This is a genomic window from Bacillus sp. AR13-1, assembly GCF_008042285.1.
Taxonomy (GTDB): Bacteria; Bacillota; Bacilli; order Bacillales; family Bacillaceae_G; genus Bacillus_A; species Bacillus_A mycoides.
In genome coordinates, this window is the sequence record NZ_QNUA01000047.1 from 1 (window position 1) to 40,552 (window position 40,552).

Annotated in this window: 35 protein-coding genes and 3 pseudogenes; 8 read left to right on the plus strand and 30 right to left on the minus strand. The window is 32.5% G+C overall.

The genetic code is table 11. The features are described 5' to 3' along the window. Positions 1 to 367: 367 nt before the first annotated feature. From pulA to DN408_RS27875, 4 genes are all read right to left on the minus strand, one after another. Entirely contained in the window at positions 368 to 2,938 is a 2,571-nt protein-coding gene (pulA, locus tag DN408_RS27860; protein ID WP_147740468.1) for a type I pullulanase, read from the minus strand. 515 nt (positions 2,939 to 3,453) lie between these two features. Further along, entirely contained in the window at positions 3,454 to 5,157 is a 1,704-nt protein-coding gene (locus tag DN408_RS27865) for a M4 family metallopeptidase (protein ID WP_016127039.1), read from the minus strand. Between the two features lie 686 nt (positions 5,158 to 5,843). Then, positions 5,844 to 7,790, minus strand: coding sequence for a bifunctional metallophosphatase/5'-nucleotidase (locus DN408_RS27870; RefSeq protein WP_002032306.1), 1,947 nt, complete (start codon positions 7,788 to 7,790; stop codon positions 5,844 to 5,846). 556 nt (positions 7,791 to 8,346) lie between these two features. Further along, positions 8,347 to 8,862 (minus strand): DinB family protein, encoded by a 516-nt coding sequence (locus DN408_RS27875; protein ID WP_078179238.1) that lies wholly within the window; start codon positions 8,860 to 8,862, stop codon positions 8,347 to 8,349. A 536-nt stretch (positions 8,863 to 9,398) separates the two neighbouring features. Between DN408_RS27875 and secY the strand changes: the two genes are divergently transcribed. Further along, on the plus strand, positions 9,399 to 10,703 hold the full coding sequence (gene secY, locus DN408_RS27880) for a preprotein translocase subunit SecY (RefSeq protein WP_002069884.1): 1,305 nt from the start codon (positions 9,399 to 9,401) through the stop codon (positions 10,701 to 10,703). 98 nt (positions 10,704 to 10,801) lie between these two features. Here the strand turns inward: secY and DN408_RS27885 are convergent, their stop codons facing one another. From DN408_RS27885 to DN408_RS27900, 4 genes are all read right to left on the minus strand, one after another. Then, positions 10,802 to 11,032 (minus strand): hypothetical protein, encoded by a 231-nt coding sequence (locus tag DN408_RS27885; protein WP_016101932.1) that lies wholly within the window; start codon positions 11,030 to 11,032, stop codon positions 10,802 to 10,804. A 162-nt stretch (positions 11,033 to 11,194) separates the two neighbouring features. After that, positions 11,195 to 11,860, minus strand: coding sequence for a TetR/AcrR family transcriptional regulator (locus DN408_RS27890; protein WP_078179050.1), 666 nt, complete (start codon positions 11,858 to 11,860; stop codon positions 11,195 to 11,197). Between the two features lie 24 nt (positions 11,861 to 11,884). Then, on the minus strand, positions 11,885 to 13,048 hold the full coding sequence (locus DN408_RS27895; RefSeq protein WP_078179049.1) for an FAD-dependent oxidoreductase: 1,164 nt from the start codon (positions 13,046 to 13,048) through the stop codon (positions 11,885 to 11,887). Between the two features lie 217 nt (positions 13,049 to 13,265). Next, positions 13,266 to 14,183 carry a DMT family transporter gene (locus DN408_RS27900; protein ID WP_016101934.1) on the minus strand — a complete coding sequence of 306 codons (918 nt, stop codon included), beginning with the start codon at positions 14,181 to 14,183 and terminating at the stop codon, positions 13,266 to 13,268. Between the two features lie 148 nt (positions 14,184 to 14,331). On the opposite strand from DN408_RS27900, the gene pdxR reads away from it, so the two are divergent. Beyond that, a complete protein-coding gene (gene pdxR / locus DN408_RS27905) occupies positions 14,332 to 15,771 on the plus strand; it encodes a MocR-like pyridoxine biosynthesis transcription factor PdxR (protein ID WP_016127035.1) in 1,440 nt (479 codons plus the stop codon). A 340-nt stretch (positions 15,772 to 16,111) separates the two neighbouring features. On the opposite strand, the gene DN408_RS27910 is transcribed toward pdxR, so the two are convergent. The 4 genes and pseudogenes from DN408_RS27910 to DN408_RS27925 form a co-directional block, all read right to left on the minus strand. After that, positions 16,112 to 16,534 (minus strand): DUF3995 domain-containing protein, encoded by a 423-nt coding sequence (locus tag DN408_RS27910; RefSeq protein ID WP_002136501.1) that lies wholly within the window; start codon positions 16,532 to 16,534, stop codon positions 16,112 to 16,114. Positions 16,535 to 16,692: 158 nt separating this feature from the next. Further along, on the minus strand, positions 16,693 to 17,226 hold the full coding sequence (locus DN408_RS27915) for a TetR/AcrR family transcriptional regulator (RefSeq protein WP_002013313.1): 534 nt from the start codon (positions 17,224 to 17,226) through the stop codon (positions 16,693 to 16,695). 228 nt (positions 17,227 to 17,454) lie between these two features. Then, positions 17,455 to 17,952 (minus strand): DUF421 domain-containing protein, encoded by a 498-nt coding sequence (locus DN408_RS27920; protein ID WP_002085380.1) that lies wholly within the window; start codon positions 17,950 to 17,952, stop codon positions 17,455 to 17,457. Then, positions 17,936 to 18,208, minus strand: a pseudogene (locus tag DN408_RS27925) (hypothetical protein). The gene DN408_RS27920 and the pseudogene DN408_RS27925 overlap by 17 nt, the downstream one beginning before the upstream one ends. A 127-nt stretch (positions 18,209 to 18,335) precedes the next feature. Between DN408_RS27925 and DN408_RS32265 the strand changes: the two are divergent. Continuing rightward, positions 18,336 to 18,583 (plus strand): annotated as a pseudogene (locus DN408_RS32265) (hypothetical protein). A gap of 35 nt (positions 18,584 to 18,618) precedes the next feature. Here DN408_RS32265 and DN408_RS27930 read toward each other — a convergent pair. Next, positions 18,619 to 18,822, minus strand: a complete 204-nt coding sequence (locus tag DN408_RS27930) for a hypothetical protein (protein WP_000290880.1) — start codon at positions 18,820 to 18,822, stop codon at positions 18,619 to 18,621. 397 nt (positions 18,823 to 19,219) lie between these two features. On the opposite strand from DN408_RS27930, the gene DN408_RS27935 reads away from it, so the two are divergent. Continuing rightward, positions 19,220 to 19,873: a CPBP family intramembrane glutamic endopeptidase gene (locus DN408_RS27935; RefSeq protein ID WP_033729412.1), complete on the plus strand. Its 654-nt coding sequence runs from the start codon at positions 19,220 to 19,222 to the stop codon at positions 19,871 to 19,873. An 82-nt stretch (positions 19,874 to 19,955) separates the two neighbouring features. Here the strand turns inward: DN408_RS27935 and DN408_RS27940 are convergent, their stop codons facing one another. The 4 genes from DN408_RS27940 to DN408_RS27955 form a co-directional block, all read right to left on the minus strand. Next, a complete protein-coding gene (locus DN408_RS27940) occupies positions 19,956 to 20,834 on the minus strand; it encodes an SDR family oxidoreductase (RefSeq protein ID WP_002168316.1) in 879 nt (292 codons plus the stop codon). Positions 20,835 to 20,976: 142 nt separating this feature from the next. Further along, on the minus strand, positions 20,977 to 21,738 hold the full coding sequence (locus DN408_RS27945; RefSeq protein WP_078179128.1) for a glycosyltransferase: 762 nt from the start codon (positions 21,736 to 21,738) through the stop codon (positions 20,977 to 20,979). A 256-nt stretch (positions 21,739 to 21,994) separates the two neighbouring features. Beyond that, the gene (locus DN408_RS27950) at positions 21,995 to 22,411 is read right to left on the minus strand and encodes a VOC family protein (RefSeq protein ID WP_050000477.1); all 417 of its coding nucleotides are present in this window, start codon (positions 22,409 to 22,411) and stop codon (positions 21,995 to 21,997) included. Between the two features lie 242 nt (positions 22,412 to 22,653). Continuing rightward, positions 22,654 to 24,024 carry an aminotransferase-like domain-containing protein gene (locus DN408_RS27955; RefSeq protein ID WP_050000478.1) on the minus strand — a complete coding sequence of 457 codons (1,371 nt, stop codon included), beginning with the start codon at positions 24,022 to 24,024 and terminating at the stop codon, positions 22,654 to 22,656. Between the two features lie 124 nt (positions 24,025 to 24,148). Here DN408_RS27955 and DN408_RS27960 point away from each other — a divergent pair, with 124 nt between their 5' ends. Next, positions 24,149 to 25,087 (plus strand): DMT family transporter, encoded by a 939-nt coding sequence (locus DN408_RS27960; RefSeq protein WP_078179127.1) that lies wholly within the window; start codon positions 24,149 to 24,151, stop codon positions 25,085 to 25,087. A gap of 17 nt (positions 25,088 to 25,104) precedes the next feature. Then, positions 25,105 to 26,674 (plus strand): annotated as a pseudogene (locus DN408_RS27965) (M3 family oligoendopeptidase). 68 nt (positions 26,675 to 26,742) lie between these two features. Here the strand turns inward: DN408_RS27965 and DN408_RS27970 are convergent. After that, positions 26,743 to 27,819 (minus strand): helix-turn-helix domain-containing protein, encoded by a 1,077-nt coding sequence (locus DN408_RS27970; RefSeq protein WP_050000480.1) that lies wholly within the window; start codon positions 27,817 to 27,819, stop codon positions 26,743 to 26,745. 325 nt (positions 27,820 to 28,144) lie between these two features. On the opposite strand from DN408_RS27970, the gene DN408_RS27975 reads away from it, so the two are divergent. After that, a complete protein-coding gene (locus tag DN408_RS27975; protein ID WP_078214415.1) occupies positions 28,145 to 29,122 on the plus strand; it encodes a phosphotransferase enzyme family protein in 978 nt (325 codons plus the stop codon). 114 nt (positions 29,123 to 29,236) lie between these two features. Here DN408_RS27975 and DN408_RS27980 read toward each other — a convergent pair whose 3' ends face one another. The 8 genes from DN408_RS27980 to DN408_RS28015 form a co-directional block, all read right to left on the minus strand. After that, on the minus strand, positions 29,237 to 29,692 hold the full coding sequence (locus DN408_RS27980; RefSeq protein WP_016127029.1) for a cupin domain-containing protein: 456 nt from the start codon (positions 29,690 to 29,692) through the stop codon (positions 29,237 to 29,239). A gap of 247 nt (positions 29,693 to 29,939) precedes the next feature. Then, positions 29,940 to 31,319 carry a dihydrolipoyl dehydrogenase gene (gene lpdA / locus DN408_RS27985; protein WP_078179184.1) on the minus strand — a complete coding sequence of 460 codons (1,380 nt, stop codon included), beginning with the start codon at positions 31,317 to 31,319 and terminating at the stop codon, positions 29,940 to 29,942. A gap of 203 nt (positions 31,320 to 31,522) precedes the next feature. Beyond that, positions 31,523 to 32,119 carry a TetR/AcrR family transcriptional regulator gene (locus DN408_RS27990; RefSeq protein ID WP_002127527.1) on the minus strand — a complete coding sequence of 199 codons (597 nt, stop codon included), beginning with the start codon at positions 32,117 to 32,119 and terminating at the stop codon, positions 31,523 to 31,525. Between the two features lie 156 nt (positions 32,120 to 32,275). Further along, positions 32,276 to 32,983, minus strand: coding sequence for an aminoglycoside phosphotransferase family protein (locus tag DN408_RS27995; RefSeq protein WP_003189412.1), 708 nt, complete (start codon positions 32,981 to 32,983; stop codon positions 32,276 to 32,278). A 116-nt stretch (positions 32,984 to 33,099) separates the two neighbouring features. Then, positions 33,100 to 33,894, minus strand: coding sequence for a VOC family protein (locus tag DN408_RS28000; RefSeq protein ID WP_003189410.1), 795 nt, complete (start codon positions 33,892 to 33,894; stop codon positions 33,100 to 33,102). Between the two features lie 117 nt (positions 33,895 to 34,011). Continuing rightward, a complete protein-coding gene (locus DN408_RS28005) occupies positions 34,012 to 34,845 on the minus strand; it encodes an alpha/beta hydrolase (RefSeq protein WP_003189408.1) in 834 nt (277 codons plus the stop codon). A gap of 136 nt (positions 34,846 to 34,981) precedes the next feature. Further along, positions 34,982 to 35,734 carry a class I SAM-dependent methyltransferase gene (locus tag DN408_RS28010; protein WP_003189406.1) on the minus strand — a complete coding sequence of 251 codons (753 nt, stop codon included), beginning with the start codon at positions 35,732 to 35,734 and terminating at the stop codon, positions 34,982 to 34,984. A 287-nt stretch (positions 35,735 to 36,021) separates the two neighbouring features. After that, complete coding sequence (locus DN408_RS28015) at positions 36,022 to 36,360, minus strand: winged helix-turn-helix transcriptional regulator (protein WP_033713746.1); 339 nt, start codon at positions 36,358 to 36,360, stop codon at positions 36,022 to 36,024. A 194-nt stretch (positions 36,361 to 36,554) separates the two neighbouring features. Here DN408_RS28015 and DN408_RS28020 point away from each other — a divergent pair, with 194 nt between their 5' ends. Beyond that, positions 36,555 to 37,271 carry an SDR family oxidoreductase gene (locus DN408_RS28020; protein ID WP_002085411.1) on the plus strand — a complete coding sequence of 239 codons (717 nt, stop codon included), beginning with the start codon at positions 36,555 to 36,557 and terminating at the stop codon, positions 37,269 to 37,271. 85 nt (positions 37,272 to 37,356) lie between these two features. Here the strand turns inward: DN408_RS28020 and DN408_RS28025 are convergent, their stop codons facing one another. The 4 genes from DN408_RS28025 to DN408_RS28040 all read right to left on the minus strand — a co-directional run bounded on the left by DN408_RS28025 (position 37,357) and on the right by DN408_RS28040 (position 40,528). Continuing rightward, the gene (locus DN408_RS28025) at positions 37,357 to 38,163 is read right to left on the minus strand and encodes a MerR family transcriptional regulator (protein ID WP_370458404.1); all 807 of its coding nucleotides are present in this window, start codon (positions 38,161 to 38,163) and stop codon (positions 37,357 to 37,359) included. Positions 38,164 to 38,226: 63 nt separating this feature from the next. Beyond that, on the minus strand, positions 38,227 to 39,678 hold the full coding sequence (locus DN408_RS28030; protein WP_016127023.1) for a serine hydrolase domain-containing protein: 1,452 nt from the start codon (positions 39,676 to 39,678) through the stop codon (positions 38,227 to 38,229). Further along, on the minus strand, positions 39,678 to 40,190 hold the full coding sequence (locus DN408_RS28035) for a DUF1129 domain-containing protein (RefSeq protein ID WP_002168325.1): 513 nt from the start codon (positions 40,188 to 40,190) through the stop codon (positions 39,678 to 39,680). Before DN408_RS28035 ends, DN408_RS28030 begins: the two co-directional genes overlap by 1 nt. Further along, positions 40,187 to 40,528: a PadR family transcriptional regulator gene (locus DN408_RS28040; RefSeq protein WP_002032268.1), complete on the minus strand. Its 342-nt coding sequence runs from the start codon at positions 40,526 to 40,528 to the stop codon at positions 40,187 to 40,189. Before DN408_RS28040 ends, DN408_RS28035 begins: the two co-directional genes overlap by 4 nt. Between the last annotated feature and the right edge of the window lie 24 nt (positions 40,529 to 40,552).

Genomic DNA, 40,552 nt, shown 5'->3' on the forward strand with positions numbered 1-40,552 from the left:
GTGTCTTTTCTCTATTTTAATTCCATATACTTTTACGCCTTTGTTATTTTTCGAACGATTTGTAGGAATTAATATAACTCGAACATCTAGCTCGTTAGATGTTCGAATGTATATTAAAAATTATATAAATTAAGAATGTATTTCAGATAATTTTATAAATAAATACAAAGGTACCTCCTCCCCTACTGTTACAATAGCAATAATCTCTTGTCTATTTCCGTTATTAAATTGTAATATAATTACAGTATGTGAAATTATACTACATTAACTTTAAAAGCGAAGTGAAAACAACCTTCACTTCGCTTTTTTCATTTGTAATCCCTATTCAATTTGCTCAATTCAGTATATACTTTCACATTATTTGCTTTTATTTATTCGGTTTCTCTGTTTTTAAAACTAGTGAACTTAATGCAGGAACTTTAATTTTATTGTCATGGACAACGTAAAGTGTTTTACTTCCCGCCTGATTCTCGTTTACTAGCACTTTCCATGGACCTTTCGATGGAAGTGTTATGTCAACGGCTTCCCTATTTGCATTGTGAGCCACCATAAAGTATTCGCTTTTATTCCCACTTCCCTTTCCATCTATTGTATAAGCTACAACATTTTTGGGAACATCGATAAAAGCTACATACTTTTTAATTTGCTCTGCAGAAGTCATACGAAAAGCTGGGTATTTTTTTCGTAAATCTATTAAGCCCTTCATATACTCTACTTCATTATTAAATGCTGCACGGCGTAACCAATCCATCTGGTTAATAGAATCAGGAGATTTGTAACTATTATGATCACCATATTTTGTGCGCATAAACTCTTGTCCTGCATGTAAGAATGGAATACCTTGTGATGTTAATAAAATAGAAGAAGATAATTTATGCATTTGTTTTCGCATTTCTTCACTGTCACCTGAATTAGTCAACTCAAGTTTATCCCATAAAGTATGATTGTCATGTGCTTCCACATAAGTTAGCACCTGCTCCGGATCTTGATAAGTAGACGAATTTGTATCATAGTCAATACCGGCTGTAATGCCTTTTTTAATACGGTCTTCCATGTTTTGCTTTCCATTTACAAAACCATTTTCTTTCTCCTCAAATACACTACCTTTCAATCCATCACGAATATTATCGTTAAAATGAGCAATCCCTTTCATTTTCTCCGCATTTTTTTGATTTGCTTTCAATTCAGCTGCAAGAGGTGTATTTAAATCCCAGCCTTCTCCATGCAGAATAATAGAAGGATCAATTTGATTAACAGCTTTACGTATCTCATTCATCGTTTCATAATCATGAATACCCATTAAATCAAAACGGAACCCATCTAAATTGTATTCTTTTGCCCAGTATGTGACGGAATCTACCATAAATTTTCTCATCATCTTTCGTTCTGAAGCGGTATCATTCCCTACTCCAGTTCCATTTGCTAATGTTCCGTCTTCATTGTAACGATAATAGTAACCTGGAACTAACTTATGAAAATTTGATTCAGCGGCATTATACATATGGTTATATACTACGTCCATCACAACACGAAGATTATTATCATGCAATGTTTGAATCATTTGCTTTAATTCAGTTATTCGAACAGTTGGCTCAAAAGGATTTGTAGAATAGGAGCCCTCTGGGACGTTGAAATTTTCCGGGTCATATCCCCAGTTATATTGTGGTTCATTTAAATTCTCTTCATTTACTGAAGCATAATCAAATATCGGTAAAAACTGAACGTGAGTAACACCAAGATCTTTCATATGATCAAGTCCTGTTTTTACACCTTCAGGCCCTTTTGTTCCTTTTTCTGTTACACCTAAATATTTTCCTTTTTGCTTAATACCACTTTCAGGTTGGATGGAAAGATCGCGTACATGCAATTCATAAATAATAGCATCTTCCGGATTTTTAAATTTCGGTTTTTTGTTTGCTTTCCATTTTTTCGGATTTGTTTCTTCTAAATCAACAACTGCACCTTTATCTCCATTTACAGAAGCAGCACGCACATACGGATCAACCGCTTCAGTCCACTTATCCCCAATTTTCACCTTATACGTATAAAAGAGACCTTTTTGGTTCCCTTTAAGTTCTGCTTTCCAAGTTCCCTTTTCACCTTGTTTCATGTTTATTTCAGTACCTATTTTATCGCTCCATTTTTTATATGTAACTAACTTCGCTTCACTCGCAGTAGGAGCCCATAAACGGAACTTTGTATGTTGCGGAGTATATATATTCCCTAAATCATTACCACCATAATAAAATAAATTATCAAATTCCTCGCTACGAATGACTTTACCGATTTCAGTATTCGCATCAGCTAAGTTTGCTATTTTAACTTTGTATGTTTGTTTTAAATCAATTTTCTGTTCCGTAATTATTTTAACCTTATTAGTAATATCTCCACTATTTTTATCATAAGGACTAATTCCCTTAATTTTAACGCCTTCAATTTCAATTTTCTGTTCCTTACTATTAAACGGAACATTAGTCGTTACAGTAATTTCATTAAAACTATCAATAGTAGCTTTTTGAATTGAGAGATCCGAAGAAGGCTTAGAATCATATACTTTTTCATCACCCGAAAGGATCCATACTTCAGCACGACCATCCCTTATATTTTCAACCCAGTGATCACCTCCATCTTTTTCCCATTCATTGGTACGAACTATAAACCCTACACGATTATAGTCACCACCTATTTTTATCTTAGCGTATTTTCCAAATTCATCTTCACCAGTAAATTCATAAGATTTACCGTTTGCATTTTCTCCCCATACCCAAAGATTCCAGTCTTTTGTATTTCCAGATTTCTCTTTGTAATGAATGATAACTTCAGTTGTTTTCGAATTTGAAACTGCCTTCACACTCTGAAAAGAGAAAACAGATGATAACATAACGATTATGGTAAGTAATAAAAACGATTTGTTAATTAATTTTTTTGTAATTTGCACCCCATACACCCTTTCTTTAAATATTACGAACAATTTATTATGCTCATACTACGAAACACGGTTTAAATTAATCTAGGAATCTCTTTTACTTCACCTCCATATTGGCTATTTTTACGTATGTATTTCAATGATCTTTTATACGAAAATCAAATATAAGATGGAAACAACCCTTACGAAAACGTTTGCATTAAAACTCAAAAAAATAGATTTGTTTATTCCTTCTTATATTTGTAAATACTAAAAGATCAGGGAAATCATTTTAAAGCAATCGTTTGTTATCGCTTTCATTTTATAGCACTTACTATTAAAAGGTCAATATATTATTAATTTTCTGTTTTTATATCCTTGAAATCTTATATATTTGTCGTAACTTATTGAAGATAGATGCCTGATTATTGCTTAGTAATTTTATTTTCACTAATACATTGCTACGTAAAAAATCAGCTATATCCTTAAAATGACATTAGCTGATTTTCATAATGTATTAATATATGAATGAAAACTATATTTCTAACTTACTTAATTTTTGCTGCATCAAATGCTTTTTGCACTGCTTGAACTTCAGCTGTATTCGCCCCATATTTATTAGTTGCCACTCGAATACATGCTGATTTCAATTCTTTGAAATTAGATGTCATGTTTAATTCATCTGTATTTGCATAATAGAAAATATCAAACATTTTATCTTCACCAATTCCTTTAACAGTTACTCCGTTATGAGTTCCACCTTTTGCAATGAGATACGCAACTTTATTAATAATACTTGAATTAAAATGAACGCCGCCTTGATCCCATCCATTAAAATCGTTAAATTCACTGTAATCATCTGGATAAGGTACTCCAAGTGAAGATGGAACAGAAGCTGGGTTTTCCATATCACGGAAAACAGATCCAGTTTGTTCTCCCATTGTCCAGTTAAAGCTTCCATTATTTACGTATTTCTCAATAGATGTTCCCATAATATCAGATAGCGCTTCATTAATCGCACCAGGTTCACCGTAATATTCAAGATTAGATTCGCTAGAAGTAACAGCATGTGTAAATTCATGTCCAGCTACGTCATATGCCTTGACAATAGGATCGCCATATACAAGCATACTTCCATTATTAGCACTTAATGCATTTTGCCAATTTTTCGGATCGTTCGTATCTTCAGAATCCCAAGCATGTACAACTGAAACTACCTTTTGTCCCTTATTATCAAAACTATTACGCTTATATTTATCTTTATAAAAATCAAATACCTTTGTTGCTAAATAATGAGCACTTACTGCTTTTGGATCGTTAAATGTTGTTGAAGTGCTGGTTGCTAGTGTACCAGGATAATAGCTTTCTTCTTTAGTAATATCTCTGTAATTCACATCATATGTTTCAATTCCTTGCCCTCTTGTATAATCAGCAAGTGCATATTTACCATTACTTTGTTTAGAAATACCAAATGAACGAGATATACCTAAATCATCTTTTCCTGTTCCAGTTAATGATGTAAGACTACTTTTTTTACTTTCCTTTAAAGCTCCAACTAGTTTTTCACTTGCTTTTAAGTTAGATTCTTGTACCATATTTTTTAACATATCACCATTTTGTGCATTTACTAAATAAGTTCCAGAAACATAGTTTGGTGTTGCCGCTTCAAATGTAACTTGATATGCATTGCTAGCTTGTCCATTATTTTCATCAACAAAAATAACTTCCTTAACTTCTGGCTCAGAAATAAACTTGATATCGTTCCCGTATTTCGTATAAATATATTGTTTCGCTTCATCTTTTGATAGATTAATAGGCTTTTTCAATTCTTCTTGTTTTAAATTTTGCGCGCTATCGCCTGAAACACTTTTAATAACACCGTTATTATCTACGTGTGCAGTTAATTGATGGCCATATACTTCTTTTCCTTCGTATGTTTGCTGCATACGCACAAGTGTTGTTCCATCATACGAACCACGTTTTTGAAGAACTTTATAATCTACTCCTGTTTCTCCATTGACTTGATTTGGAGAAAGAGCTTGTTCAGCTTTCTCCTTAAGAGCATCTTTTACTACATTCTCTGGTGTTTTTTGTGACGGTTGTGTAAGTTCACCTGAACGGAATGAGTCCTCCTGAATTTGAACTTGAAGTTGATCTGTTTCCTCTGCATGACCTATTCCGTATGGTGCCACAGCTGTTAAAGCTAATCCTGTTGTTAATGCTACTTTAGTTAATGTCTTTGTGTTTTTCATTTTTTCACCTCGTATAATTTTTGAAATAGAAAGCTTGTACAAAGTATACTGTCTATTTATGTCGAAAAAAAGAGAAAATACAAAATTTATGTAATATTATGCAAAATTACATATATGTGGTCGATAAAATAAAAAATGAGCCCTTTTAGGTGCTCATCCAATTGGTTAGTCGTTAATTATCTATATTCATTCTAATCAAAGTACACTTATATCTTATTAACAACATAAAAAACCACTCTTTACTATTTTAAGAATAGTAGATAAATACTTTAGTGAGGCAACGCATATACAAGTTAGATTTTTCAATATAATTTTGTTATTTATGTCTATAGCTGCATGGATTGTAACGTTTTGAGACTGCTGAAGTCTTATATGAGTTTCAGGCTTTTTTATCTTGTCAAAAATATCTTTCAAAGATATTTTTGTCTCCCCATTTAAATATAGAAAAGGACATATCTATTGCATGTTATTAACTTAAGGTATGTTCTTTTAAAGCATATTATAAATATACATAGTGAGAAATGAAACAATAATTATTCAAATGAAAAATCCCCTAAATTTTTAAAGCGATTCAGGGGATTTTTTACCGATGATTCTCTATATTTCCATACCGATCACAAACTTTTTTAGGATAATGGTATGTCCAAGTTTAATAGTTTTTTGCACGAGAGCCATCTTTTTTATATTTATTTAATTATCCTACTAAGTTTTTTGTAAAATTCACCTTTTCTTTTTACATGATTAAACTGATTTGGATTAATATTAGCTTTTTGTGAGAGTGCTACAATCTCTTCTTTTGTAATTGAATCTTTAGTATTTATAGATGCTATATTTGTATATTTTCCATCTTCTGTTTTTGGGATTTCTAAAATCCCTTTATTTACAAGATCAACTACAGCCTTATGCTCTGAAGAATGTGTATCTACACCAGTAATTTTCCAATTATGCATAACTTTTGGCGTGTATACACCGTTCTTTACCTCTTTTAAATATGTAATAGCAAGGTTACGAATGGTTCCACCTGTTTCTCCGAATGCATTCTCTTGTTTAGATGACCAAGTTTGTTCAAATTTACGTCCCTCTAAAGCTCCCCCTTTTGCCTGAAGAGCCTCCATTCTATACGCATTCATTCCTAGCGTCATAACATCGCTCATTTTGATTGGTTTATTTGTACGAATAGAGCGTAAATTTGTAATTCTACTACCATATGGTTTTGTTAAGTCAATTTCGTATTTTACGCCTCCAAAGAAATCGTTCGTACTGTATTTAGACGCACGACGATTTTTATCAAAGCTAACTGTTACATCTCCGGCACGAGATGAGTTAAAATATCCTGCTGCCCATTCCATATAGTCTTTCAAATCTTTTCCAGTTATCTTATATACTGTAATTTCTCCCAAAGCATATTGATAATTATAAGCAATATCTTTCTTCTTTATAGGACCTATATCCAAACGGGCATAATCATTATCAATTTGATGGGCTACTACATCCGCCTTACTGTAATGGAGCATGACTTCATGAAAGAAATCTGATAAAGGTGTCTCTTGAATCTGCACACTTGGAATACCCTTTATTTCATTTTCAGGAACAAGGTTTCTACCCTTTAATTGGGCGACTACAACATTTGCATCTCCTCTCGCATACTCATGAAAAGGTGTTAGTGTTTCTTCAAGTGTAGAATCAGATAATACTGTAGTTCCATCAGCATTTTTTACAGGTATAGCGGTAGCTGTTTTATCTTTTAAAACAAGCTTCCCATCTTGCTTTGTAAAAGTAAGGTCAATACGTGAAATATGCGTTCCGTATTTATCTGGTTCTGTAATAATTACGCCATTTACAACTTCTTTTTTTACAAGTTTATGCATATGAGCCGCAAAAATAGCGCTTAGTTCCGGACAAGCATTCGCAATATCTTGAACACCAGTACCTGGGATTCCATTCTCATTTTCTAGTCCCATATGCATAACCCCTACCATTACATCTACTTTATCTTCTAATTCTTTAATAGCCTTTTTTGTCTCTTCTACTGGATTTTTCACTACTAAACCATCCAAATGATCTGTCCCTTTTTCAAAATCACTAATCATTGGTGTATTCATACCAATAATCCCGACTTTAATTCCACCTTTTTCAACAATCGTATATGCAGGAAGAAAACGCTCTCCATTTTCCTTATAAATATTTCCTGCTAACGTCTTTCCCTTGTATTGCTCACTAACTTTTTTCAATGTATCTAATCCAAAGTTGAATTCATGATTTCCAAATGCCCAGGCGTCATATCCCATTGTATTCATTGCTACCATCATTGGCGATTGTGGCTTATCGTTGAATAATTCTACTGAGTTTCCTTGAATTGTATCCCCGGCATCTACTAATATGGTATTTGGATTTTCTTGACGTACCTTCTTTATAACCGTATAAAGCTGCGTCAAACTTCCACTCATATTTGCTCCATCAAGCGCATAATCCCAAGGCATAAATCTACCATGAATATCTGCAGTACCTAACAATGTAATATTAACATTAGATTCCTCAGCCTTAGAAATAGCTGGTTTGACTGTTACTGCTGTTACAAGAAGCATAAGAATAATAAAATTGCATACATAGTTCTTCCATTTCATTTTTTGCATAATAACAATATTTCTCCCCTTTTTGTACTGTCATAAAGTTGCTTGAACTTTAAAAATGTAACTTATTATTCAGAGAAATTCAACTATAAAAGATAATTTTGTAGTTGGTTTTGCTGTGAAAATATAGAGAATAAAATGCATATATCCCCTAACAGAATAGTATTTTATCATTTTCTAATAAAATACTTCTTCCTCCAACGTGTGAAGGGCGCTAAACCAACGGTAGATGTATATGTACTTTCAAAATTTTGGACATGCAACTCATTTTCGGATTTTATTTCTAATTTTTTCCTTCTATATGAAAATACTGAGATCACTTCCAAAAATAATAACCCCGCTCTTCATTTAAGACGGGGTTACACTTATACAGCAAATCGGATTCAGATTTTTTTCAAATGTTCGTTTCCTCTTCAGGAGTAAAATCTGCTAGTTTCGTATTTTTTTCTGCTTATTGGTTGCTTTCAACTAAATTCATCATAATTTTAATCAGGACTTGTATTTTATCACTCGAACCCTTGATGCTATCCCAAATCGCTCAATAAATAGATAATGATTTTTACTTTTCAACTCCACAAAGCAATTTTATCTCTTTAATTTGTTCTATATGACGCTGTTCATGCAAATAGATCAGTTCTATCCACTGATCAAGAAGTAATTCTCCAAGAGCTGGATGCGTCACTGATTTTTTCGCTAATATAGATTCATCTTCTATTGTACTCAGGAAACGCATCAATTCTTTTCTAGAGTCGTTTAACAAATCAACCATTTGCTGCACTTCAAATGGTTCTATACTTGGTTCAATCATTTCTGGGGCTATAAATTTTATCGATCTATCTAATAAAATAGTGTGAATTTCTTTACGCTCATTTAAGATACTATCCATCTTTTTTAATCCCGATGAAATAACTGTTATAACTCTCTCATCTAATAAAACTAAGTGATGACAAACTTTTGCTATACTCCATTTATCCTTATCTGGTTTCCTATTAAATTGAGCATCACTTAACAAAGTAATTTCCTCAAATAATTGATTTCTAGTTTCATAAAACGTGTCATTTACAAATGTATTCATATGAATTCTCCTTTCGCTAGAACCTACATACTTAAATTCCTACGCTAGAAATATTCTCTATGGAAAAAAGATTTTCCTTCACTATTATTCCAATCCAATCTTTTCTTTCTTTAGTAGGTTCTCTAATTCATGCTGAAATGTATGAGTTCTCTCAACATCCTTGAAGATTTCCTTGAGGTTATTATGCGCTACAGCTACATCATAATACTTTCAACGGAATCCTTTCAATATAACTACATAAAACGTTCCTAATTATCAATCTAGCATTAAATATATGTAAAAAATCAACCTATTCATTCATTTTTAATGCTTATGTATGTACATTTGTTAATTTATTAGTTATATTATGGGTATTGAATGATTACGAAAAGTTAATAAATCGCTTGTATAACACCTTATATTTTTATATCCGTGAAAACTACAAAATGTATAAAATTCCATTTGTCAAATGAATTTAATGCGGAAGGAGGTTTGTGGTTACTTCATCGGGATATAATAATCAGTTTTGAACTGATAAAAATATAGGAGGCGACATAATGTTTCGTACGATTTCAAATTTCATGAGAGTAGCTGAGATAAGAAACAAAATTCTTTTTACACTAGCGATGCTAATTGTTTTTCGAATTGGCACGTTTATTCCAGTTCCTCATACTAACGCAGAGGTATTAAAAGTACAAGATCAAGCCAACGTTTTAGGCATGCTGAACGTATTTGGCGGAGGAGCACTGCAACACTTCTCAATCTTTGCTGTAGGTATCACACCATATATTACAGCTTCTATCATTGTACAATTACTACAAATGGACGTTGTACCTAAATTTACAGAATGGGCAAAGCAAGGAGAAATGGGCCGTAAGAAATCAGCTCAATTTACTCGCTACTTTACAATCATTCTCGCATTCATACAATCCATTGGGATGTCTTATGGTTTTAATAATATAGCAGGTGGACAATTAATTACAGATCAAAGCTGGACTACATACTTATTTATTGCGACAGTTTTAACTGCTGGTACTGCATTTTTACTTTGGTTAGGTGAACAAATTACCGCTAATGGCGTTGGTAATGGAATCTCAATGATTATCTTCGCAGGACTTGTTGCGGCGATTCCGAATGTCGCTAATCAAATTTATTTGCAACAATTCCAAAACGCAGGCGATCAGTTATTTATGCACATAATAAAAATGGTTTTAATTGGACTCGTAATTTTAGCGATAGTTGTTGGTGTTATTTACATTCAACAAGCTGTTCGAAAAATACCGATTCAATATGCAAAAGCTGTTTCAGGAAACAATCAATATCAAGGAGCAAAAAATACTCATTTACCTCTTAAAGTAAATAGTGCAGGTGTAATTCCTGTTATCTTTGCTTCAGCCTTTTTAATGACGCCGCGTACAATTGCGCAGCTCTTCCCTGATTCAAGCGTATCTAAATGGATAATTGCGAATCTTGATTTTGCACATCCATTTGGAATGACACTATATGTGGGTCTTATCGTTGCCTTCACATATTTCTACGCGTTTATTCAAGTAAATCCTGAACAAATGGCTGAGAATTTGAAAAAGCAAAACGGATATGTCCCGGGTATTCGCCCAGGTAAATCTACAGAACAGTATGTAACAAAAATTTTATACCGTTTAACATTTATCGGTGCGATTTTCTTAGGAGCAATTTCAATATTACCACTTGTATTTACAAAAATCGCTACATTACCACCATCTGCTCAAATCGGTGGTACAAGTTTACTAATCATCGTAGGTGTTGCATTAGAAACGATGAAGACGTTAGAAAGTCAACTTGTGAAGCGTCATTATAAAGGTTTTATAAAAAAAGTGAATTAATTACAAAAACACACTAGGATATAAAGACCTAGTGTGTTTTTTATTCTATAAAAATAAAACCCTCATTTTCTCGCTTCATATTTTTATCTTTATTTTAATTACCATAAAAGTAGCTCCTTTCTCTCACCTTCAATATATCCCTCGGTGGTTATAAAAAGTCTCAGCATGAATTTATCTATAATTAAATAGTCTGGTACAAAATCTTTTAATGTTATTACTTGCTTTCTAACAATTCTTTTGTCACCTTTTATTCCAAAAACTTTAGCTTCTAAATAATCAATTTCACCTAAAAATAAATCTATCCTTTGATATATAGGGATTCCAACCAATCCTTTAACTTCTGGTTATATTGTGTAAGTTGTCTATTACTATCGTATAAAAAGAGATTTTGAAATTCATTAACAATGTAGTTTGTAGAAACAGGTATCATATTTTTCTTTCAAAAAAAACAGAGTGCCGCTCAACTAGCTCTCTGTTTTAAACTAATTATATTATTGCGTATGTAAAATACCTTGCAAAACAACTTCTAATCCCCAGCGGAATCGTTCTTCTCCACCAGATAACATATTTTCTTTTAGACTTACAATCATTGGATACCTTGCTGTATCTAAAGCCTCATACGAAGCACGAATTGGGTCAAGAGTGGTACCTTTTTCTTTGCGAGCTGTTTGTTCATATGCGACCGAAGCAGCATATAACAGTAAAATATCTACTCCCCATGCTGATGCTCTTGCATTAACTCCACCTTCATGTAATTGACACAAAATCTGTTCAGTAAGGGCTAAAGAATTTGGCCCAATTGGAATTGTCATTAAAGCTAATTCTGCCATTCCAGAAGAGTCGAATAAAATTCGAAAATATGAATATACAAGTGTAAATAGTTCTTTTTTCCATGGTTCATTTTTCTCATCTGTTATTTCAATTTTCCCTAGACCATAATCTAATACATACGCTCTTAATTCATCAGCATTTTTTACGTATACATATAAAGAAGACGGACCTGTATCTAATACTTTTGCAATTTTACGCATACTAAGGCCAGAAATACCTTCAGACTCTAATAGGTCATAAGCAGTCTTAACAATGATTTCCTTACTTAACGGTTCTTTTGCTGGTCGTGAACGACGACTAGTAATTGTATTCGTTTGCTCTTCCATAGTTCTCCTTTAGTAAATATATTTTTATTGTTGCTCATGAAGTTGATTCATAAGATTATACATTTTCATAGTAGCATCCTCCGAGAAACAAATCTCAAGATTATCATTTGACACTTCAGCGGATTGAGAAGAATAATCGTACATTTTTTCTTCGTAATTTTCAATTGCCTCGTTCAAATTATCATGTTTTACAATAGATAATGCAAGTTCTGCCGCATCACGCATCGCTAGATTCACACCTTCTCCAGCAAATGGAGACATTAAATGTGCAGCATCACCAATTAAAGTAACACCAGGATTACTTTTCCAAGTTAGTCCAACAGGCAACATATAAATTCGTCTAGGAAAAATCGCACCATCTGCACATCTAATATAATTTTTAAGTGTTTCATCCCAGTCTTCGAAATATTGTAGAAGTTGATGTTTTGCTTCTTCTAAATTTTTAAATGGAATTCCACAATTATCAAGCCATTTTTTATCTGTTCTAAAACTTAAATACACGCGAATACTGTCATCTCCATTTAATTGCGCAAGAATTCCTTTATGCTCCGCAAGCGCAAATACTTTGCCACGTCGATTAAATTTCGCCATCTGAGGATGATTTTTCGTTACATTTTTCAAATTCAATTCTACCATGCTAATACCAGTATATTGCGGTATAGAATTTGTGACAAGTGGACGAATTCGAGAGAAGGCACCATCTGCTGCTACCACTAAATCAACAGTGTCTACATGTCCATTTTCAAAATGAAGTTCATGTATACCATTTTCTACAGGAATGGCTTTTGTTAAGTTATAGCCCCAATGTATACATTGCGGATCAACAGAATTTAAAAGTAACTCACGTAAAGTGCCTCGATCAATTTCTGGACGATCTCCGCAATTAGGATCCGCTACTTCATCTAAATATATTTTCCCGTTCTTATCACATAAACGAAAATCTTCTCCCTCATATCTAGCAAGTTCATTAAATTGTTCTAACAATCCTGCTTCTTTAAGCGCCTCTTGTCCGGAATCATGATGAATATCTAATGAACCTCCTTGTTGCCGAATCCATGGTGATGTTTCTCTTTCATATACGACACATTTTAAACCATGTTTCTGTAATATACGAGCTAATGTTAAACCTCCTGGTCCAGCACCTATAATTGCAATACGTTTTTCTCCTTTATTTTTTCTTTCCATCATTTATCACACCTTATATTTTATTGAATTACTTGTTTTATTTATAACATAACGTACACTGTTCGTAAAGTACATCGTTCGTTAATTACTAAGCAAATTATGTTAAACTTAATGTGTAAAAATAAAAAGCATGTTACAAGTCAGTAGTAACATGCTTTTTAAGTTGATAAAGTAATAAACTTTTATTAACTTAATAGTCCAATGATTCCATTTGTATTATTTACATTTCTTTCTTCAATAACTTCCCTTGCTTAAAATAAACGCCCAGCGTAGAACGATTTGCTAAAAATACACCAATCAAGATTAAACAAGCACCAATTCCCATTGCAGGATTTAATGGTTCTCCTAATACAAAATAACCTACAATAACAGCAATTAACGGGGATACATATAACCACGTCGATGGAAATACTGGATTTGTTTTTGATAAAAGCCAGTAATATAAACCGTGTCCACCGATAGATCCTACAAATATAAGATATAAAATTGGCCATTGTACATTCCAAGATGTTAATACAGCTAAATTCGGCTGTTCCATTACAACAGATACAATTAATAGCAAAACTCCTCCATAAAACATTTGAATGCCGTTAATGAGAAATGGTGATACGTTAGGTAAATCTGAAAGTATCTCTTTAGAACGAATCGAACCTATTCCATAAAACAACTCTCCTACTAATATAACAAGGCATGCAATACTCCATATGAAAGTAAGTTCTTGATGCATGCCAGGTAAAGATATAAACAAAACTCCTGTAAGTGCTATAACTAAAGCAACAAGTTGTTCTTTTTGCAGTTTTGTTTTGTTTCGCCTTGATTGTAATAGCAAAATCATCATTGGGGCTGTTGCAGATAGAACTGCAGCTAATCCAGAAGAAATATATTGTTCAGCCCAGTAAAGGGTCGCGAATGTCATAAATGTTAAACAAAAACCAGCATATATAATACGTTTCGATAATAAGTAAGGCATAATATCCTTTCGCTTTAATTTAAAAATAATAATGAGAATAAGGCCCGCCAAAAAGAAACGAATTCCAGCTGAAAATAATGGTGGTGCCCCCGCTTCTATTCCAATTTTTATCGTTAAAAATGTCGTTCCAAAAATAATACATACTAAAATATAATTTAAAATGACCATTTTCCTTCCTCCTTTTTACTCTTGAAATGAGTATAGAGGATATGGTGTATAACAGTGTATCCGAGCATATAACAGTTGAATAAAAATATAGTTGATTGTCAGACTATTTTTCGCTTTAATTAAATTAAAAAGAAAAACAGGTGATTCTATGAAGATAGTACTACGTAAAGAATCCAACATACCATATTACCAACAAATATATATGCAAATTGTTGAGAGAATTCAAAGCGGGATGCTTTCGCATGGCGATTACCTCCCTTCTTTACGTTCTATGGCCGATGATTTGCAAATTAGTTTATTAACTGTTCGTAAAGCTTATAAACAGTTAGAAACGAAAAGTTATATACGAATTGAACAAGGAAAAGGTGCCTATATACATAAACGTGTGAACAAAGATTTCAAACCAATTCCATATCAATGGCAACAAACGAAATCCATTAATGTTATGCGTTCTCAATATGTAATGAACCAACATCGTAAATATTTTGATTTTTCACAGGCTGTCCTTTATCCACGTTTATTACCAAATCCGTTTCTTTCAGATGAAATGCACAAATTACTTAATAAGGATCAAATGATACTGGCAACATACGGACCTGTTCAAGGTGACAAAGAACTTAGAGTGGAAATAACAAACTACTTAAAAGAACACCAACAAGTAGTTACAGATCCATCTCAATTATTAATTACAAGTGGTGCCCAGCAAGGAATTGATTTAATCGCCCAAACATTATTAAAGCCTGGAGACATAGTGTTAGTAGAAAGTCCGTGTTATGGAGCGGCGCTTGATGTATTTGTTAATAAAGGAGTTCAAATTATCCCTGTTAGTCTTGATAACAACGGCATTCGCTCAGATCTAATCGATGATATTTGTCAAAGAAAGAATCCTGTTTTGTTATATGTGAATCCTACTTTTCAGAATCCAACGGGCACAGTAATGAGTAAAGAAAGAAGAATGGAACTTGTAGAACTAGCAGAGCTTTATCAATTTTTCATTTTAGAGGATGATTCTTTCGGAGAGATATATTTTGAGGATTTTAAAATTCCCCCTCCAATAAAAAGCTTTGATACAAATGGTCATGTTATATATTTAAAAGGGTTTAGTAAAACGTTAGCACCAGGTCTTCGCATCGCGGCACTTGCAGCTGAAGGTCCTATCTTTGAATGGTTATACGCCGTGAAGGCTTCGATGGATATTGGTAGTCCCTTATTGACACAAAAAGCACTACTTCCTTTTTTACGAGCGGAACGAATGAAAAATCATTTAGAAAAATTACGGACTGCTTTACAAATTAGACGCGATTTAACAATTGATATATTATCTCCATTAAAAGAATTAGAATTCGAAATACCTAATGGAGGATTTAACTTATGGGTTACACTCCCTCAGTCAATCGATCCTTTTACATTATTACAAAAAGCGAATGAAGTTGATGTTTCTTTTTTACCCGGCACAGCTTGTCTGATAAACCATGAAACTCAATATAATCATTTGCGAATTAGTTATTCAATGTTAAATGAAAAAGATATGTTGATTGGATTAGAAAGATTACATGATACAATTGCCAAGTTTAAATCAATGATTTAAACTCCAAAACAACAACTAACCTCTTATTCACACAATAAAAAACCAACACTTTAAAATTTTATTAAAAGTCAAGATATAAGCTGAACCTATTATTAATAGTGAATTCTTATCTAATGTCATACATTATATGTATAAAAATTAAAAGGATAGAAGAGCTTGAATAAATTCGCCCTATCTATCCTCTTTTTAAACACAAATGACTAATCATAGCGGACTTCGCTGTCAACAGAACCTGTATTGCTCTATTGCTATGTTCAAACTTCTTTTTATTACTACTTGTTCAATAAGAGGTGTTTTCTTCCTGCATAAAATTTATTTTATAGGGAATTCATTATACTTATTAAAACAACAACATGATATAGACAAAACCAAAGAATAAACATAATGGACTATAGAACCAAGTGTCATATCTAGCAAACTGAGAATGCTTAATTTTTTTGAAAAATCCAACAAACTTAAAATCACCAATTGCCCTAACAATGAAAACTAAAGCACAGACAATACTTCCGATTTTAGATAAACTATTTGCTTCGAACCCCTGCAAATAACCTACTTGAACAACAATAATGACACTAGCTAATAGAATAAGAATGGCTACGAATAATGTTCCCCATATTCTCGGAGTAAAAGCAGGCTTATGTTCTCCCTCTTTTACTGGGATAACAGCAGCAGAACCCCATCGACCTCCAAAAGCCCAATAAATATGCAAAAAACTGATAAACCACAGAAGCCCCACAGCTACTACTATTAATAGTAATTTCATTTATTCGCCCCCAATTTCGTAACTTCAAAGATAACATACACTAACGTATGTTATAGTGAAAATTTTGTCCCTTCAGGTTTTATAACCATATTAGGGACATTTATTATCGAATAATCAATTATGCCTCAGCATAATTGCGTCCGGAAGCTTTACTTTTTTCAGTGGATGTTTGGACATCCGCTGAAAGAAGTTAAAAGCTCAACCATTTTATCAATATCAAAATTAAGATTTGCTTCAAACCTTGTCATCCATCCTACATACGTTAAATAGGCAAGTCTCGCTCGATCAATTGATTCAGTTTCGTCTACGCCCATTTTTTGATACAATTTTGCAACACAAGAAATTCTTTGTTCTTCTATATCTACTAAACGTGTTGCCACAACAGGATCGTATTTAGCCCAAGCATAAATACCATTCTCAATTTTTTTATCTCGATTAAAACTAATCTGTAATAGCTGTTCTAAAGAGGCATCCTGTTGCTCCATACTTTGAACAATCAGCTTTGTTGCATGTACTTCCCAAAAGTCGAGCATAGAATCTAAAAGCTCTTGATGGTCACGAAAATAGTGATAGAAGCTTCCTTTGCTTATTTTTAGCAATCGAGCAAGTGCTTCAATGCGAACTTTATGTATACCTTCATTAGCTAATTGTTGTAATCCTACTTTTATCCAGTCTTCTCTCGTTAATTGCATATTATCTCCCCAATAAAATACGGTAGCGTATGTTTTACGTTAGATTACTACTATTCTCATTTTTTGTCAATTATTCATTCTGTTTATTTTTATGAACTGTAATGTTGTTGTTAATCGTAATATTGATCGTCATCACCCTCGGTAAATTAGATAACACGAAAGTCCCTTCAGGATTACTGAAGGGACTTTTACACGTTTGTGAAAAGTGCCTTTATGTACAGTCTAAAACTATTTTTTCAGATTGCATTGCTCTAGAAGCTTTTCTAGCATTTCCAAAGTAACTGGTTGTGCCTTAGTAGTTAGTTGATACCCAATCCGTCCATTCGTTTCTACAGTTGCTTGTTGTAAATTCTTGATTTCATGTATACCTTTTTCTCTCAGATGCATAAATAATTGTTGTTCTGACATTTTCGCGCGTAATAAATTCTTTTTTAAGATTTCTCCGTTTTCTATAACAATAATGCTATTTCCATTTAGAAACTTTTCTACTTTTCGCGATTTCAATTCAAAAAAATGAATAATAAGTAAAACACCCGCAAAAATAAACGCAGCAAAAATAGATGGGCCTACTTTCCTACTTAAAATAGGTTCTACAATAATACGTCCTATAGAAACCACAATAATAATTTCAGCTCTCGTCATTTGGCTAACAGATTTACTACCTGTCAATTTTAAAACAATGATTCCAGTGAGGATTAAAATAATGCTTTCAAAAAGTATATTCATTACAGCCCAATCCTTTAATAGTGAATGTTACTAGTATTCCCATTAAAGGATTTTTATGATATTTTAAAGTATCCATTCACTTTACGTGCCTTATTCTTTGAAGCACCTCTCTCCCAGCTAGTAATGGTAAAGCATCAACTTTCTTCATTGCTTCTACTTGTGATTCGTTACGAATCATTGCATACACAGTATGACCTTCTTTTATTAGCATTGGTATTAAAGAACGTGCTGTTGCACCTGCCACAAAAATTTCCATATGTGTTTCTTCTTATTTTGAATATCATAATTGAGACGAGACATATATAAGCTATGTACAATAATCAATATGAAAGATTCATCTAAAATTAAAGCTATAATGTTGGCTAGCAACCAATAGTGATAACATGATAATTGAATTTGATGGATATGGAATTAATGAGTATGTTATTGGTCATAACTGTTCTATCAGTAAGTTAAAAAAATGTATTTTAACGTAAAAAATGAAGAGTTATCTAATGAGGAGCTTATAAATTTATTTTGTGTACGTTATCATTTTGAAAACATTCCAAAATCATTACAAGAAGACATTAAGACCGATGTCGTCATTGACTTAGATTTAGATACGGACTATATTTATATCCCTAATAGATAACAATAACCCAGTAAACTAAAATGGTTTAATGTAACTTACGATTCAGACAAGAATTTAATAAAATAAGTAATTGCCCAAATAGAAGTCGCGAATTGAGTGACAAAATACATTGTCCATTCGAAAGAAGTCAGTTTTCTCTCTCGTTTAATCTTCTTTAAGTATCTGTAAAATATTAATGTACTCAAAAACATAAGTAATAAAGAGAATTGTTGTAAATCATCGACTATACGTACCGCCATAGACTCCATCACCCTCCTATACAAAATATAGACTATACTTTAAGGATATCATTTTTTGGTAATGATTCCCTATATATTTAATGAAGTTAAAAAATGTTTTATGCGATATATGTGTACAGATAATAAAGTTGTTTAATTTTGTTCTTAGAAATACATTAATCGCCTACTCATAAATTTGATGGGCGATTATTATTTTTGTTTAATAATTGCTTTATTTCAATCACGACATTAATAATAGGTTTTGGTCTAAATGATTCTTGCAAGGAATCTCCTAATCTTGGACTTACTGATTTGGAAAAATAAAATTATTATGATCGTCTCAATTACCATTATTTTGGAGAACAATGTGCTATTATATATTCGTAATCAATGAAATAATAAGAAAGAAGGGGTAGTTGTGGAAACAAAGATTATAGAAACAGAGAAGAAAATTGATTCGAAATCCCTTTTGGCTTTGGGATTATTAATTATTTCCGGGATTGTATATCAACTTTTCGCAGTGTTAGGAGATAATATACCTGAAGTATTGAGGATGATTTTTGAAGCTTTATGGAATCTTGTATTATGTGGAATTATAGGATACTATTTTTTAGGAAAAATATCATTAGAGCAATTTAAACATTTTAATTTCAAGACATTACTTTGGGGTTTGCCTTTAACAATTATCGTAGGTATGGCTTCCAACTTAATATTCAGTTACATTTTTGAACCTGCAACTAAAAATTCCGTTGCTGAAGTAATAAGTATTTCTATGATTTTATTCCGTGTACCCTTTATGTTAATGGGTGAAGAGTTGATTTGCACTAATATAATTATCGCATTACAAAAATTAGGATTAAAATTTGGCACGGCATCATTAATATGTAGTTTGTTGTTCGCTTTGTGGCATATTCCAGCTTATGGTTTTGTGCCAATGCAGTTATTAATAACTATAATCCCAATTAGATTAGCACTAAATTATATATGGAAAAATTCAAAAAGTATTTGGGTAAGTTGGATTTGTCACTTTATTTTTGACTGTATTTCATTTGTACCAATGCTTTTTAAATAACCATTTTATTTTTAAAAGGACTTTATTATTTGCGTATTGTATAAAAAACAAGAGCACTCAGCTATTGAGTGCTCTAAAAACATTAATTTTGATTCAAAACATTCTCCTCAAAATATTTCCCCCAATCTGGGCGTCTTCCATCCATATCTGTAAATCCATACTCTCTTCCTAATTCCCATGAACTTAACGCTCGTCCCGTTTTTTCATGAACATTTGGATCACTTGCTAAAGCTGCTACTGCTCTTCCAACAAAGAAAGGAGTTTCTGATGCGATAAAATGAGGGTCTTGTTTAGCTCCTTCTCGCCAATTCTCCTCTGTTACACCAAATATATCTAACATCGCTTCTGAACGAAGGAATCCTGGACTAACTGCGACAGCTGTAATATTGTGTTGTTCTAAATCTTTCGCCATAGCTTCTGCTAAATGAATTGTTGAGACTTTTGCTAAACTATAGTACAAATTACCTCGATATTGATAATCGACTCCATCTGTAATTTCAATAACAAGTCCCATTTTATTTTTCACCATTAATGGTACACCGTAATGGCTTGTCATTATATGAGAATGAACAGCTCTTTGTTGCATAAGTAGTCCGTTATGTAGGTTGTGTTCCCAGAAAGGTTTCTCCCATTCTGTTAAAGGATCGCCGCCCCAAACATCGTTTACTAAAATATCAAGCTGTCCATTTTGTTCGTCTTGAATCTTTGTAAATAATGCTTTAATATCTTCTTCTACCGTATGATCAACACGAACTGCGATTCCTTTTCCGCCTTGCTTTGTAACAAGCTCTGCCGTTTCTTCAATCGTTTCAGTTCTTCCCATACAGGATAAATTCCCTTTTGTACTTCTTCCTGTTACATATACAGTTGCACCGGCTTCACCAAGCATCATCGCAATACCTCTTCCAGCACCTCTTGTTGCCCCGGCTACAACTGCTATTTTACCTTGTAATGGTTTCATGTGATTCTCCTTAGTTGCTATGATCAAGTTTAATTAGTTAGAGTAATACATTTTAAAGTAAATTTACCACAAACTCAACTTGCAGTTATTTATCTTGATTCACCAGTTCATTTGAGGGTGATTTGTTTAGGAATCTTCACAGTTACCTTTCTTGGTTATCATAATATGTTTTATCTGCGTATTTTTTATCCTTTCCTTTTAGATAAGCTAAGATTACTTTTGGATTTTTAAGTAAAGCCCAGTCTCCATATTTATCAAATCTTCTGCATGAAGTTATCATTCCATTTTTAATTGTACCGAATTTCTTATTATTTTGCTTTCCCCATTCTTTTAATCGTTTAGCGAAATCTGCATCTTCGGCCATAAGCATGTTTTCATTAAATCCGTTGATTGCCATAAAGTCTTTTCTATAGCACCAAAAAATCCCTACAGATATAGCTCCATACTTAAAAAGTAAGGGGATTATTATTAACATTGCGGAAACGAATATTCCTAAAGACATCCTTTCAAACTTCCCAGTTACCCCACCACCAATGTATTTACCTGAAGCTAAATATTTGTCTACATTAGACAACATAAACTCTGTCATTTGGGTATCAGCATCTATAGTAATGATTATTTCTCCACTAGTTATTTTGGCCCCTGCATTTCGGATTTTGGATAAGTTTTTATCGTTATTTTTTAATGTAATACAGTTATAAGACTTTGCTATTTCTTCTGTGTTATCTGTGCAGCGATTTAAAACAACTATGACTTCAGTTTGATCTTTATATGCCTCTGATGCCTTTGCAATTGAATCCAAACATTTTTTAATGTACTTTTCTTCATTGTGTGCAGGGATTATAATAGAAAACTTCACATCTTTTTTTAAATTTACTCCTGAAAATTCGTTTGTTTCAGTCATAATATTCCCCCTTATTTTATAAAGTAAATATCTACTATATATATTAATAGTTATTAGGTTGTATTATAGAAACTGAAGGTAGACTGTTATTTAAGAGCTTACTCTCGAGTATTTTTTATTATATATCTTGGATTTACTTTACGTTTACGAACCTAAAACAAGCATAACCCCGTTCTGTTTTTAAGAAAGGGGTAAAATAATATGAATTAAATTTGATTAGCATTGCACCCTATACCTTGTAGTGCAACAGCGATGTTCACGCTTTTTTGTTCGAAATCAGCACATCTAAATAGTGCTGATTGTACATAATGCCTAATATGTTTCCGAAGGGATCAACTACGGAAGCGGTGATGAATCCCACGCCGCGCTCTGTAGGTGCCTCATACTCTTTCGCTCCCATAGACATCAGCTTATTGAAAGTTGCTGTTACATCATCAACATGCCAATACACGATAGCACCAGCTGGACCGGTCACTGTACCAACTGGCGCATAACGGCTATCGATTAAACCTAGCTCATATTGGTAGTCTTCAATGCGAAATTCGGCATATCCTGGGCGTTCAAAGTATGGTTCGCTTCCTAATAGCTCAGCGTACCACTTTTTTGCAGCTGCTAGATCATCTGTCCAAAAACTAACTGTAGTTAGTCCTCGTAATGTTTGTGTATCGCTCATAATCGATTCCCTCCATAATGTTGAGTAATACTTCCTCCTACTAAACGATATAACATCTTCTGAACTACCTTTAATTTACTTACAAATACCCCATTCTCTTATTTTTATTCAAGAAAACGACCTTTTAATGGTATATCATGAATGGAACGATTTTTTTGTAATTAAACATTATTATTGTGACTCAACCAGAGCGGTACATACAAACAAGGCTATTCTATTCAAAGCAAGCCCCCTCATAAGCATTATTCTTTTTTAAACTGAAAATCCACACGGTTCATTCGTTTTATTTCCTCAATTACTTTGCCAATCCCTTCTTCAATCTTTTCTTCTTTTACATTAGATACATTTAACTTTAACAATCTCTCTTTATGAAAGTTACTTAAATAATTTTTATTAATAGAATCTATGCTTAGTTGACTCTTGCTTAAATTTTTAATAAGTGTATCCGTAACTATGTTTCTTTTCAACTGTAAACACGTGTGTATTCCAATTGAATCTACAGATCTATAAGTAAACAAACGTGGGTTTTCATTTTGAACATCTTCTACTACTTCCGCTAGTTTTTTTGACCTATTGTAGTAAGTTGCTTTTATTTTATGTTTATGCCGATCAAACATTCCGCTCTTTATGTAAATTTCTAAAGCAGCTTGCGAAATCATAGGACTATCGATATCTAATATCTTCTTATACTTATAAAAGGCATCTGCAATAGATTGTGGGATGACTGCAACACCGACTCGTAAACCTGGAAAGATGATCTTCGAATAACTTTTTAAATATATAACATGATTACAATTATCTTGGCTGTAAAACGGATCTACTTTTGAATCAGTTTCTAAATCTGCTAAATAGTCGTCTTCCACTATAAATACATTATATTTCTTCGCAAGTTGAATAATCTTTTCTCTCTCTTTTTTAGAATACGAAGTTCCAAGTGGATGGTGAAACCTTGGTATTGTATAAAAGAATTTAATTTTTTCTGTTCGGAATATCTTCTCTAGTTCATTTAAATCTATCCCTTCATGTGTACGCTTTATTCCGATCACAGAGATCTTATTTATTTCTACATATTCAATATATAAATGATAACTTGGCTGCTCAATTAGTATCATTTCGTTTTCATTCGGAAATGGTATTGAAGTTAATATAGCAAGCGCCTGCTGCACACCTGACGTTATAAATATATTATCTTCCTTTGTGAAAACTTGATAGTTTGCTAACTGTTTTTGCACAACCGAAATTAAAGATGGTAACCCTTTCGGTGTTCCGTATATAAACAAATCATTCTTATAGGTATCAATCGCTTTATTAATGCAATGCTGAAAATCTAAGTATGGAAAAACATCTGGATCTGGGGCCGAAGAAGCGAAATCAATAATCTCGTTACTTTCTACGTAACTTCCAGATTTCTTAACAACATAGTATCCACTTTGAGGTACAGAATAAATAATATGACGCTTTTCCAATTCATGCAGCGCTCGTATTACAGTCGCCTTATTACATTCATATTGTGTAACAAGCGACCGTATAGATGGTAATTTCTTTCCTTCTTTTATCTCACCATTTTGAATCATACTTTCTAAGTCGTTCAAAACATGTAAATATTTATACATCATTACACCTCCTATTTTTTTGTACCGGTACAGTTTGTATTTGTTCACATTGTAGCACTAGATCAGAAGGATTACTATGTACGTATACTGGCCAGTAAGAAATCAACTACTATGAGGTGGAATTATGACAAATACAACAAAAGCATATATATCAGCATTACTCTATTCATTTATTATTGGGTTTTCATTTATGTTTGTGAAACTAGCACTAACCATTACGAGTCCTCTTGATACTCTGGCTCACCGTTTTACAGTTGCCTTCATAGCAGCAACCATTCCGGTTATTTTCGGTTTTGTAAAGTTAAATATATCATTTAAAAACATACTTACACTTTTACCACTCGCAATATTTTATCCAGCATTGTTCTTTGCTTTCCAAGCATTTGGCTTAGTATATACAAGTTCATCTGAAGCTGGAATTATACAAGCAGCGATCCCTATATTTACGATGATACTAGCTTCCTATTTTTTAAAAGAATATACGAATACATGGCAAAAAACATCAGTATGTATTTCTGTAATAGGTGTCATTTATATATTTGTTATGAATGGTATAGGGGCTCATAAAACGAGCTTTATCGGTGTTATTCTCATTTTATTATCGGCATTATCATCTGCTTGCTACAATGTATTAGCTCGAAACATGACAAAGAAATTCAAGCTGATGGATTTAACATACACAATGACAGCAATCGGTTTTATTAGTTTTAATTTCATCGCAATCATTGACCATATGAACAAAGGTACAATAACTGTATACTTTAAGCCATTTACGAATGGAACATTCCTTATCTCCATTTTATATTTAGGATTACTATCTTCCTTACTGACAGCATTATTATTAAACTATTCATTATCTTATATTGAAGCAGCCAAAATAAGTGTTTTTAGCAACTTATCTACACTTATTACCATTATCGCAGGCGTTGTATTCTTACACGAGCAAATTGCCTACTATCATATTGTCGGTACACTTATGATTGTTCTTGGAGTAATAGGCACAAATTTTCTAGGGAAAAAAGGAATCATAGCGAAAAAGAAGAATACCTCCTTGAGTAAATAAAAAGTGAGGGGTAAATAATGCAGAACTCTAATACGATCGATATCCGTAATATACATGAGCTAGAGAACGAATTATCTACTTTATTAAGTAAACCCATTTCTTCAGGAGAAGATTTAGAAAATTGGCTGAAAATACAGTCGAAATTAATATGGGAAATCGAAGAACAATTGAGATCACACTATATTGACTTTCAATGTAATACAGATAACAAAGAAATAAAAGATACGTTTGAATATGATCAACAATATGTAAGGCCTCTTTTGAAACGTTATCAAAATTCCTTTGATAATAAATATTTAGAGTCACCATTTCGAATGCAACTTGATCCAAAAACTTATAGCTTACTAGATAAAAAAATAAAAAATGCGCAAACATTATTTTGTGAAAAGAACATTGATTTAGAAGTAAAAGAAGACAAATTAGTAACCGAGTACTTCGAAATTACAGGCAGTTTGACTGCACTATGGGATGGCGAAGAAAAAACAATTACTGAACTACAGTCTTACTTACAAAATCCGAATCGTGATATACGAAAAAAAGCAAAAATGCTCATTTCTGAAAAATTCTTATCTGTTGAAAATAATTTACAACATATTTTAAATGAATTAATTGCAATCCGTCACCAAAAGGCAAAAAACATTCAATTAGATAATTATTGTGATTATATGTTTAAAAAATATGAACGTTTTGATTATACGGCTGATGATTGCTATGAACTTGCAGAATCCGTTCGTAAATACGTTGTGCCACTTATTGATAATATATTTAATGAGAAAAAAGCTGAACTTCAAGTAGATACACTTCGTCCGTGGGATCTAAAAGCAGCCGCACCAAATCAAAAAGTATTAAAACCCATTGAAGACGAGAGTGATTTAATCGAAAAAAGTTCTCATATTTTACAAAAACTAGACCCAGAATTTTCTGCATTATTGAGCCGTATGCATAAAAATGATTGCTTAGATTTAGAAAGTCGTAAAGGAAAAGCACCTGGAGGATTTTGCGAACACTTACCTGCTTCTCAATTATCTTTTATTTTTATGAATCTCAATCATACACATTATGATGTTACTACTTTCCTCCATGAAATGGGCCATAGTATTCATAATGAATGTATGAAGCAGCTAAAGCTACAAAAATATTTAGAAATCCCTTCAGAATCAGCTGAGCTAGCCAGCATGACAATGGAATTGTTTTCGGATGTATGAAAATCCAAATCATACTGCTAAAGAAAGAAATGAAAAATATTTAGAATTACATAACACTTACCAATCGAATGTGGTAAATATTGAAGGTTATGAAAACTGGATAGCAACTGGCTGGTTACCTGTACTACACATATTCGAAATACCCTTCTATTATATTGAATATGCAATCGCGCAACTTGGTGCATTGCAAATGTATAAACAATACAAGGAGAATCCTAAACAAGCACTACAAAATTACAAAAAAGCATTATCTCTAGGTAGCTCTGAATCCTTACCAGAGGTATATGAAGCAGCTGGAATTCGTTTTGATTTTTCTAGTGAGACAATAAAAGAATTAATGGCATTTGTAGAAGAGGAATTGGAATTACTTAAACAAATATAAATAAAAAAATGCATCTGTCCTTATAGGTGCATTTTTTATTGTTTTTTTATTCAACACAAATTGAATCTTTATCTCGCTTTATTAATAAGCTCTATATATTGTAGATCCCCATATCCTATTGTTGGAAAAAGATTAAACAACCTTTTTAGTAACTCTTGTGTTGGTAAACCTTTATTTTTGGAGATATACTTTACTACTACATTATTTTCTTTTAGCATCTCTAAATATAAATCTATCGCCTGATACATTACAGGTAGTATCTCATGAGATGGTTTTTTTTGATTTACTAGAACTTGATTATAAACTGAAAAATAGTTTCCTAATTCAAGTTCAATTTGACTTACTTTAAATTCATCCTCTCTGAAGCTATTTAAGTATACTTTTCCCTTATAATCAGACTGTTCAAGATAAGAAAGTACGGTAAGTAGATTCATTTGGCAAAACATATCCTCACCAAACCATAAAACGATACATTTATACTCTTTCTTAAAAAGATTCTCTAAAGGATGAATAACCTTTTTTATATAATTTTCTACAGTACCTTGATGTCCTTCTGCCCTTGTTTTAATAAACTCATCATCAAAAATCTGTGCAGTAGTCGCATTTACACACATAGCTTCATTAAATGGAGCGTAATCAGATTCCCCCATTAGTCTTTCACTTTTAAATTCTTCATACATAAATTGACCATTTAATATGTTTAGTACATCTTTATCAAACAGCTCACTCTTCGCATTTCGTAACTGATTAACTTCAACTTTTCTAGAAAAATTCATTCTATCCCACTCCTTGCCATCATTGATTGAGAGTTTAATAAATGATTGAACCGGTATTTTGTTAAGTTGGAATTTCCCTGGGGTTATACCAAAAACAGTTTTAAATGCTCTACTATAAGCCTCTTGCGAAGAGTAATCGTAATCAAATGCGATATCAATTATCTTTCTATCATTCGTCAAATCTTCCGTTGATAAATACAATCTTCTAAGAAGAATATATCGTCTAATACTTATCCCTGTTACTTGATGAAATTTAAACGAACAGAAGTAAGGAGAATACCCCATATAATCAGATAATTTATCTAATGAAAACTCCTTTTTTAAATTGCCCTCAATCCATTCAATCATTAGCTGTATATGTTCATTCATTTATCTCCCTCCTCACTAAATATTATAAGAAGTATCCACTTCTTTCTTTTGATATTTCTTGTGGTTTATAACATTAACCACCCTCTAGAACCTTTAAATATCATATGTAATTACTCATTTCATATTTTTTCAGCTATCTTATTTTGTCATACATTTACTTTTCAATAAAGTGAAACTTTAATCAGTGGGGAGCTTGTTCCTCCCCACTGATTATTATCCCATACTAATCGGACTTTTACGGGATAAATCTTTTTTAAAGGATTCTACCAAATAAAACACGAAATTTGTAAGTTAATGAACTAGTAGTTTTGTGAGTGGAAAATTTATGTTTGGAAAGGAAGTTAAAATGAATAATATAGAAAAAGAGATACTTAAACTAATTAATAAACTATATCCATTGGATTTTATTGAAATGAAACCAATAACAAATGAAATGTATCAATGTCTCACAGCACAAGGTACTTACTTCGTTAGAATTACAAACTATAAAACATATGAAGAGCAATTAGAAGAAGTTACATATACGAAATTTTTATATCAAAAGGGCTTAGGAGTCCCTCCCATAATACCTTCTTTAAAGGGGAATTTAGTAGAGAAAATAACATTAGACAAAGAAGTTTTTGCTGTATTATATAAAGCTGCTCCTGGTATACATTTACCAAGAAACGAATGGAATTCTAATGTATTTAAAAAGCTTGGTCAACAAATTGGTAAATTACATCGTGCATCTAAAAATTTTGAAAGTATTGAACCAGTAAAACATATAAACGACTGGTATCAAAATGAAGAGTATAATTTTCTTAACTATATCCCAAAAGAAGAGACTACTATAAGAGAAATTGCATCTGACGTTTTAACTTCTATAAAGGAGCTGCCAAAGTCCACTTCAAATTACGGCTTAATTCATGGAGATTTATGGTTAGAAAACATATTAGTGGGCAATGATTTAAATTTAACAATGATTGATTTTCAAGACTGTGAAAAACATTTTTACATATTCGATTTAGCTGTTCCAGTCTATAGCGCGATAGAATATTCTTTCGTTGGGAATGGCAACATAGTCGACTATGAGAATTCTATTACAAAAGCAATAATCGGCGGATACCAGGAGGAAAATGATCTACCTACAGAAATGATAGAGCAGCTTCCATTGTTTATTAAATTAAAGGAGATATTCGAATATAGTTTAATGCATATGTATTGGAATAAAGAAGAGTTAACTGAGGAACAAGTACGGATAATGAACCTTTATAGAATAAAGATTGAAAAAAGCCATTCTTTAAACACAGTTGGTTTCCTATAAAGTACACCCAATTGTTACATTCAGTTTAACAATTGGGTGTACTTTTCTATAGATAAGTTTTCTTCAAAAGACAAAATACAAGGAGCGAAACGATATTTAATCGTACAGTGGCACCTATTTTTCAATCCATTCAACGGATTTATCTAACTTAATACCATCCTCGATATTACTTTCTTCCAAAGTATTTGCCCTAGCTTGAATACAAATAAAATAGAGAGGTTCACTTGAATTGTTACGCCAAATTCTTTCCCCCTCTTGTGCCACCCTTATGACAGTACCCTCTTTGATTTCAAGAATTTCATCATCAATCTTGAATTCCCCTTTTCCTTTGACGAAGATATACAGCTCTTCATTTTCTCTATGCTTATGATAAAAGGGCATTGAAATGCCTGGAGGGAAAACATTTAGTGAAACTTCCATCCCTGTACATTGTAAGTCATCTTTAAGAAATACCTTTCCAGGAGCTTTAAATGGATTTCCATTTTTATATTGAAGCAGATCCTCCCACTTTCCTACTTGAACAGCACTAAAATTTTTACCTTCCATTGTTGAATTAACAAATTGACTCATTTGTATTCTCCTCTCATATTTGTTTTCCATAATTCGACTTTTAATTCTCTAATAAATGAATAAATCCTCTCATAAAAAGAAACCGAATAGTCTCTTTTTCACGGTAAAAAAAACGGCTCAATTAGCCATAATATGTTATTAAGAAGTTTATTAGTAAAGATTGTTTTTTACATATTTATTTATCTCTACATTTATTTTATTTAGAATTTCTAAAAAACGAAGCAATCCAATTTTTATTAATTAATATTTATTTAAAATTGTAAATTAAGGCCTCAGCAGCTTCCATCACAATCTCACTTAAAGTTAGTTGAGCATGTGGTGTTAATGCAATATCTTCAACTGTCATGCCTGATTCAATTGCTAAACCCATTTCGGCAATTATTTCTGATGCACCATTACCCACGATTTGAGCACCTACTAATACACCATCTTCTTTACGCACCAATAGCCTCAAGAACCCTTTTCCTTCATTTGATACAAGTGCACGACCGTTTGCTGAAAATGGGGATTGAATCACTTTTACTTCCATGCCTTCTGCCTTTGCTCGCTCTTCAGTATAACCAACTGTAGCTAATTCAGGATTTGTGAAACAAACTGCTGGAATTGCCAAGTAATCAACACATGATAGTTCACCAGAAATAGCTTCAACAGCTACTTTTCCTTCGTAAAATGCTTTATGTGCAAGCTGTGGACCAGCAATAATATCACCGATAGCAAAAATGTTCGGAAGGTTAGTACGGCATTGTTGATCAACTTTTAATAAACCGCGGTCAGAAAACTCAATACCGATTTTTTCAAAACCCATATTTTCAGTATTAGGACGACGGCCAACCGTTACTAATACGTAATCAGCGTCAACTTTCTTTTCTTCACCACCAATTTCGTAGGTAACAATTACACCATTTTCAACTTCTTCAACACCTTTAGCGGATGCATCTACTATTACTGTAACACCTTTGTTTATAAGGTCTTCTTTCACAATTTGAGTCATTTGTTTATCGAAGCCAGTTAAAATATCTTTACCTCCTTCAATAATTGTTACTATAGAACCGAGGGAAGCGTAAGCAGAGCCCAATTCAGTACCAATGTAACCACCACCGATTACAACCAATTTACTTGGAACTTCAGTTAAACTAAGTACACCTGTAGAGTTAATCACACGTTTTGTAAATTTAAATGTTGGAATTTCAACTGGGCGTGATCCAGTAGCTATAATTGCATTTTTAAATGTATATGTTTGAGCTGCATCTTTATTGGTTACTCGTATAGTGTTAGCATCCATGAAATAAGCTTCACCTTTTATCACTTCTACTTTATTGCTTTTTAATAACCCTTCTACACCACCTATTAATTTCTTTACAACGTTGTTTTTAAATTCTTGTACTTTTGCAAAATCAACATTTACACCAGAAGAAAAAATACCCATATTTTCTGAATGCTTTGTTTCCTCAAAACGATGACCTACAGAAATAAGTGCCTTAGATGGAATGCAGCCGACGTTAGCACATACGCCACCAAGATTCTCTCTTTCTATAATTGCCACTTGTTGCCCTAATTGTGAAGCTCTTATTGCAGCAACATATCCTCCAGGTCCAGAGCCAATTACGATTGTTTCTATTTCTCTCATATCCTTTTTCACACTCCTCCAAAAATTAGAAACAGGTAGGCCGAAATTGTTCATACTCTACACATTTTTCAATTTACTATTTTGTATTAGTACCATTCTTCTCTCAACCGTTTTTTCATAGTTCCATCATGGAATTTCTATTAAGTGATCACCCCCTCAAAAAAGAAACCGAACAGTCTCTTTTTTGCGATAAAAATTACGGCTTACTTGGCCGTAATTTGTTTTTCCAATTCATCTAAAAGTCGTGACGATACTGTATCAATATAGACTGTATCTTGGTATAAGCGTGACAAGGCAAGTGCTCCTTCAAGAGAAGAAATCCAGATGATAGCAATCTGCTTTGCTTGAGTATCTGATCTTAACTCCCCTTGCTCAATTCCATTCGTAATAATCTTTTCAATCATTCCAAGTAATTGATTCATCGCTATCTGTGCTTGTTCTGCCATAAGTGGGTGGGAATCATCTGCTTCTAACGTTACATTCATGATTGGACAGCCTCCTGGAAGAGGATCATTATGAACGAGAGATGTAAAAACTGAGATAAAACTTTTTAACTTATCAAATGTAGTGGATGCTTTTTTTATTTCTTCAATATAACGCACTCCCATTTGTGAAGTTGCGTGCTGAAAGGCTTGAACAGCCAAGTCATCTTTATTTTTAAAGTGACGATAAATACCACCCTTCTCTAGCCCAGTCTCTCGCATAATATCAGAAATTGAAGAACCACTATACCCCTTTATATTAAACAGAGCAGAGGAACGATCAAGAATCATTCTTTTTGTTAATTCACCTTTACGCATAGTGTCCTCCTAAAAGAAAACATTTGGTCTCTTTTTAGTATATGACAAACCGAAAAGAATTAGCAAGAAAAATAACGGTGAGAATCAATGAGTAAAAAAATAAATGATTCACTATTTTAATGGGGATCAAAATAAATACTTGAAAACATCTTTTATTTACAGAGGTGTACTCTCTGCCAATCTAGCTGCGCTAATAATAGGAGCCCACTGGAAAATTTCATCTCTTAATAAACCTGTTTTTTTGCAATATATATGTAAATACATTTCAGCTAATTCCTCTGAATTCTGTGAATACAATAAGTATGTCCGAAACACATCTGCACGAATATCACCTGAACTAGCATCAACCCAATCTATAATATTCACATCACCATTACTCATAATTAAATTAAACGGATGAAAATCACCATGACATAATCTAGGTTCAAATGTGATTGAATCTAACTTTTTTAATATATTTCCCTTTTGTTTTTCATCCAGATCATGTACGGAGTTAATTTGACGATAAAGCCTCTTTTCCATCAGCTCTATTTCATCCGATCTCACATAGATCGCATGAATCTTTTGTTGTACACTAACACATATACTTATGTAATGCTCCGCTTTACTCAAATTATTAAGCAAAAGCTCACCAACACTTTCCCCTTCTACATATTCCATAATAATAGCTTGTCTACCTTGTATCTCTGTAACTTCAAATACTTTAGGAACGTGTAAACCACATGAATATGCATACTTTTGTTTTCGTGCTTCGTATAGAGATTCTGTATTAGGGAGGTATTCTTTAAACAATTTCACAACTTTATTATCACAAAGATAAATTTCAGCCGTATTTCCTTTGGCTATCGGATTTCCTAGATTCAATTCATTTCTCTCCTTACAGTAAATTAGAATAACGCCTTATAGTCCTCTATAAATTCAGTGTAATTATACTGAAACCCTTCTTCATGAAAATGAAAAAAACTTACCCCTCCCTATAATTATATAGAAAGTGGTAAGTTTAATTTTCTAGGAATATCGGAATGAAACTCCGGTGTATGCAAAACAGAAAATGAATACCCTTGTTGAATAAACAATACTTCAGTATGTTTACTTTCAAATGGAACACCATTTTTCTTAAAGTTATTTTGGATTTGTTGTAAAAACGCATGATCCGGTGTTCCGAATGAAACATGTACTTTCGGTGGTAAAGCTTTCATCGCGATTGGAATCCACGGTCGCTGCCACCAGGTTGCAACGATATATGCAGTGCCACCTATTACAAAGTTAAAAATATCCCCATCTTCCTTCGTTTTCATGTCTAGATTTGATTTCAACCATTCCGTAAATACAGGTACACTTTTAACCGGAAGACCAATTTCCCTTACGTATAAAATGTTTAACGGTGAATGCGGGACTAATACATCTTCTTTAACATAACTATGTGCAATAATTTCGAGAAGATTTCCATCACCATCTTTAAAGTATAAATTGAATAGACCATTCTCCTCACCAATTGTATGACCATCTTTCCATTTCACAATGAGTAATCCAGACTCTTTAAGCCATTTTGCCGTTTCATGAAACTTTGAATATGGGATCTCAAAAGCGAAATGCGCAGGTGCAATTGGTTCATATACTTCTTGAAAACTAATTGTTGTATACGGTGTTACTTCAAATTGAATATATGATGCGATTTCTTTTTTTATTGGAAAAGATAATATGTCTTTATAGACTTGTTTTACCCCTTCTATAGAAACCGTTTGTAGTTTTATATCTGATATATGTGTAATCACTTTACATTCCCCCTTGTTTCTTATTATCTATTCTTATTGTATTACACTTATAAATAGATAAAATCAAACCGAAGGGTGGATTTTTCATGTAAAAACTACAACTTTAGTATGAATATGTTAGCTCCAATTACTTTTTATTTCCTCTATAACAACTTCTGGTTTATCCCAGTGTAACAAATGTGTAGTATCAGAGATTAATTTTACTTTCGCGCCAGTTTTTAACTTGAAAATCCTCACTGTTTTATCTCTATATTCATCCCATATTTGTGGAACTGTAGCTCGAAGCAATATAATATTAGATGGTAACTTCTCGTAAATATCTATCGTTTCATCTTTATGCATACCTCTTATTATATTACCAGCTGTTGTACCTCTCGCATGCCAACATACTTTATTATCCATTTCAATCCCTAGGTCTTTTACAGCAACTTCTAATAATGGAGACCACCTAGTATATGCTTCTTTTTCACTTTTGAAAAATCCACCCCAATTATTAAAAATATATTCTTCAAAATCCTTTTCGTAATACGCGATTTCCTCTTCAAGCGTTTCTTCTTGAAGCCTTTTTGTTTGATATCCACCATCAATAAGAATACTTCCTAGTACTTTTTCTGGATTATTTAATAAATAAAATAGTGCTACAAAACTTCCCCACGAATGTGATAAAAAATAGAAATGTTCAATTCTCAGTTCATTTATTATTTCATTTAACCAGTTTGCTAAATTCAGCATCTCATAATCTTCCGTTCTTTCAAAGGGCGGTGTTTTACCATGCCCAGGTGCATCAATGGAGATAAATCTATACTCTTCCTTTAATTCCTCTGCAATTTCTATAAAACTTAAACTCGTACTACCTAACCCATGTAAACAAAAGATAACGGACTTTTCATTATTTCTCCACTCAGTAATATGTGCGTTTATTTTTTCGTTGTTAATATAGTAACGTTTCAAAATAATTATCCCCTATATTTCAATTTTTAGATTACCACTTTACCTATTTCTATGATTTTTAAGTTTTCCCTGCATTCTTTTCCACAAAAAAAGCTGATTTTCTTTTAAAGAAAATCAGCTTTTACGTTAAAATACACTATGATTTAACAGCAATAATCATAAACCTTTTTGAATTCGTACGAATACCTTTTTCGGAACTATTAGCGTCAATGAACTTTTGTAAAATATTAAAGTCCTCTTCTTTTTCTCCAAATCTAGGAATAATAGGCGTATGTTTTAATAAGAAAATAAGATCCTCAGGAGTACTGTAATAATCAGTAACATCATATTCACGTACTTGTACGAGTTCAAATCCTGCACTAATAAGTTCACCCATATAATTATCTTTTAACGTACCATCTCTTTCACCTAAACATTGCCCTCTACCAAATGCTTCTTTAAGATTTAATTTATCATGTTCGCTAACTTGTTGTGTTAAGAAAAAAGCACCTTTTTTCATTACTTTTGCCAATTCAGATGCTACAAACGGCGCATGACAACTTGAAGTAATATCAAAATGAGCATGCGGAAACGTTAAAAATTCCGAATCCATTTGAAGAAATTCAACATTTTGTATACCTGCTTTATTCAAATTGGAATGTGCTGTTTTGATCATTCCATTAGAATTATCTATTCCAATCAGTAATGCAGCTGAAGATGCTATTTTTAATATATTCTCTCCTCCACCTGTGCCAACATCAAGTAGAATATCTGATGGTTTACATCTTTCTTGCACTTCGCCATAAAAGTCCCAAGTGTCACCTACAGTTTCACACTTTAGCTTACTAAAGTCCCACCCATTTAATCGTCCCACTTTATCATAAAAACTTTTATACTCTAATTCATTCATTTTATTATTTCCCCTTTGTAAAAATGCATTAACTGTTTAGATGATTCTCGAAATAGACTCATAGTTGATATTATCGTGAAAGGGCCTACGTCTTCTTTTATATCTGCTACGCATTTTTTCAGCCCCGAACAACTAGTTACTTCGAACGATACAGCATTTCAGCTATATCACCTCATCTGGAAGACTGCATATATAATAACCTATAACACTACTTAATTATATATTATAAAATACAAATTATTAAAACGATATGTTTCGACAAATTCCATTTAGTTTACATAATAATGTTATATTTTATTTTTATCAATATATTCTAAATGTCCTCTTCCCCAACCACACATACTATCTAAAACAGTACTAACTGTTTTTCCATGCTCAGTTAAGCTATATTCCACTTTAGGTGGTATTTCTTGATAAATTTCACGTTGTATTAGTTGATCTTGTTCTAATTCACGAAGCTGCTTCGCTAATGTTCCTTGAGAAATGTCTGGTATTAATCGCTTTAATTCACCAAACCGTTTCGTTCCATCTGTTAATAATATAAATAAAATAAGTGGCTTCCATTTCCCACCGATTATTTGTAATGTCGCTATTACCCCTTTTAATTTCGGTTCCTCTAAATTCACTTTCCTCACCACTCCCTCAAATCATAAATTATAATGAGTAATTTTTTATATTATGTATCCATATAACAAGCGATTAGTACGAAATTTGCGACTATGTACATATAAAGTGCGTACTTTTCACTTGCAATCTTTTAGCGAATAATAAAAGCATAGCAGTTTTATTTTAAAGTTTTTATTAAAGGAGGGGCTAAAATATGTCTATTACTACATTAAAGGATACTCGTATCGTTATCATTGGTGGAAGCTCTGGTATTGGATTAGTAACAGCAAAACAAGCAATCGAACAAGGCGCACATGTTATTATTGCAGGACGCTCGGAAGAAAAATTAAAAATTTCTCGAGAATTAATAAATAACAACCATCTTCAAACTTATGTATTGGATAATCAAAATAAAGAGCAATTACAAGATTTTTTCAAGACAGTTGGGAATTTTGATCATTTATTCACACCGGGAGCCTCTTACACACTTGGACCAATAACCGCTACAGAGGAAATTGCTGAAAGCAGCTTTATCGGAAAGTTTTGGCCACAATATTACGCCGTAAAATATGCAATTCCTTTTCTTTCAAAATCTGGATCTATCGTGTTAATGTCCGGTGCATTTAGTCAAAGACCACTTAAAGGTGCACCTGCTTATGGCGCTTGTAATGGTGCTATTGAAAGCTTAGGGAAAGCTTTAGCTGTTGAATTAGCTCCTATTAGAGTTAATGTTGTTTCTCCTGGAACGATACGAAGAGAGAATGAACAAAATGAGAAAAGACTAGCTGCTTATGAAGATTATAAATCTCTTTCTCTTGTACAGAGACCTGGGTATAATGATGAAATTGCACATACTGTCCTGTATTTAATGCAAAATGGTTTTACTACAGGTAATGTATTATTTCCTGATGGAGGATACACATATCATTAATTTATAACAATTCAATGCCTCCTTAGATTAACTAGTATTAAGGAGGCTATTATGGTTAATCAACGAGTCCTTTTTACTTTATTGTTTATTTGTTTATCCGATAACAAACCTCTGTAACCCACTTATTAGGATCTGATTCCATCGCTGGACTAACGTGATAAATATTAAACATCGGTCCGGCTAACTCATAACCTTCCGTTTCAATCCATTTTGCTGCCGCCTCATTTACAGCTGTCATTTGTTCATAACTTCCGTTAACTGTTATTGAAGCTACATAGGATGGATCTATCTTTTTGAAATTAACATCTTTTGTATTTTCATGCTCCCCTAAAATATTTATCTGTATTTCTACATCCACATCATTTTCCTTATATTCTTGATCATGGAATGTAGCAATACTATAACTCGGATTAGCTATACTAATATTTTTAACATTAATTTCTTGCATCAATATACTCCATAAATCCCCTTCGCAATTATACGATGGAATAACCTTTCTAACACTTGCTACATTTCTTTCTGGAATTTCTTTTAATGAAACATGATAGTTCATTTCAATAACATCCTCTCTCATCGTTTTCATTGAGTCTTCGAGGAGACGTAATTTTTTTTTGAGATCGTCCATATCTTCCTTTATTTGAGCACTACGATTTTCAAATTGTGACTTTATTACTTCAATATTTTCACTCTCTACTAATTCTTTAATAGTGGCAATATTAAATCCCATATCTTTTAACACTTGAATTTGATTTACTTTCTTTAATTGGGCTGCTGAATAATATCGATAACCACTTTGCTCATCGACTTTTACTGGCTGTAATAGCTCCAATTTTAAACGTGGTTTCCTCCTAAAAATTCTAGATACCTCGAATCTCAACTTTAGCTTAAACAATGACATTGTGTGAGAGTCAACTATTTTTAACAACTTTAATTATATTTCTTTAATTATTTATCCTTATACTTTCTTGCTCCTCAGGGCTATAAATATTGATATTAGTCCGTTCACAGCTAATAATATTACTGTAATACTAGCGAGTAAAGCTACATCTGCTGCAAACAATTTAATCGTATGCCACGGTGAATTTGTGCAATAAATAAGAAGTGGGATCAAAATACTAGATAATAGTAGAAATATACTCCCAACGAACAGCCAAGTTTGTTTTTTACAAGTTTTCTTACGTTTATACTTTTTCATTAACATAATTGATGTAATAATGAGTGAGAGTGTGACTATCGACATAACAATTTGTGTGAATGGTATGTTTTTAGGGATATCACCAGGTTTTTCCCCATTCAAAATACTAATAATCCCCTTTTTCAATACCGTTAGTGCTGTTTCTTCTAATACATGATTTTTATTCGTTAAAATCACACCAGCCCAGCCACTTTTATTTAAAATAAACATTTCTGCACGAGCATCAGGCGTTGATCCTGAATGCCAAACCATCGTTTCGCTTACATTTATATTTGTTGTTCTTAATCCAAACCCATAACTTTTTTCTGAATTTATTTTATAAAGCGGTGATAGATAAAGATCCATGCTTTCTTTCTTTAAAAATTGAGTGTGGTCTTGGTGATTCAAAAACATTATAAATTGAATCATATCTTCCAAATTCGCGGTAATATAACCATACGGTGCTCCAGCATTATCATAAGACACTACACTTTTTCTTGGTATACCAAACAACGACTGGTAACCTGTTAAATAGCCTTTTTCATATGCACTTTCTTTATTTGCCGCTGCGCCATTCATTTTTAAAGGCTGAAAAACATGCTTTTCTATATATGAAGAATATGTTTCATTTGTGACTGCCTCAATAAGGGCACCAAGTATCATATAATTTGCATTACTATATTGATATTTTTCCCCTGGTGGGGCATTTAATTTTATTTTTGAAAGTTTCATTACATTTTCCTTTAATGCTTTAGAACTCTTCAATTGTTTATCTGATAATGCTAAGCCTTCATATGTGTTTATTCCACTTGTATGAGTTAGTAGATGTTGGATTGTTATATTTGAAGTTGATTGTGTATCTTTTAGTTTAAACGAAGGAAGATGTTGTTGAACTGAATCCTCTAATTTTATTTTTTTATCTTCTATTAACTTGACTATAGCTAAAGCTGTTAAAGATTTACTTATTGAGCCAATCGCAAATGGGGTTTTACTAGTTACCTTTTTTTCAGACTCCCCAGTAATCCCCCATGTTTTTGTAAAGAATACATCTTTATGATGTACAATTGCAACGGAAGCTCCAGGAATGTTCTGTTCCTTTATAAATTTTTCAATATACTTATCTAATGTAACTTTAATATTTTGCTGAGCATAAACTTTTGGATGTACGATACATAATATTAATACATTACAAAGAATACAAATTTGAAATAGTTTATAGATAGTTTTCTTCATTATACTTTAGATAGCTTTCTTTTTTTATAACTTACTAGGCTAATAAATACTAATATAGAGAGCGTAAAACTAAACATTATTAATACATAGTTCCACCATTGATTCTCTGCTATACGATATAAAAGATTATAATTAAATGTATTTTTGCTATTAGTTCCGTTAAATGATTCCGTTAAAAATAGTGAAAGTGTAGTTTGTGAGATGAGGTAAGTAATAACTGCGATGAATATGCCACCTAAGATAAATGTGCTCGAATTTCCCTTTTCATTTTGAAGTTGTCTCATTTTAACTTGTAGGTCAATTTCATTTATTTCTAAAAAATCTTGAACAAATAATTGAGGCGTACCTAGATCATTTATACTATCCTCCCCATTTTCACGACATTCTTGAATATGCTCTAAAATTTGTTGTTTAATATTTTCCCTTTCTTCTAAGCTGATATCGTATTGCTTTAATTCCTTAAGTACGTCAGTTAAAAATTGATTTTCTTTACCGTTTAATTCATTCCTCATTTCAGAAGGTCTCCTTTCAAACCACTTTTTAATAATGTTTGAATATCAGATTGTAATTCTAACCACTCATTAATTTTCTTCTCAAGACGTATTTTCCCGTTTTCATTAATTTCATAATAGATTCTAACTTTACCACTGTCTGTTACTTCTTGATAAGTATTTACCCACTCTTGATTTTTTAACTTAGTTAAAATAGGGTAAATACTTCCTACTCCTTTCAATTTTAAATTGTGTACTTCAAGTTCTTTCATAATTTCATAACCATAACTTTTCTTTTTCGACAAAATAGATAACACACACATTTCTAAATGACCTTTAATTAAACTTGTTTTGTCCATAGGATAAATTTAACAGAAATATAT

Excerpts from the sequence above, each read along its gene's own strand:
- DN408_RS27875 (WP_078179238.1), bottom strand. The coding sequence starts at position 8,862 with ATGAATACATTTGTAAATGACACGTTTTATGAAACTAGAAATCAATTA.
- DN408_RS28040 (WP_002032268.1), bottom strand. The coding sequence starts at position 40,528 with ATGGACAAAACAAGTTTAATTAAAGGTCATTTAGAAATGTGTGTGTTA.
- DN408_RS28035 (WP_002168325.1), bottom strand. The coding sequence starts at position 40,190 with ATGAGGAATGAATTAAACGGTAAAGAAAATCAATTTTTAACTGACGTA.
- DN408_RS27895 (WP_078179049.1), bottom strand. The coding sequence starts at position 13,048 with ATGATGGAAAGAAAAAATAAAGGAGAAAAACGTATTGCAATTATAGGT.
- DN408_RS27980 (WP_016127029.1), bottom strand. The coding sequence starts at position 29,692 with ATGAGTCAATTTGTTAATTCAACAATGGAAGGTAAAAATTTTAGTGCT.
- DN408_RS27930 (WP_000290880.1), bottom strand. The coding sequence starts at position 18,822 with ATGGCGGTACGTATAGTCGATGATTTACAACAATTCTCTTTATTACTT.
- DN408_RS27890 (WP_078179050.1), bottom strand. The coding sequence starts at position 11,860 with ATGGAAGAGCAAACGAATACAATTACTAGTCGTCGTTCACGACCAGCA.
- DN408_RS27910 (WP_002136501.1), bottom strand. The coding sequence starts at position 16,534 with ATGAAATTACTATTAATAGTAGTAGCTGTGGGGCTTCTGTGGTTTATC.
- DN408_RS27945 (WP_078179128.1), bottom strand. The coding sequence starts at position 21,738 with ATGACTGAAACAAACGAATTTTCAGGAGTAAATTTAAAAAAAGATGTG.
- DN408_RS27990 (WP_002127527.1), bottom strand. The coding sequence starts at position 32,119 with ATGCGTAAAGGTGAATTAACAAAAAGAATGATTCTTGATCGTTCCTCT.
- DN408_RS27900 (WP_016101934.1), bottom strand. The coding sequence starts at position 14,183 with ATGGTCATTTTAAATTATATTTTAGTATGTATTATTTTTGGAACGACA.
- DN408_RS27960 (WP_078179127.1), top strand. The coding sequence starts at position 24,149 with ATGACAAATACAACAAAAGCATATATATCAGCATTACTCTATTCATTT.
- DN408_RS28010 (WP_003189406.1), bottom strand. The coding sequence starts at position 35,734 with ATGAATGAATTAGAGTATAAAAGTTTTTATGATAAAGTGGGACGATTA.
- DN408_RS27920 (WP_002085380.1), bottom strand. The coding sequence starts at position 17,952 with ATGAATATACTTTTTGAAAGCATTATTTTAATCCTCACTGGAATCATT.
- DN408_RS27870 (WP_002032306.1), bottom strand. The coding sequence starts at position 7,790 with ATGCAAAAAATGAAATGGAAGAACTATGTATGCAATTTTATTATTCTT.
- DN408_RS28030 (WP_016127023.1), bottom strand. The coding sequence starts at position 39,678 with ATGAAGAAAACTATCTATAAACTATTTCAAATTTGTATTCTTTGTAAT.
- DN408_RS27955 (WP_050000478.1), bottom strand. The coding sequence starts at position 24,024 with ATGTATAAATATTTACATGTTTTGAACGACTTAGAAAGTATGATTCAA.
- secY (WP_002069884.1), top strand. The coding sequence starts at position 9,399 with ATGTTTCGTACGATTTCAAATTTCATGAGAGTAGCTGAGATAAGAAAC.
- DN408_RS27865 (WP_016127039.1), bottom strand. The coding sequence starts at position 5,157 with ATGAAAAACACAAAGACATTAACTAAAGTAGCATTAACAACAGGATTA.
- DN408_RS27940 (WP_002168316.1), bottom strand. The coding sequence starts at position 20,834 with ATGAAACCATTACAAGGTAAAATAGCAGTTGTAGCCGGGGCAACAAGA.
- pdxR (WP_016127035.1), top strand. The coding sequence starts at position 14,332 with ATGAAGATAGTACTACGTAAAGAATCCAACATACCATATTACCAACAA.
- DN408_RS27950 (WP_050000477.1), bottom strand. The coding sequence starts at position 22,411 with ATGAGCGATACACAAACATTACGAGGACTAACTACAGTTAGTTTTTGG.
- lpdA (WP_078179184.1), bottom strand. The coding sequence starts at position 31,319 with ATGAGAGAAATAGAAACAATCGTAATTGGCTCTGGACCTGGAGGATAT.
- DN408_RS27970 (WP_050000480.1), bottom strand. The coding sequence starts at position 27,819 with ATGAATGAACATATACAGCTAATGATTGAATGGATTGAGGGCAATTTA.
- DN408_RS27975 (WP_078214415.1), top strand. The coding sequence starts at position 28,145 with ATGTTTGGAAAGGAAGTTAAAATGAATAATATAGAAAAAGAGATACTT.
- DN408_RS27915 (WP_002013313.1), bottom strand. The coding sequence starts at position 17,226 with ATGCAATTAACGAGAGAAGACTGGATAAAAGTAGGATTACAACAATTA.
- DN408_RS28020 (WP_002085411.1), top strand. The coding sequence starts at position 36,555 with ATGTCTATTACTACATTAAAGGATACTCGTATCGTTATCATTGGTGGA.